The sequence below is a fragment of the Parasphingorhabdus marina DSM 22363 genome (genome assembly GCF_900128895.1).
Taxonomy (GTDB): domain Bacteria; phylum Pseudomonadota; class Alphaproteobacteria; order Sphingomonadales; family Sphingomonadaceae; genus Parasphingorhabdus; species Parasphingorhabdus marina.
The window spans coordinates 800,391-856,804 of the sequence record NZ_FSQW01000002.1 but is presented as its reverse complement, the minus strand read 5'-3'; the positions used below and the strand labels follow the sequence as shown (position 1 = coordinate 856,804).

The following is a 56,414-nucleotide window of genomic DNA, read 5'->3' as shown; positions in this document are numbered from 1 at the left end:
AGCTGATTATGCGTTTTTCCCCTGCTGTACTGGCCGTTTCCTTGGTTTTTGCGACCGTTTCGAGCGCGAGTTTCGGACAATCTGCGGATATCGAGATCAAACCCCGGTCCGTCGAGTTGTTGAAATTGGGTGAAAAGGCACAAAACAAAGGAAATTTGCAGCTCGCGACAGATCTTTATGAAACGTCACTGGCGGTTGATCCCAGAAATGGGTCTGCTTTTGTTGCGCTGGCCCAGATCGCACGGGCCCAGAAACTTCCTGGCAAAGCCATACGGCTCTATCGGGAAGCACTTATCCTTGATCCCAATAATCTCGACGCCCTTGCCGGGCAGGGGGAGGCTTTGGTGCAGCGTGGTGCAGTGGAAAAGGCGAAGCTGAACCTGTCTCGGCTCAAAACAGTCTGTCGTGGCCGCTGTGATCAGACAAGGCAGCTCTCTTCTGTCATTGTTGCTTCGGAGAAAAAACCGGTCATGTCGGCTCAGGCAGTCACACCCAAACCCAAAGTGGGTGAAGAAAAGCCGGTTTCGGAAACCCCCTGATCATCAAAAATCGTAAATCAAGGTGGCACGGCTTTGTGTGTCTGTCTTGACGCGTCCGTCAGGCGGATCAGTCTCATGCTCTATCGTATAGGCAAAACGCGCAGACAGCCTGCCGATCAGTTTGGCGTCAAGGGCTGTAGTTGCCGTAAATGTATTGCTGCCCGACGAGAAGATCGCATTCGCGGATGCGAAGCCGTCAGATTCAGCGAGTACAGTTGCTCCGCCATCCTGAGACAGTTTCAGGTTTTTGGAGATTTGCCAGTCGAAATCGATGCCGAGTAATCCGGCGAGACTGCTGTCCGAACCGCCATCCGTAAACTCGGTCAGCCGCCAGGCCGGCCCGGCCTTGAGGTTGAGTGTCACGTCCTCGTTGCGAATGACCGAATATCCCAGTCCCCCTGATAATGTATAACGGGCATCAAAACCCTGGAACTGGTCACGTTCGAACATGCCGAGACCATAGGCATAAAACCGGTCGTCAAACTTGTATTCCGGCTCGACGCTGGTCTTGAACTGTTCGCGCGTGGTGATACCGTTACTGCGCTGATAATCTGCGCGTGCGAGAAACTTCAGGCGCCATTTCTCGGCGTCCTTGTTAAGTTTCAATCCGCCGCTCAAGCCAGTATTGCTGCTGTTCCCCGTGGTACGAAAGGCACCGATCTCGGCTTCACCTGACCAGTTCTCAAAAAAGCCGGCTTCCAGTTTTTCCTGCCTGGCGGCTGCGGCCATCTGTTCACGCGCAACATTGTGCCGGGCGACCATGGCATCTATTTCCGCAGCATCTTCCGGGTTGGTTTTTTTTGCAATCTTCGCGACACTTTGGACATCTGCATCGATGCCGGACTCGATTGCTGCATCGAGCATTGCCTTGACCGGAGCCGGCAATTCGGCCTGAGCGGAAGTTGCTGAACTGCTCAGCAAAGCGAGAATGAACAATTTTTGGGGGTTCCGCATGCTGTGTTACTCCAGCCTTTCCTTCGCTGCTTTGCGCCTAGCCTCAGATCAGCTTTTCAAATTCGCTGATAATCGCGCGATACAGGTCCCGTTTGAAGGGTACAATCAGGTTCGGCAGCTGTTGTGGATGCATCCACTTCCAGGCCGAGAATTCGGGATGATCCGTAGCGATATTGACATCCGAATCCTCACCGGTAAATCGCATCAAAAACCAGGTCTGTCTCTGCCCGCGATATTTGCCCTTCCAAATCTTGCCCATAAGCTCGTCAGGCAAATCATAGAAATGCTCTTCGGCACATTGTGCAATTATCTGGATATGGTGCGGCGCGATTCCCGTTTCTTCTTCGAGCTCCCGAACAGCGGCCATTTCAGCGTCTTCGCCGGGATCTATCCCCCCTTGTGGCATCTGCCAGGCATCGGGAAAAGCGCTGTCTTTTGCATCGAGCCGTTGTCCTGCAAACACCTGGCCGCGCCGGTTGGCCAGCATGACGCCGGCGCATGGCCGATAGGGCAGTTCAGCAAAGGGGTCGCTGGATCTGGTCACAGGCTTGCCAATGTGTTTTTCAAGGCGTTGCAGATATTGTCGATATCTTTCTGGGCGGAGGGAATGCCCTTGCGCAGACAGATCAGTCCGTGAATATTGCCGATCGCCTCAAGATAGGTCACCGAAACGCCGGCTTCTACCAGTCTGGCTGCATAGGCCCGGCCCTGATCGCGCAGGGGATCGAGGCCAGCAGTTATCAGCACTGTGGGCGGACTGCTGGCCAGATCACCATGAATGGGATCACAACGCACATCTCCGGCTACTCCGGCATAGTGCCCGGAAAAATAATCCATACTGTCCCTGGTCAAAAGGAAACCTTCGGCAAATTCGTCAATTGATCCACCAGCGGCAGTGCTGTCGACTACCGGATAGATGGGTACCTGTGCGATGACCGGAACCACTGCAGGTTTTTTGTGCAGATCCTGTGCAACCACGATAGCCAGATTGCCGCCAGCACTGTCGCCACAGGTAATCAGCCCGTCTATCTCTATTCCCAATTCGGTGGCAGCATTGTCCACTATCCATCGGGTTGCGGCCTCGCAATCGTCGGGGGCGGCAGGAAAGGGGGCTTCCGGCGCAAGCCGATAGTCCACTGCGACAACAGGAAGATCCATCTGGGCGGCCATCTCGGTGCAGAAGGGGTGATGGCTTTCGAGATCGCCAATCACGAAGCCGCCGCCATGATAGAACATGATGACCGGACCCTTTTCGCGGCTTTCCCGGGAGTCATAGTAGCGCAGCTTGATTTCGCCGGCAGGTCCTGGACAGACCAGATCGCGCACGATTGCGAGCTTGGTCGGTTCAGCATCGACGAGAAAACGCATCGCAACATAGGCTTCGCGGGCGGCTGGAGGTTCCATTTCGTTCATCGGAACCTCTACCGCCGCTTCCAGCATGGTCAGCAATGCTTGTGTGTCTGGTCGTACAAATGCCGTGGTCATCCGGAATCTCCCTTTGTTTTGCAGTCGACTAGATCAGTCCGGCTTGCCCATGCAAGCGCTATTCTAAAGGAATTGCGCCAAACAAATGCTTTATCCCTAATAGTTTTTGTGGTTTGAAGCGGGGAGAGAAAATGCTCTACGGAGCATGTTCCAAAAAGTTGAATGTGGATTGGATTTATGGCGACAGCGCTGAAACAGGATGATCAAGGCGGTGGCCCCGCAGGCAATGCGGAAAATGTTGTTGTACGCTTCGCCGGAGACAGCGGCGACGGGATGCAGCTGACCGGTGGCCAATTCACGCTGTCGACCGCGCTTGCCGGCAATGACCTCGCAACATTTCCGGACTTTCCGGCAGAGATTCGCGCGCCGCAGGGAACGCTTTTCGGTGTTTCCGCATTTCAGATCAATTTCGGCAGCCGGGTGATCGAAACGGCCGGCGACCAGCCGGACGTGCTGATTGCGATGAATCCTGCTGCTCTGAAAACGAATGTCCAGGAAGTCCGTCCCGGTGGTCTGGTGATCGCCGATGAAGGAGAATTCGGTAAACGCAATCTCGACAAGGCGCATTATGACAGCAATCCGCTCGAAGACGGGTCTCTGGCAAAATGGAAACTGCTCAAACTGAATATTTCCCAGTTGACCCTGGATGCGGTGAAACCATTTGGTCTCGGCAACAAGGAAGCGCTGCGCTGCAAGAACATGTGGACGCTGGGGCTTGCCCTCTGGATGTTTGAGCGCGAGCGGGAGCCTGTCATCAAATGGCTGAAGGAAAAATTCGCCAAGCTTCCCGAAATCGCCAACGCCAATATTGCGGCGCTGAATGCCGGTCATGCTTATGGCGAAACAGCAGAAATTTCGGGCGACGGTCTCGGTGGAGGGCATTTGCCCACGCATCGGATCAAGGCGGCGCCCGCAACGCCCGGCGTGTATCGGACGGTCACTGGCGCTGAGGCGATTTCCCAGGGACTGGTCGCTGGTGCGCAGCTTGCGGGATTGCCGATGTTCTTCGGCGGCTACCCGATCACCCCGGCTTCGGCGATTCTGCATCACCTGTCCCGGCTGAAAGAATTCGGCGTGACCACTTTCCAGGCAGAAGATGAAATTGCGGCGATTACGGCGGCGATTGGCGCGAGCTACGCCGGCAGCCTCGGGATCACCTCTTCCTCCGGTCCCGGCATCGCGCTGAAAGGCGAGGCGATGGGCCTGGCGATCATGACCGAACTGCCGCTGGTGATCGTGAATTCGCAGCGTGGCGGACCTTCGACCGGATTGCCGACCAAGACCGAACAGTCTGATCTGTATCAGGCTGTCTTCGGTCGCAATGGCGATGCGCCAATGCCTGTGATCGCAGCCCGATCCCCGGGTGACGCCTTTGAATGTGCAATCGAGGCCGTGCGCATCGCGGTGCAATATATGACACCGGTCATGCTGTTGACCGATGGCTATATTGCCAATGCCGCCGAGCCGTGGAAAATACCTGACGTGAATACGCTCGAACCTTTCCCGGTCAGTTTTCAGGAAACCATGCCGGAAGGCGGGCTGATGCCTTATGGGCGGGATGAAAAACTGGCCCGGCCCTGGATCAAGCCGGGAACTCCGGAATTGATGCACAGGATTGGCGGTATCGAAAAAGGCTTGAACACAGGCCATATCGATTATGGACCAGCCAATCACCAGGCGATGACCGAAATCCGCCGGGACAAGGTGCTTGGCGTAGCGGACAGTATTGCTGATCAGGAACTGGCTTATGGCAAACCGGGAGCAAAACTGGCCGTGGTCGGCTGGGGCTCGACTTTCGGTCCGATCCATCAGGCGGTGCTCCGCGCCTCCGAAGCCGGCGCAGATGTTAGCCATGTCCATATCCGCAATATCTGGCCAATGCCGAAAAATCTCGGCGACCTGTTGAAGAGTTTTGACCGGATCATCGTTCCGGAAATGAACACCGGCCAGCTCAAGACGATTTTGCGTGATCAGTTCCTGGTCGATGCGAAGCCGGTGAACAAGGTGTCCGGCCAGCCGTTCACAATTGGCGAAGTCGAGGCGGCGATACAGGAGGCTCTGGCATGAGCGACCCATTTGATGACAAGCCGAAAAACGTATTGCCGCTGATTGCCGGACTGATTGTGGTCTGTGCAATTCTCTGGATGTTGCTGGGTTAACTGGAAAAGGTTGAAAACCGGATATGAATGAAATGACCAAAATCACGACGCTGAAGGATTGGGAAACCGATCAGGAAGTGCGCTGGTGCCCCGGTTGCGGTGACTATGCCATTCTGAAAGCCGTGCAGCGAACGATGCCGGACCTTGGTGTGCGCCCGGAAGACACGGTGTTTATCAGCGGCATCGGCTGCTCGTCCCGATTTCCCTATTATATGGAAACATATGGTTTTCACACGATCCACGGACGCGCGCCAGCTGTAGCCACCGGCACCAAGCTGGCCAATCCCGATCTCGATGTCTGGATCATCACCGGTGACGGTGATGCTCTGTCGATCGGCGGAAACCACACGATGCATCTGCTGCGCCGGAATCTGGATTGTCAGCTGATGCTGTTCAACAATGAAATTTATGGTCTGACCAAGGGACAGTACAGCCCGACCAGCCGGGAAGGGACGCACAGTCCGTCTACACCTTATGGTTCAGTCGACCGGCCGGCCTCGCCATGTGCCTTCGCACTGGGTGCTGGAGCCCGCTTTGTTGCCCGTGGCATTGACGTCCACAAGGGACTTCCCGATGTGCTGAAAGCGGCGCATGCGCACAAGGGGACTTCGTTCATCGAGATTTTCCAGAACTGCATTGTCTACAACAAGGATGTGTTCGAGGAATTTGCCGCCAAGAAAACCGCCGCAGACACACAGCTGCATCTGGTCGACGGCGAGCCGATGCTGTTCGCCAAGGGCGCAAAGGGCATCACGCTGAATCACAAGACGCTGCAGCTGGAAGTGGTCGATGTGGCGGACGGCGACTGGGAAGCCGCCGGAGTCATCGTGCATGACGTAACCAACCGCTCGGTTGCCCACATGCTGGTCGAAATGCAATTTGGCGAATTCCCGATGGCGCTGGGCGTGCTCTATGACGACCCACGACCGACTTTTGAAGCCGCCGTTGTTGCGCAGAATGAAGCCTCTTCGGTGGGCAAGACGCCCGATCTGCAGGCGCTGCTCAACAAGGGTCAGAAGTGGACGGTGGACGAAAAGGACGGCCCGGAACTCTGACCGCCCATGGATAACCTGACCCACAGCCTGGCTGGTGCCGTGCTCGGCCAGCTGGGCCTCAAGAAGAAAACCGGGCTGGGCATGGCGACACTGATCATTGCGGCCAATATTCCGGACATCGATGCCTTTGCTACTTTGCTCGGCGGCCAGCAGCATCTCGGAATCCGGCGCGGGATTACGCATGGTCCGATAGCGATGCTGGTGCTGCCGATCCTGCTCACCGGGATCATGATCGGGTTTGACCGATGGCAAACAGGACGCGGAAAACGGCCGGCAGACCGGTTGCCGGTTCATCGTGGCTGGTTACTAGGCCTGGCCTATATCGGGACGTTGAGCCATCCCGCGCTTGACTGGCTGAACAGCTACGGAATCCGGCTGCTCGAACCCTTTTCCAGCCAGTGGGATTATGGCGATACAATCTTCATCATCGACATCTGGATCTGGATGGCGCTGATCGCTGGTGTCTGGCTGTCCCTGCGTCGGGAGAAACAGGGAGGCAACTGGCAGCGACCGGCCTGGATCAGCTTCACGGTCATCTGTGCCTATATTGTTGCCAACGGTCTGATCACCGGCAAGGCGGAATCGGATGGTCACGAACTGGTGGAAAAGGCTTATGACATCAGCCCGGACAAGGTGGTCGCCAATCCTGTGCCGGTGAAATTCTGGGAACGCCAGATATTGTGGCGTGTCGAGGAGAAAGACAAGCTGCACGCATCCTTCGGCGATGGATATTTCTCGGTTCTCAGCGGTGCCAGATTGTATCAGAGATCCGGGTTTTCCGACACTTCACCCAGGATCCTGACTGCCGATGATCTGACCGCCGCTGACCAGAAATCCCTGCAAGTAAACTATCCGGATGTTATCGAGCCGGTCCTGAAAGCGGCGAAGGACAGCAAAGACCTGCAGGCGTTTCTCTTCTGGTCGCGGATGCCGGTCATTGCGAGGACCGGGGATCAAATCCGGGTTTCCGACCAGCGCTTTGATGATCCGCTTGTGGGCGACCGGTTCGCCATACGGATCCCGTACCCAAAGGACAGGTTGGAACCCGCGGGCGAATAGTTCATTAGACGATGATGGCTTCTCCCACGATTATCTGGTTCCGCCGGGATCTGCGTCTTTCCGATCAGGCGGCGGTTGCTGCCGCGGTGGCCAAAGGCCCGGTTATCCCGGTCTATATCCTCGATGACGAGACTCCCCGGCATCGCAAAATGGGTGCGGCTTCGCGATGGTGGCTGCACCATTCGCTGGAACAACTGGACGCGTGTTTGCGGATTCTGGGATCCCGGCTGATACTGGGCCAGGGCCGGGTTGAGCAGGTGCTGGCCGAAATTGTCAAATCGACGGGCGCGACAGAAATTCACGCCCTGCATCACCACGAACCCTGGTGGCGCAATGCGGAAAAAGCCCTACGCGACGCGGTCGAAGGCGAGGCTGAACTGATCCTGCATCACGGCAATTACCTGCTGCCACCGGGTACCTTGAAAACCGGATCCGGCGGAGAATATAAAATCTACACGCCGTTCTGGAAATCGCTGCGCGAACGGATGCCGCCGGAAGCGCCTTCTTTGGGCCCGTCGCAACTAGAGGCTCCTGCTGAATGGCCAGACACTGCCGATCTGGGCGACTGGAATCTGTTGCCGAAAAAGCCGGACTGGGCCGCCGGGCTCGTCAAGGCCTGGTCACCCGGAGAAGCCGGAGCACAGGCTGCGCTGGAAGAATTTGTCGACAAGGCGCCCGGATATGACAGCGGCCGAAACCTGCCGTCCGAAGAGCGGGTCTCCCGTCTCTCGCCGCATCTGCATTTCGGGGAGATCAGTCCGGCACGCATCTGGCATGCGGTCAGCGCCGAGGGCGAAAATGTCGAGACCTATTGCAAGGAACTGGTGTGGCGGGACTATGCGCAGAATGTCATCTGCCAGTTCCCGCAATATGGCGGTGAGAGCTATCGCGAGAAGATGCGCGCATTGCCATGGCGGGATATGTCGGACCTGCAGGTGCAAAATGATTTTGCGGCCTGGACAATGGGAAAGACCGGTTATCCGATTGTCGATGCGGGCATGCGCGAATTATGGGTGACCGGTTGGATGCACAACCGGGTGCGCATGATCGCTGCCAGTTTTCTTGTCAAACATCTCCTGATCGACTGGCGTGAAGGCGAGCAGTGGTTCTGGGACACGCTGGTCGACGCTGATTACGCCTCGAACAGTGTGAACTGGCAATGGGTGTCGGGCACCGGAGTGGATTCCAACATGTTTGTGCGGATCATGGCGCCGCTCAGCCAGTCGGAAAAATTCGATGCCGGCAATTACATCCGCAAATGGGTTCCGGAACTGGCGGACCTCGATGATCCCTATGTCCATGATCCGGAAGAACATGGTTGCAAACCGGCCAGCTATCCGTCCAAGATCATTGCGCACAAGGCCGGGCGCGAGCGGGCGCTGGCGGCGTATCAAAAGGTGAAATAATGGGCGACCGCCTCAGCGGAAAATTCTGTGTCATCACTGGTGCCGCGAGAGGCATTGGCAAGGCGATCGGAAAGGCTTTCACGGATGAGGGCGCAACGGTGCTGCTCACCGATATCGATCCCGAAGAATTGGCGAAGGCGGGTAGCGAACTGGGTTGCGAGACTTGGGAGCTGGACGTGCGCAGCGAAGCCGGCTGGGATGCGCTTCTGGAGCAATATCCGGCCGCTGATGTCGTGGTCAACAATGCCGGCGTGACCGGGTTTGAAAACAGCACTGCGCCGCAGGATCCGGAAAACGCATCGCTGGAAGACTGGCGCGAAGTGCACCGGGTGAATCTCGACGGTACATTTCTGGGCTGCCGCTATGCCATTCGTGCGATGAAGCAAAAGGGTGCCGGTTCGATCATCAATATCTCTTCGCGCTCCGGCATGGTCGGTATTCCCGGGGCAGCGGCCTATGCGTCATCCAAGGCCGCGATCCGCAATCACAGCAAGTCGGTGGCGCTTTACTGCGCACAGCAGGGATGGAACATTCGCTGCAATTCCATCCACCCGGCAGCGATCATGACGCCCATGTGGGAGCCGATGCTGGGTGAGGGGGAAGAGCGGGAGGCCGCGATCAAGGCGCTGGTCAGCGACACCCCGATGCAGCGGTTCGGCGAAGTCGGGGAAGTAGCGGCTATCGCGGTCCTCCTGGCGTCGGATGAAGCGGCTTATATTACGGGTGCCGAGATGACGATTGACGGCGGAATTCTGGCCGGATCGGCAGCCGCGCCGGGGTGATTTGATCGAATTGACCGTTTTCGCTAGGCTGGACGTGTCGTGATCGGGAGAAGTTTGATGCAAAGGAAAATGCTGGTTGGTTTTGGAGCCATGTTGTTTGCGACCGCAGCGCATGCAGGTATTCCAGTGACCAACGACGTCGAATGCCCGGTGGGTGGTGAAAATTTCCAGACAGTCGGAACCGCTTCCTGCAGCAATTTTGGTGGTTCCCAGGACTTTCTTCTCAAAGTTTCGACGAGCTGCGACTTTGTGACACGACTCCCTCAGTGTCCGGGCAACAGGCTGCCAATGTACAAGAAATTTTCAGACGATGAGATCAAACGGTTGGAATCCTATTTGCAAAGCAGAGAGTTTCAGTCGTTCAGTTCCAGGTCTCGCTACTTTATTGCAAAAAAAGTCGATGATTTTCTTGTCAGCGGGGGCAGCGAAAAGGTCGTGAGTATCTATTTTCTGCTTGGCGGTTTGCAACATGACCGGGGTAATACTCTGAGCGATCCGGAATATCTGGCGTTTCTCGACTCCTTTGATGCCGCTTCGCTCGCGGAAAGGTCGAAGGATGACCTTCCTTACATCCGGCTGGTGATTGCCTACACGCATTTTGTGCGAAAATCCTATGATGAAGCACAAAAGCTGCTGGATCTGGTCAAGTCCAGCGTTCCTGAACGTGAAAACAAGTTTTTGACTACTTATATAACCCGCCTGGAAAGTTGTATGGCTGAAACGGGAGAAACCAGCTGTAGATCGACCGAGCAAGTGATGCCCCGGAAAAAGACAGACTGAAAAAGGCGTCTTCGAATATAATTTTCGGTGAAAATCCGAACAAACATTCATGTTGTTGATCCACTGGAAAAGACTTGCTTGTGGATTGCCAAGGGCTTGGCACTGGTCCATATTCACGCTCATGAATGTGGAGGGACCCAAACGTGGCAAGCATCTGCTCGAGCCGCGCAAGCAATTTGCGGGCAATGCCGGTTTTCTGTCCCGCAAATTTGCACCTTTTTTTCATCGGGTTCTGGACCGGATTGATGCGGGAATGGACCATGGCGCTTTCGAGGGGCACCTTCCCGATGGCACAACCCGTATTGTAGGGGGGCGCGGTGAGGGGCCGATGGTGGAAATTACATTGCACCATTGGAGGTCCTTGCTGCGTCTGATGAATAGCGGTTCGGTTGGCTGGTATCAGGCATGGGAGAAGGGCGAATGGGAAAGCCCTGATCTGGTTGGAACATTCGATCTGTTCTCCCGAAACCGGGCGGGTCTGAAAAACCTTGGCAGGGCATCGGGCCTGTTCAACTGGATAGTCAAACGTCGCCACAAGGCCCGGCGCAATGACCGGAAACGCGCGCGGCAGAATATTCAGTTTCACTATGACCTGGGGAACGACTTCTACAGGCTTTGGCTAGATCCCAGTATGAGTTATTCGAGTGCGATCTTCGGAAACAAAGATCAATCGCTGGAGGATGCGCAGCGCAACAAAGTTCGTGCTATTGCCGAACGAACCGCTGCAAAACCCGGCGACAGTGTGCTGGAAATTGGGTGTGGCTGGGGCACTTTGTCCGGAATACTGGTTTGTGACTATGGACTGGAAGTCACGGGCATATCGTTGTCCGATGAACAAACCAAATGGGCGCGTGAGCATCATCCGGAAGCGCAGTTCCTGATCCAGGATTATCGTGATGTTGATGGCCAGTTTGACGCCATCGCCAGCGTGGAAATGGTCGAAGCGGTAGGTCGGGAATATTGGCCCGACTTCCTGGACTGTATCGCAAAAAACTTGAAGCCGGGCGGGCGGGCGGCCTTGCAATATATTGCGATTGCCGATGATATTTACGAGCAGTATGCAGCGAGTGCCGACTTTATCCAGACCTATGTTTTTCCAGGCGGCATGCTGCTTTCGGAAAGTCGGTTTCGAGCTTTGGCTGAAGAACGCGGGCTTGAATGGACGGATCAAACCAACTTCCCGCTGGATTATGCCAAGACACTGAAAATCTGGCGCGAGAATTTCGATGCTGTGGTGGAGGCAGGCAAACTTCCTGCCGGGTTTGACGAACATTTCGTGCGGCTCTGGCGCTATTATTTGACCTATTGCGAAGGCGGGTTTCGCGGCGGCGGCATAAACGTCGCGCAGGTCACCTTGATAAAATCATAACTGAAACAGAATCATGATTGGGAGAGTGAAGTGGGACTGACGAGAACGGTGACAGTGGCAATGGCGACAGCGGGACTGTGCCTGGCATTGCCGGGATGTGAAAAAGTCAAGGAAGTGGCGGCGGATGCGGCCGGCCTGCCGACCGACAAGAACATCCTGTTCTGGACCGATGAACAGCGCAAAAAGGCGTTCCGCATGATGGACACGCTGGTGCCATCCAACACGATTGCGGCGGGCGACAGTCCGGCCGCACTGGAGACGGGTGAGCCGCTCAGTGTGGAAATTGCCGATGGCGAGGGCAGCATGACTCTCGATCAGTATATGGAGCGCCAGCAGACCGCCGGGATCGTGGTGCTGCAGGATGGCAAGATCCGGATGGAGGAATATCGTCTGGACTTCGGCAAGGATGACCGCTGGACGTCCTTTTCCGTTGCCAAGTCGCTGGTATCGACCCTCGTTGGTGCAGCGGTGAAAGATGGGTACATCAAGTCCCTCGAAGATCCGTTGACGGACTATATCCCCGAATTGAAGGGCAGCGGATATGACGGGGTGACGGTCGAGCAGCTTTTGACCATGACCTCGGGCGTGAAGTGGAACGAGGATTACAGCGATCCCGAATCCGACGTGGCCCTGTTCAACAACACCAAACCGGAAGACGGTCTCGATCCGATTGTCGTCTACATGAAAACGCTCGAAAACGAGGCGGAGCCAGGCACGCGGTGGCAGTATAATACCGGAGAGACCAACCTGATCGGTGTGCTGGTGGCGAAGGCGACCGGCAAGACGATCTCGGACTATCTCTCGGAAAAGGTCTGGCAGCCCTTTGGCATGTCACAGGATGGCGAATGGCTGCTCAACGAGGGCGGCAAGGAAATCGGCGGCTGCTGCATTTCGGCGACGATCCGCGATTACGCACTGTTCGGCCAGTTCGCCATGGATGGCGGCAAAATCGGCGACACGGCAGTTGTGCCGGACGGCTGGTTTGCACAGGCTGGAACCAAACAGGCCGATATCGGCGTGCCGGGTCGTGGCTATGGCTATCAGTGGTGGACCTATGACGACGGCAGTTATGCCGGTCAGGGCATTTTCGGCCAGGGGATATTCATCGATCCTTCGCGCAATCTGGTCATTGCCAGCAACAGCAACTGGAACGGCGCGACACCGGATGAACGGAAGGTGGAACGCGATGCCTTTTACGAGGCGGTGCAGTCGGCCATTGATGCCGAAGGCGGAGCCTAGTTCAGATCGAAATATGCGCCCGTTTCGAAATCTTCGGTCAGGATGCCGGCAATCCGGTCGGCGACGACCGAAGGTTCCTTGACGGATGCGGGATCTTCACCGGGATAGGCGCGCGCGCGCATGTCCGTTCGGGTTCGGCCGGGATTGATGATCGCGGTCCGGAACCTGCCGATATTGCGCATCTCTTCGCCATAGCTCAGCACCAGCGTTTCCAGCGCGGCCTTGGACGCACCATAAGCGCCCCAGAAGGCGCGCGGTGACCGGCCGACGCTGCTGGTGACCGCGAGCAGCCTGGCGTCATCGCTTTTGCGCATCATCCCGTCAAAGGCGGCGATCAACGCCTGCTGCGCGATGAAGTTCAGCGTCATCAGCTGATTCAGTTCCTTGCCATCAATCGCCGGCACCGGTCCCAGCGAACCGAGCATGGCGGCATTGAGCACCATGATATCCAGCTTGTCCCAGCGGTCCGAAATCGCGGTGGCCAGTCGACCGATGCTGTCGCCATCGGTCAGGTCCAGCGGCGCGATTGTCGCACTGCCGCCGGCTGCGTGAATCTGTTCCTCGACTTCTTCCAGCGCCTTCGAATCCCTTGCGGTCAGGATGACATGGGCGCCTTCGCGGGCAAGAGCTATCGCCGTGGCCGCACCAATGCCTTTGCTGGCGCCGGTCACCAGCGCGAGTTGGTCTTTCAGGGACATGTCAGCCGACTTTTTCCGCGAGCGCCGGTTCATCCCGTGTCGGCGCGCTTTCGTTGAGCAAAGTCAGCTGGTCTGGCTGTTCCTTCTCGTCCTGATCAGTCAGCGGCGTGGGATAGGCACCAGTGAAACAGGCATCGCAATATTGCGGCTGGATATCCTGACGCGAGTCTTCTCCCACCGCGCGGTACAGGCCGTCAATCGAGATGAAGGCGAGACTGTCGGCCTGGATATAGTCACACATTTGCTGCACCGATTTCATCGCGGCCAGCAGCTTCTCGCGCCTGGGTGTGTTCACACCATAGAAACAGCTGTGCATGGTCGGTGGGCTGGCGATCCGCATATGCACTTCCGCCGCACCGGCTTCGCGCATCATCTGGACGATTTTCAGGCTCGTCGTGCCGCGTACGATACTGTCGTCGATCAGCACGATCTTCTTGCCGTTGACCAGCGGCCGGTTGGCATTGTGCTTCAGTTTCACACCGAGATGGCGAACGCCGTCACCGGGCTGGATGAATGTCCGGCCGACATAATGGGACCGGATAATGCCCAGTTCGAACGGGATGCCGGACTTCTCGGCATAGCCAATCGCGGCCGGGGTCCCGCTGTCGGGAACCGGGATGACATAGTCTGCATCGACCGGATTTTCGATCGCCAGTTGCGCGCCGATTTCCTTGCGGACGCTGTAGACCGAGGAGCCGTCGACAATGGAGTCTGGCCGCGAGAAATAAACATGTTCGAAAATGCACGGGCGCGCATGGGTGTCGCCAAATGGCCGGTGGGAACGCAGCTCGCCATCGGTGACGATGACCAGCTCTCCGGGGTCAACCGAGCGGATATATTCGGCGCCAACCAGGTCCAGTGCGACCGTTTCGGAGGCGAAAATATATGCATCTCCCACCTTGCCAATGACCAGCGGCCGGATCCCGAGCGGATCGCGGCAGGCAATCATCCCGTCCGGAGTCATGCAGATCAGCGAATAGGCCCCTTCGACCTTGCGCAGCGCATCGATGAACTTGTCGAGCAGAGTGCGGAACGGAGAGGTGGCCAGCAAATGGATGATGACCTCGGTGTCGCTGGTCGACTGGAAGATCGATCCGCTGCGAACCAGTTCGTCCCGCAATTTGAGGGCGTTGGAAATATTGCCGTTATGGGCGATGGCAAAACCGCCGGAGGCAAGATCTGCTTCCAGCGGCTGAATGTTTCTCAGCGTTCCGGCACCCGTGGTGGAATACCGGACATGACCGCAGGCGTAATCGCCTTTCAGCTTGTCCATGACCTCGGCGCTGTCGAAATTGCCGGCGACCGGACCGAGCGCCCGGTGGCTGTAGAATTCGCGGCCGTTGCGCGCGGTGATTCCCGCCGCCTCCTGTCCCCGGTGTTGCAGGGCATGAAGACCCAGCGCCACCATCGCTGCGGCATCTTCCGCGCCGGCGACGCCGAAAACTCCGCATTCTTCTCTCAGCTTGTCATCGTCAAACGGGTGGGTTGTAAGCATGTCTCACCTTGTTTGCTGCCCAATATTCTGACGCCGGTTGGACGCCCGGATGGGGGATGGCCCGGATATAGATTTGAATCCCGGCTTTGTCTTCCCCCTTTGGTCACAAAAAGATCATATTCATGCGGATTTCGTATCTGATGCGAATGAAAGGCCGGTTTTGCGTTGCACTGGGGTCACCGGGACCCTAATTCGGGCGGATGACAACAGAGAAAGACAAGGATCGGGAAAGCGGAACCCGCCTGGATCCCAAATTTGATTCGGCCGGATTGCTGTCTGCGGTGGTGACAGATGATTCGTCAGGCGATGTCCTCATGGTGGCGTTCATGAATGCAGAGGCGTTGCAGAAAACTCTCGACACCGGAATTGCCCATTTCTGGTCACGCAGCCGCCAGTCGCTGTGGAAAAAGGGTGAGACGTCCGGCCATGTGCAGGAAGTTGTCGAAATCCGGACCGACTGTGATCAGGATGCCATCTGGATCCGGGCGAAACCGGCGGGACCGGCCTGCCATACCGGCAGGACCAGTTGTTTTTATCGCAGGATCATCGACGGCAAGCTGGAACATGTCGCGTGAAGAAACCGGCGCTGATGCTGCTGGCGCTGTGCCTGACGGGCTGCGAGGAAAAGACGGATGTACCGGCGGCGGAAGTCGCCTCCGATGCGCCGCTGTCGTCCCTGGAACAGGCGGCGATCGATGCCGGCGTGATCCCGGATATCCGAAATGTCACGCTGTCCGGTGCATTTGAGCGCCAGAGCGAGCTGGGCATCGACCGCTTCTGCGCGGTCGGCAATGACGAGCGCGGTTATCAGGTCGGGATGCTTGCGGTCTTCGGACCGGAAAGCAAGTGCGAGGGGCTGGGGGAAGCGACCCGTGCCGGAGAGCAAGTGAATATCCGGCTCGACAGCAAGGAAGCGTGCAGTTTTGTAGCCAGTTTTGATGGTGTCGAGCTGCAGATTCCCGGAAGTCTGCCCGAGTCCTGCGCTTCCTATTGCACCCCGCGCGCGACGTTCAGCGGTGTCAGCTTCTATCTGGTCGGGGAGGGCGACGCGGTTGCCCGGTCGACCCGGGGGCGGGAAATCGACAGTCTGTGTCCTGGCTGATGTCTTGACGTTTACGTTAGCGTAAGATATAAATGGGGCATGTCAAAATCCTTGAATCATGCCGAAATCGATACGCCGGACGTTCGTAATCGGGAATCCTACACGATTTCAGATCTGTCCGAGGAATTTGGCGTCACCGCTCGCGCGCTGCGTTTCTACGAAGACGAAGGTCTCATCGCACCGCAACGCAAAGGCCTGGCCCGGATTTACGGAAAACGTGACCGCGCTCGACTCGCGTGGATCATGCGGGCCAAGAACGTCGGCTTCTCCTTGTCCGAAATTCGCGAAATGATCGACCTTTACGACATCGGCGACGGCCGCGCGACGCAGAAGCAGGTTACGCTGGAAAAATGTCAAGAGAAGGTCGACCTGCTCAAAAAGCAGCGCAAGGATCTCGACAGCGCGATCAAGGAGCTGACAGAATTTATAAAGATTGTGCAGGACACGGTCATCGAACCCAAAGCACAACAAAAATAGAGGATCACAAGATAAAAGCAGCGCCGGTATTCCCCGGCCGCTCACAGCAACAGAAAGTACCCCATCATGCCTAGTTATACCGCTCCCATCGGTGAAGTTCGGTTCATTTTCAACGAAGTGCTCAAGCTTGAGAAATATTCGAATATCTCGGGTTTTGAAAATGCCACGCCGGATATGATTGATGCCATTTTGACCGAGGCCGGCAAATTTTCCAGCGAAGTACTCCACCCTTTGAACCAAAGCGGAGATGAAGAAGGCTGCACGCGCCATGAAGACGCATCGGTCACGACGCCAAAAGGTTTCAAGGAAGCTTATGCGCAACTGATCGAATCTGGCTGGACCACTCTGTCCTCTCCCGAGGAAATGGGTGGTCAGGGCTTGCCACGGGTGGTCGGAAATGCGGTCATGGAATTCATGATATCCGCCAATCAGGCACTCGAAATGTACACTGGCCTGACCCAGGGCGCGATCGCATCGATCCTGGTCGAGGGCAGTGAAGAGCAGAAACAGAAATATGTGCCCAACATGGTCTCCGGCAAATGGACCGGGACAATGAACCTGACCGAGGCTCATTGTGGTACCGATCTCGGGCTCATCCGCACCAAGGCTGTTCCGCAACCCGGCGGGACCTATGCGATTACCGGCCAGAAGATTTTCATCTCCGCCGGCGAGCATGATCTGGCCGAGAATATCATTCATCTGGTTCTGGCGAAGACTCCCGATGCTCCGGACAGTTCGAAAGGCATTTCGCTGTTCATCGTGCCCAAATATCTGGTCAATGATGACGGAACACTGGGCGAGCGCAATGGCGTTACCTGTGGGTCGATCGAAGAGAAAATGGGCATTCACGGCAATGCCACCTGCGTCATGAATTATGACGGTGCGACCGGTTACATGGTAGGTGAAGAGAACAAGGGGCTCCGTGCGATGTTCATCATGATGAATGCCGCGCGTCTCGGTGTCGGACTGCAGGGTCTCGCCCAGGGTGAAATCGCTTACCAGAATGCGGTGACCTATGCTGGTGACCGTCGCCAGGGACGCGCGCTGACCGGTGCGCAGGATCCAGAGGAAAAGGCGGACACCCTGTTCGTCCATCCGGACGTGCGCCGGATGCTGATGGACGGCAAGGCTTTCACCGAATCCATGCGGGCTCTCGTTCTGTGGGGTGCTCTCCAGGTCGATCTGGCCGCAAAGGCAGAGACGGAAGAAGAGCGGCAGACGGCTGATGACCTGATCAGCCTGCTGACCCCGGTGATCAAGGGCTATGGCACAGCCAAGGGCTATGACATTTGCACCGAATCCCAGCAGGTTTATGGCGGTCATGGCTATATTACCGAATGGGGTATGGAACAGTTTGTTCGAGATGCCCGCATTGCGATGATTTATGAAGGCACCAACGGCATCCAGGCCATGGATCTTGTCGGGCGCAAACTCGGCCAGAATGGCGGTCGTGCGGTGCAAGCGCTGTTCAAGCTGATCACCGAAGAAGTGACGGAAGCCAAGGACAATGACCGGTTGAAAGGTTTCGCCGAGGCTCTGGAAAAGGCCAATGGCGAGCTGCAGAAAGCGACCATGTGGTTCATGCAAAATGCGATGACCAACCCCAATAATGCGGGTGCCGGGGCCTATCACTACATGCATATCATGGGGATCGTATCCCTGGGTCTGATGTGGCTGAGAATGGCAAAGGCGGCGACGGAAGCGTTGGACAGCGGTACCGATAATGCCAAATATTACGAAGCCAAGCTGGTGACGGCACAATATTTTGCGGAGCGGTTCCTGCCGGATACCGGCAGCTTGCGGCGCAAGATCGAAGGTGGCAGCGACGCCATCATGGCGCTGGAACCGGAAATGTTCGCCGTTGCATGACCTGGTGTTCAGGCGGCGCGATTATCTTCCGCCAGCCTGAACGCTTCTTCCCACTTGTCGAGATTCTGCCGGGCATCCTGTACAAAGGGTGACCGGCGGATTCCCCAAAGGGCCAGATCAAGGGTGACCTTGCCAAGCAGCCGCATCGGTCTTTTGACCTGAATCAGCAGGATCACCCGGGTCTGTCCGGTTTCGTTCTTCACTTCGTGGCTGTAACTGTCGTCAAAGACGAGCCACTCTCCGTTCTTCCAGTGGACCCGCTGATCGTCGACCTGCATCCAGCAATTTTCCTTGGGCACCGGAATATCGAGACCGAGATGACAGGTCACCAGACCTCGGGTGACGCCGCGATGTTTCGGGATCACCGCCCCGGGTTCGAGGATGGAGAAAAACGCGGAATTCAGATCCGGTATTTGATCGATCAAAGCCGCGGTTTTCGGTGCGCGCGCGCAATTTTCCTCCACGCGATAGCCATATCCGACGAGAAAAAACGACTTCCAGTTCCCGTCACCAGCGATTCGCGCATGATCGGGGGAGATATCTTTCAGCGGAGGCACGGCGCTGCGATTTTGCAGTATTCCGGCCGCTTCTGCGGCGATACCCTGCCACTGTTCTCCGAGCTGGCTTGTCCACGGAAAAATGTCACTTTGATGCAGAGGTGTTGTGGGAATCAGCGACTGCGAGCTGGCCAACAGATTGGCCTTTTTGCGCAGTTTCTTGCCAATTCTCAGTATCAGCGGGCGGGAATTTTGATTGTGCCCGGTGTCGGATTTACTGGTTGCTGTGTCCTTCTTCATCATCGAAAGTCCCGAAAAATATCATGACCCCGACCCTGATTTGTGAAGTTGCCCGTCAATTGTGACAAAAGTTCGACAAATCTGCGCCGATTATCGATCAACTCGCGCCATCCGTCGTTCCTGTCGCCCGAATCACCCGTAACATCGACATTCACTGGCATGTCGAAGGCGGTTGTGGGAAAAAGACAGTGACAGGGGAATGAACTGCATAAGGAGTATATGCAATGCATTCCAAGAACAGCGCGAAGCCCCGGATCCGCATGACGCCCTACCTGATCACGGTCGGCGCGGGCTTGTCACTGGCAACCAGCGCAATTGCGTCCCCCGATATGGAAAAAGCTGCGCAGCAGGAACCGGAGGAATCCGAAATTCCGGCGCCCACCATTGATACTGACGGTGATGGCACAGCAGATGCGTGGGACCGCAGCGGTGACGGCAAGCCCGATGCCTGGGACACGGACGGAGACGGTGAGCCCGATCTTCTTGACGATGACGGCGACGGCAAGCCCGACTAGGCCTGCGTTTCGCAGACAAGACGAGACAACCCGACAGGGTCGCAAGGGGTTCGGGCCGGGTTGAACAAAGGTCCGGACCCCATTCGGGTGATCTAGAAGAGCTCGTCAAACATGCTCAGCATGGCCGCCTTGCTCTGGCGGTCGGCTGACTCGTTATATTTCACCACGTCAACCGGACTGGTGTCGCTGGCCGGATCAGTGAACCCGTGGACCACGCCGGAATAGATATGCATGTGGCAATCGGCGCCGGCGATATCCATTTCTTCCAGAAAGGCTCTGACCTGTTTGGGAGATACCAGTGGATCTGCACGGCCGTGACAGACCAGGATCCGCGATTTGATCGTTCCACGCTTGGCCGGGAGCGGGGTTGCGAGCAGACCGTGAAAGCTCACCACCAGAGCGAGCTCTTCGCCGCTGCGTGCCATTTCGAGGACAATTTCTCCGCCCATGCAATAACCGATCGCTGCAATCCGGTCATTGGCCAGTTTTGATCTTTTGCGCAATTCATCCAGAGCACAGCGGAAACGCGCCCGATAGTTTTCGGCGTCGGAACGCAAGGCGCTGGCAAGAAGCCGGGCCTTTTGCATGTCCTCGATATGGCCTTGCCCATAGATATCGCAGACCATCGCGGCATAGCCCAGCGATGCCAGCCATCTCGCCCTGTCATGCATGATCTTTGTCGGTCCCGAAATGGTCGGGACGATCAGAATCGCCGCCCGGGGATACCGGCTCGGTTGTGCCAGATACCCCTGCAATTCCAGATCATCGTGATGATAGGTGAACGTATTGACTTCGATGGAGCTCATTCTTCGGGCAGAAACTCCGGTACGGACAGATAGCGTTCACCGGTATCATAGTTGAAGCCCAGAACTTTCGCTTTGTCGCCCAGATCGGGAAGCTTCTGTGCAATGGCTGCCAGCGTCGCCCCGGAGCTGATGCCGACCAGCATGCCTTCTTCCTTCGCGGCCCGCAGCGCCATCGCCTTGGCATCGGCCGGATCGACCTGAATCGCGCCGTCAATGCTCTGGGTGTGCAGATTGCCCGGAATGAAGCCGGCACCGATACCCTGGATCGGGTGCGGACCGGGCTGGCCGCCGCTGATCACGGGGGACATGGTGGGTTCAACTGCAAAGACCTGCAGGTTGCCCCATTCCTTTTTCAAAACCTCGGCGACACCGGTAATATGACCGCCGGTCCCGACGCCCGTGATAATGGCATCCAGCGGATCATCCTTGAAGTCCGCGAGGATTTCCTGGGCCGTCGTGCGCACATGCACATCAACATTGGCCGGGTTGTCAAACTGTTGCGGCATCCAGGCGCCCGCGTTTTCGCTGACCAGTTCCGTTGCGCGTTCGATGGCGCCTTTCATGCCCTTCTCCTTGGGCGTGAGGTCAAAGCTGGCACCATAGGCGAGCATTAGCCGGCGGCGTTCCAGCGACATCGATTCGGGCATTACAAGGATCAGCTTGTAGCCCTTGACGGCGGCCACCATCGCGAGGCCGACGCCGGTATTGCCGGAAGTCGGTTCAATGATCGTGCCACCGGGTTGCAGGGCGCCGGATTTTTCCGCGTCTTCGATCATCGCCAGCGCAATCCGGTCCTTGATCGACCCGCCCGGATTGGAGCGCTCGGACTTGACCCAGACACTGGCATCGCCAAACAGACGCTGCATCTTGATATGCGGGGTGTTTCCTATTGTTTCGAGAATTGAGCTGGCGATCATCTTTTCGTTCTCCTGTCTGTCTTTATGTCGCGTTCGACGATTGTTTTCGGTCCGGCAGGGGGTCCGGATCGAGATCGTCGGGCGGATCAAATGTTTTTGCGGCACCCAGCTGAGGAAACAGCCGGGACCAGATTCCGGTCACCACTATAGCACCTGCACCGCCCGCGACAATGGCCGCGATGGGACCGAATAATACGGCCAGTCCGCCGGACAGTGCGTCGCCCAGTTCGTTGGACGCGCTGATCGTCATTTGACTGACCGCATTCACCCGCCCACGTTTGTCATCGGGGGTGTGGAGCTGGATCAGCGAGCTGCGGACATAGACGCCGAACATGTCAGCGGCCCCGCACAGGGCCAGGAATGCCATGGAGAGCGGCAATGAGGTGCTGAGACCAAAACCGATTGTGCCGATCCCGAATACCGCCATGGCGATCAACATCATGTTGCCGACATTGCGGGACAGCGGTGCGAAGGAAAAGATGCTGGCGACAATCACCGCACCGATCGCGGGAGATGCAGCGAGCAGCGACAAGCCGATTTCGCCGGCACCCAGTATATCCTTCGCAAATACCGGGATCATCGCTGTCGCGCCGGCGAGAAACATGACCAGCAGATCGAGCGTTATGGCGCCCAGCACCAGCTTGTTCGACCAGACATAGCCCATGCCGTCCATCACCTGGCGGAACGGGCCGCGGCTTCGGTCGATCGCACTGCGGGCCACGGGACCGATCAGGAATATGGCCAGTGTCGCCAGTCCATAAAGAAGCGCGCAGACAAGATAGGGCAGGGCGGGGTCAATCTTGTAGAGAGGGCCGGCCATGCCGGGTCCGGCAATGACGCCCACCTGCCAGGCGATGGTCGAGAGGGCAATGGCGCGGGGCAGCGAGCCCTTGGGCACCAGGTTGGGAGCCAGCGCGGTTATCGCCGGTCCCAGAAAGGCCCGGCACACACCGAGCAGTACCGCTATGACATAGATCGCATGGAGGCTGATTTCGCCGCTCATGGTGAGCAGCGCCAGTGTCAGGGCGATGGCGGCCTGACTGCCGAGAACGATCCGGGCGATCCAGCGCCGGTCCATATGATCCGCGACCCAGCCGACCAGCGGCGTCAGGATGAACAGGGGCACGAACTGCAAAAGGCCGAGCAGGCCGAGGATCCCCGCGGAGGCTGCGACGCCCATGTCCTCGCGCGCCAGATTATAGGCCTGCCAACCCAGGATCAGCATCATCGCATAGAGTGCGAACATCGATGTCAGGCGCGAAAACCACAGATAGCGGAAATTCGCGATGGCAAAGGGATGGGGCGCAGGACTGCTCACGGACTGTTTGCTAGCGACTGGAGCGGGTTGCTGCAATCTCTACGTGCACCATGACGGTGATTTACCGGAAGTCCGCAGGGATTTTGGCCAGAACCGCACCAATTCAGCCTGTTAACGGTCATTTTTAACATCCGCGGAGGGATCGTATCGCAACGGGACGCTGCCGAAAAAGCGCTGGTTTTCGGGGATCAGCTGGTAAATATTCCGTTAACGCGAAAGGAGAAAGTGATGGTTCAGAAAATTGCCCTGCGTGCCAGTGTGGCTATTTTGGCCCTCGCCGGCCTTGCCCTGCTGGCTTTGCTCGTTCTGGGTCTGACCCGGGCGATCACCTCGTCTGCATCCGCCGCTTCGGCCGAAAGCGGAACCGAAGCCGCGGCGACCATTGCTACCAAAAATCCTGTCGCTCCGGTTCCTGAAACCGCAAGCGCGGACTTGCCGCAGGCGGTCGAATCACCGAAGTCCAGCCCATTGCCGCTGGCCGGCAGCTCGCCCTTCACCGTCAAGCGCGTGTTGCAGATCGACGAGCCTTTTGTGCACGGATTCTACAAATGGGATGATGAAGGCGTGCCGGACGGTCCGATCATCATCACCGTCGACCTGAAGGCCGAATCCATCTCAGTCTTCCGCGGCGGATATGAAATTGGTGCTGCAGCGATCCTGTACGGTGCCGATGAGAAGCCCACACCCACCGGCGTGTTTCCGATCACCCAGAAGAGCAAGGATCATGTGTCCAACCTCTACCATACACCCATGCCCTACATGCTGCGCATGACCAATGACGGCATTTCCATTCATGGCAGTGATGTCGAATATGGCTATGCCACGCATGGCTGCATCGGCGTTCCGACCCCCTTTGCCGAGCTCCTGTTCCAGCAGGTCAAGCTTGGCGACCGGGTCATTGTGACCGACGGCAAAATGCTGAATGTCGGACAGACAATTGTCGCGGGCTAGCCGATAGCGATTTCAAACCGGGCCATTTTGCCCATTTTCCCTCAATAGCCGTCTCCCGCTTTCGTGACCTGCGCGGTTTTCGCCAAGCCATCGGAAGTGCCCGTGCGGATCAGGTTCCGCGCTTCGGCAATGGCAGCGCTTTCCGACATCTCGCCCTTGGCAATCCGGGTTCCCATTTCGAGCAACCGGCCGCTGATCACGGTGCCGGTTTCGGCTTCTTCCTCGATGCTGATGCCACCAGTCCGGGCCAGAGCCGCATCCCATTCATCCCGAACCGCCTTCCAGTAGCCCTGTGTCTGTTCCCAGTAACGGTCAGCGGCAGCGACCGGGTAGCCATCGAATTTCCTGTAGGTATTCAGCACCGACTCCTGCACGATGGGAACAAGCTTGCCTTCGACAAGCCCCATTTTCGTATTGTCCTGCCAGTGGATCCAGCCGCCGGGCATCGGCTGGTGACGGTTGATGGCACTGTAGCGGTCATAAACAGGATTGCGTGTCGCATCACGGCGAGCGAGGGGGCGTTGCGTCCAGTTGGAGCGCCACCGCCGCACACCATTGGTCGTCGTCCACTGACCCCAACCGGCATAGCGCGGACTGTCATCCACCTGATACACGGTCTGCGACCAGCGGCCTTTGCGCAGGCGTTCCGGGACGTCCTTGAGCACCCAAGTGTTTGGCCCGGCATAGGCCAGTATCTGCTCCGGTTCATATTCCCAGTCTTGCCGCCAGTGCTTGACGATAAACGGATCCTCATCGGATCCGACCACGAGCAGATGCTGGAGGACAATCTTGCGTCCCGTATCCTCGATGACGTGAACGCTCTCATGGCCGCCGGATATCTTTGCCTTGATCGGCTCATAATCCGCATGCCAGGCCGTCGTCTCCTGCATGTCGAACGTAACCTTGTAGTTACCGGCCATGGCCAAGATATCGGCACGGTCGGCGGCAAAACTGGCCTGCTCCTGCTGCGCCGTGCGACCCTCAATCGGATCATCTGCCAAAGCGGGTGATGTTGCCAGGGTCATCGCAAAAAGGGCGGTGCCGATTATCTGGTGGAATGTGGTCATGGATATTCTCCCGTTAAAGTGATTCAAAAGCTCGCACTCAGCGAAACGCTGAAATTGCGTCCCGGCTGGGTGAAGGCTTCGGTGATGGTGGATGTATCGGACAGTCCGCGGACGTCGTTCCAGTAGGCATAGGTTTCGTTGGTGATGTTGAAAAGACCGGCCCGGATGGAAAAATTGTCGTTGATCCGGTAAAAAGCTGTCGCGTCGAGGATCAAAAACTCGTCAGGCCTGAAACAGGCTGTTGGAATCCCTCGGTTGGTGCATGTTCCGGCTTCGTTTGCTTCCTTCCTGGCGTTGTAAGTGGCAATCAACTCGCCGCCGAAGCGATTACCCGGATCGCGATATCCAACACCCAGAACCGCGTTGAGTGGATCGATGCTTTGCAACGGGATGGTCTCGCCGCCAAGTGTCTGTTCCTCTCCATCGGCGTAGGCCAATGCAAATCGAGCTCGGAAGCCGCTTTCTGCTTCATAGGTGGCCTTCACTTCAAAGCCATGCACCTTGGCGCTGGACAGATTGACAAACTGAAACACCGTGGGGTCGACAGCTGTCCCGGATCCGCTGACATCCTCTTGGCTGATGAAATCATCATAGTCCGCGTAAAAACCGGTCAGGGACAGGAAGATTTCATCAGTGGCATAGCGGATCCCGCCTTCCACGCTTTCGCTGCTCTCTGGCCGCAGGTCAGGGTTGGGGGCCGAAGTGTAGCCAAAGGCCAGGTTCTCGAAGAAATTATTGACCTGGCTTGGCGTCGGTGCGCGAAACCCGTGGGCATAATTGCCGAACAACCGCACTTCCTCGGTCAGTTTGGCCACTATACCCAGTTTCGGCGACAGCTCCGATCCATCCTGCCCGGCGGCGGTAAAGGTGGGGAGTAAGGGATCATCCGTGGGATCAAGGTCATAGAAATCGAACCGCAGGGCCGGGAAAATTGTTACGGCGCCATCACCAAAACTGATTTCGTCTCCGAGGAACACTCCGCCCAGCGTGAAGTCCGTAACCGGGAAGGCGCGGCTCGGGAAGACCTCTCCAAAGGGCGGCACGACGCCGTCGCGGAGGCCTTCTTGCCGGGTCCAGCTGATATCACCGCCAAAGGCGATGCGGTGGCTGATCGAGCCGGTCTCAAAGCCGGACCGGAGTTCGGCATTGGCGCCGTATACCTCATTGTCGAACGTGTTCAGCCGTTCGCGGTCAGGGCGGGGAGTCGCACCAGCCGGAGAACGGTCCTCATCGGCAAACTGCCGGTCCTTGCCGTTCTGCCAGTAAGCCGCCAGATGGGCGTAGTTAATGAAACCGGCGCTGTCTGAACCTGCATCATATGTCCAGTCCAGAGAGACCCGCGTACGTTCCGTGGTGTCGAGCGCCGTAAGGCTGTCCACATTCCAGCTGGGGTCAGGACCGAAAAGGAAAACCGGCCCCCGTCCGGAAAGAATGTCGGAAAAGACTTCCCGTTCCAGATATTCCCCCGTCAGCCGAAGCTTGTGACTGCCGCTTTCCCATACCAGTTTGCCGAGAAATGCATTGGATTCGCCATCCTGGGGATTGGGCGTGGTGCGGGTCGCGTCTTCGGTATCAATTGTGCCCTGATTGTCGAGCTCCTGAAAATCGCGCCGGGAATAGGCCAGCATGGCGGAAATATTGCCCAGCCGTCCGGCAACAGCGAGGGTCTCCGAAAATTCTTCATCAGCGGAACTGTACTGGGCTCTGCCAAATCCGCCGAAGTCGGACCCTTCCAGCAGGTCTGAGGGATCCGAAGTGGTGAAGCTGACCGCGCCTGACAAACCGTCACTGCCATAGAGCGCCGAAGCCGGGCCACGGAGAATTTCGATCGATTTGACCAGTCCGACATCGGTGGAACCGCCGCGTCCGACCTCCTGAGCGCCAAAGGAAAATCCCTGCGGTGTCCGGATTCCGTCAACCTGGATGAGCACGCGGTTACCGCCGATGCCCCGGATATTGAAATCCTCGTTGCCGGCCCGACCTGTGGTTCCGAGAGCGGCACCAAAGCGGGCAGGGGCTCTGCGCACGGTCACGCCTGGTTCGAACCGGACAATATCCCGGACATCTGTGGCCAGCTCATCGGCAATCTGTTCGCTGTCAATGACGGTGACCGTAGCCGGCGCGTCTTTCAATTCGATCGGAGACCGGGTGGCGGTGACGATGATGACATTGGAGTCCTCGACGACCGCCTCATCTGCTGCGGCCAGCGCAGCTTCAGAATGCAAGAGTGCCACAAGGCTGGACGCACAAACCCCTGCGCAGAAGCGCATGTTTTTCTTCATATTGAATTTCCCTCTGAGTCTTATTGATAATGCAAATGACTCGCAAAAGCAAATAGGTCAATGAAGCAAAGACTGTCAATCGGTTTGTTGAAACCGACGACGCACATTGGGGAAAGACACTGATTAAAAAGGGAAAGCTTGTTGGGCATCGGCCTCAAAAATGGCCGGGCCCCAAATGATCAAGTTTTTGGTCGGCCCTGATCAAAATGCTCGAGCGCGGTTTCAATCGTGACCCATTCGTGCATGGACTCTTCCCATACAGATCGCACCGGCGGTGGGAAATCGGGGTCCGCAATTGCGCCCACGGGAATGCCGGTAAGACCCGGATTCTTGTCGCCGCTCATCAAGACGGTTGATCCGCATTGGGGGCAGAAATCTGTTCTGAATTCGCCACCAGATGCTGTCTCGCGGACATATTGCTTTGATTGACCGGTGATTTGGAGGTTTTCGGTGGGATGATAGACAGCGACGCCGAAAGGAGATCCCGAACGACGTTGGCAATCGATACAATGGCACGCAACGATAGCGGGGCTCGGTCCTGGCAACCGGACCGTCAATTGCCCGCATTGGCATTGTGCTTGCATTGCAACCCTCCTTCAACTTTCGTCCGATTTTTTCTCGCCGGTGATACTGGAAAATTCGGTGGAAATGGCCATTGCTGCCCATACAGCCAGGGTTGGCAATAACTTCGGTGGGAGTTCCATCACGCGATCATCGCCGTTATTCATGGACCACATGGCAAAAAGGACAAGGCCAACCAGCAATATGCTCCAATATTGACGTTCGGAGTAGGTGACGAACAAGATCGAGGTTACCGCGGTCGCCGTGACAACCAGAAGCAGAACATAGTCGAGAGTCGGGATATCACCGATTCCGCCCAGACTGATACCAATCACGGCGCCGAAAAAAATGTTGAGCGCGTTGATGGACGCCTCATATTCCTTGCGCGTATATTTGAAATAATTGTTCAAACTGGTCAGCAGCTTCTTCATCTGATCGTGCCTCCATGGTGACCGACGGAATTTCGCACCAGCAACTTTATGCCCGGAATTCGGGTCGAGGGAAAGACGTTTCAATTCAACAGTATGCTGGGCTGCCACCGATATTCCCAATTGTAATTGGCAGACCCGTGACGTGCGTTCATCGACGCGGATTGGAATAGGTTTCATCGGTGTGTTACCAGGATAACTCAACCCGAATGCGGAGGGAGAAACACATGATTTCGGTAATAATGGCAGGATTGCTGGCGGGAACCAGCGTGAACGCAGCCCAGTCCGGCGACGGCATGGATTGCAAAATGATACCGCAGGCGGACGGATCCGGATCCACGGAGTTATGCGCCAATGCCGCACAATGGGAATCCATTCGGGCCCAGGCGGGTGGTGACATCGCAAATCTGCGCTGTCTGTTCGTCAACAAAAAGGGATCCAGTGAACCGGTGCGGATTTGCGGGACCCAGGAAAAACTGCAGAAACAGATGGGGATGGACAGCGCGAAGGATCTTTCCAACATAAGCTGTCGCAACGTCAAGGAAGTCGGATCCCGTATCCCCCAGCGGGTCTGTCGGACCGAAAAACAGTGGCAGGAGATCAGCCGCGAAAACGAACGCGAAGTGGCGAATGATCTGCGCAACAGGACGGGCAACTAAGCCCGGTTCGCGCAACTGCATGCTGGTGATCGTCGAGCGGTCGGCGTTGGGCGGATAGCGATCAGACGATCTCGACAAAGGAGTCGAGCACCCGCTTGCTGCCCGCTTTTTCAAAGGCGATTTCCAGTTTGTTGCCTTCCTTGTCCATGACTTCGCCATAGCCGAATTTGGTGTGGAAGATCCGCTGGCCGATGGCGATGTCGTCACGTCCCTTGTTGCCCATTGATACTGCGCTGCGCCGGGCTTCCCTGATATTTTGCGGTTTGGTTGAAAAACTGCCGCTGGAACTGGCGCGTTTCCAGCCCGGTCCACGCTGTCCGGCGCGCGTGGCGTTAGCTGCGGCGAGATGGGCAAACGGATCGCTATTCTCGCTCCAGTTCGCCCGCCAAAGGCTTTCCCCGCCGCTCATGCTGCTTTCCTGCTCGATATGGTCTTCCGGCAATTCTCCGATGAAGCGGGAGGGAATGCTGCTGGTCCACTGGCCGTAGATGCGCCGGTTGGCGGCGTGGAAGATGGTACATTTTTTCTTTGCCCGCGTAATCGCGACATAGGCCAGCCGGCGTTCTTCCTCGAGACTGGCAATTCCGCCTTCGTCCAGGCTGCGCTGGGAGGGAAACACGCCTTCTTCCCAGCCGGCACAAAAAACATGATCATATTCCAGACCCTTGGCGCCATGCATGGTCATGATGGTGACCTTCTCGTCATCATCCGCCGCATCATTGTCCATCACCAGCGAAACATGCTCGAGAAAATCTCCCAGCGTTTCATATTCTTCCATCGCGCGGGTAAGCTCGGTGAGGTTTTCCAGCCGTCCGGCCGCTTCGGTCGTCCGGTCCGCCTGGAGCATGCCGGTATAGCCGCATTCGTCGAGTACGATCCGCGCCAGTTCGGCATGCGGCAGTTCGTCGGCACTGGCCCGCCAGCGTCCAAAACTCTTCATCAGCTCCAGCAATGTGGATCGCGCCCGTGCACCCAGTTCGTCAGTATCGCAGATATTCAATGCTGCCGCAGCCAGTGGAATGCCTTGGGCGCGGGCGAGGCGGTGAATTTTTTCCAAAGTTTTATCCCCAAGACCGCGCTTGGGCGTGTTGACGATCCGCTCAAAGGCGAGATCATCCGCCGGCTGCGCAATCACGCGCAAATAGGCAAGGGCATCGCGGATTTCTGCACGTTCGTAGAAGCGAAATCCGCCGATAATCTTGTATGGCATGCCGATCGCGATGAACCGGTCTTCAAACTCGCGGGTCTGGAACTGGGCGCGAACGAGTATTGCAACATCGTTCAGCGATACCTGTTTCAGCTGCTGCAGCGCTTCAATTTCATCGCCGGTGCGCCGCGCTTCTTCGGGCCCGTCCCAGACCCCGACAATCTGGACTTTCTCGCCGTCTTCTTCTTCGGTCCACAGCGTCTTTCCCAGGCGGCCGCTATTGTGGTTGATCAAACCCGATGCGGCGGCCAGAATATGTGGCGTGGACCGGTAATTCTGCTCCAATTTCACGACCTTGGCTTCGGGAAAATCCTTCTCGAACCGCAGGATATTGGCGACTTCCGCCCCGCGCCAGGAATAGATGGACTGGTCATCATCGCCAACGCAGCAGATATTCTTGCGTTCCTGGGCGAGTAGCCGCAGCCAGAGATACTGACTGGAATTGGTATCCTGATACTCGTCGACCAATATATATTTGAACCGCTCCTGATATTGTCGAAGAATGTCCCGATCGGTCTTCAGCAAATTCAGGATATGCAGCAGCAAATCCCCGAAGTCGCAGGCATTGAGGGCCTTCAATCGATCCTGATATTGAGCGTAAAATTCCTGACCACGACCATTGGCGTAGCGCTCATTCTCGTTCGCATCGAGATCCTGCGGATTGAGTCCGCGATTTTTCCACTGGTCAATCAGCCCGGCGAGCATCCTTGGCGGCCAGCGCTTCTCGTCCAGCTCTGCGGCCTGGATCAGCTGTTTCAGCAGGCGCAGCTGATCATCGGTGTCGAGAATCGTAAAATTGCTCTGCAGCCCGACCAGTTCGGCATGCCTCCGCAACATCTTGGCGCCGATGCTGTGAAATGTGCCGAGCCAGGGCATGCCTTCAAACGCTTCGCCGACGATCGCGGCGATGCGTTCCTTCATTTCGCGCGCCGCCTTGTTGGTAAAAGTCACCGCGAGAATTTCGCTGGGCCAGGCCTTTCGCGAATAGACGATATGCGCCAGCCGACGGGTGAGGGCGGCGGTTTTTCCGGTCCCGGCACCCGCCAGAACCAGCACCGGACCTTCGGTGGTCAGCACGGCATCCCGCTGCGGCGCGTTCAGGCCCTGAACATAGGGCGGATCGGCTTCCGGCGGTGTGTTGACAGGTTCGGTCATGGGTGAACGATTAGGGAACAAATAAGCGTGCGACAAGGGAAAGAATATGGCATGATTGCCTTATCGCAAATCTCGGCGCCGTTGTTCTGCAATAGCACGACGCCAATCAAGCAGGGGGCTGTACGGAGATGAAACATGTTTCGAAGCGACCTGACCAGTTTTTTTGCTGTTTGCCTTGTATTGGCAGCTGTCCCCATTCTCGCCAGTGACACTTTGGCAGCCGATGCGGAGTCGGTGCCCGTGGAACTGACCAGCTATGCATTTACGCCGGAACTCGTCGAATTTGAAAGTGGCAAGGACTATGTCCTGGAATTGAAGAATTCTGCATCCGGTGGTCACAATTTCAGCGCGCGAGACTTTTTTGATGCCGCGAGCATCCATCCGGAGGACAGTGGCCTGATCAGGAAAGGTCGCGTCGAACTGTCCGGTGGCGAAACCGTCAAGATTCGGCTAAAAACCGGCGCAGCGGCGACCTACAAGCTGAATTGCTCACGTTTTCTGCACAGCGGATTTGGCATGAAGGGGCAAATTGTCGTGCGGTGACAGACTGGCAAAATGGACATGACCCAAAGGGCAGGTTGTAATCTTTGTTGCGATGCACCATTTATCAGGCAAGGAAGAAATTTGAATTGTTGAGGTTCCCCCATGAGCAAACGACTGACAACAAGTGCGATTATCGCGACGCTGATGATGGCGTCTACGGCCGCGTTCAGCGCGATGCAGAATAATCACGTCGAAACGGCATCGCTTATGACGATGATGGGCGGCTAATTCGATCGCCTAGCTTTTCTGTCGACTTTCCGGGCGGACAAGCGTGAGCCGCGCTTTTCCGCTGTCACGCACCACATCCGTTAAAAATCCCTTGACCGCAACATCCTCGCGCCGCGACGTTTCGATCGCGATCCATGCTGATGGTGCGAACCAGCCGAGCCGACCCAGCTTGTCGAGTGCGACCGAGGCTGCACCCGTCTGATAGGGCGGGTCCATCAGGACGAGGTCATAGGCCTGACGGGCCGGTCCGAGCGCCAGCACCGATCCGATCCGGACGTCCGACCTGGTCGCGGCATCAAGTGTTGTGATGTTCTTTTCCAAAGCGGCTAGCGCTTCCCGGTCCTGTTCGACAAATGTGCAATGCGCCGCGCCGCGTGACAGGGCCTCCAGCCCCAGCGCACCCGAACCTGAAAACAGATCCAGCACCTGCAGATCTGCAAAGTCGCCCAGACGACTGGTCAGCATTGAAAATAGCCGCTCGCGCGTGCGGTCCGCGGTGGGCCGTGTGGTGTCACCCTTTGGGGCCACGATGTTCCGTCCGCGCCAGTCTCCCGCAATGATCCGCATTATTTCAGCGTCTTGCGAAATTTGACCAGGTCGTGCCGACGGACCGGCTCGATCGCACCCTTTTCCAGATCTCCGAGCAGGAACGGACCATAGCTGGTCCGGATCAGGCGCGAGACCTTGAGTCCAAGATGCTCCAGTACCCGGCGGACTTCACGGTTCTTGCCTTCGGTCAGAGTCATCTCAATCCACTGGTTACGCCCCGTTCTCCGCTCCAGATTGGCAGTGATCGGACCATAATGCATGCCCTCAACTGTGATGCCCTTGTACAGCTCTTCCAGCTGATTCTGCGTGACATCCCCGAAGGTACGGGCGCGATAGGTCCGTTCGATGCCGTTTTTCGGCAATTCCATTTCCCGCTTGAACCCGCCATCGGTGGTCATCAGCAGGAGGCCTTCGGTGTTCATGTCGAGCCGGCCGATTGGCATGATCCGTTCCATGTCCTTTGGCAGGACGTCGTAAATGGTGCGCTTGCCGGATGCATCGCGCTCGGCGGTGATCACGCCATTGGGCTTGTGGAACCGGAACAGCTTGGCAGGCGAGGGTTCCGCCACCGGTTGCCCATCTACTGTGATCCCCGTAAGATTTTTGAGCAGCAAGGAAGGATGCTCGACCAGGTCGCCATTGAGAGCGATGCGTCCCGCTTCAATCATCCGCTCAATTTCACGCCGTGACGCCACGCCGGCGCGGGCCAGCAATTTGGCAATCCGCTGCCCCTCGCGGACATTCGGATCCGGCGCGGGGGACGGTTTCGCCGGTGCCTTCGCGCGCCGGGTCGGTTTGGCGCGGTAGATTTTTTTGGGTGGGCGGTCATTCATACCGCCCGCATGGCCGAAATTTATTTGCGCTGCAATCGTAACCTTTGTGGCAGACAGCGCGAATGACCGGGCAGTACCCCGTTGGAGAAAGAAACATGCGTGAACTTATATTGCCTTCGCTGATTGCAGGTGCTGCAGTTGCGGGCTTTTTCGGATTTCAGGCAGGCCAGACTTCCGCGCAAGTGGAAACGGCGGCTTTCTCCCAGGGTGCGACACCCGCGAATTCGAATGGCGACGTCTCCCAATCCTCCAATCCTGTCGTCATCGAACTTTTCACCAGCCAGGGATGCTCGTCCTGTCCCCCCGCAGATATGCTGGCTTCCCGACTGGCAAAAGACAGCTCCCTGCTGGTGATTTCGCGGCCCGTAACCTATTGGGACCGCCTCGGCTGGAAAGATACGCTGGCCCGGGAAGACAATACCCGGTTGCAGCGGAGCTATGCCGCCAAGGGGCAGGCTGGATCGGGTGTCTATACGCCGCAAATGGTCATAAACGGCGGCGGCGGTGCCGTGGGATCACGCGAGAGCAATGTGCGGTCGCTGGTCCGACTGGCCAAGCGCATTCCCGGTCCGGAAATCCGCACCGAGCGCAACAAGGCCGGAGAATGGACCATCACCGTTAACGGTCAGTCGGAATATATGGCTCGTGTTTCGCTGCTCGCTCTCAGTTCCTCCGAAACCGTGCAGGTCGGCCGTGGAGAAAATGGCGGGCGCAAGCTGCACTATACGAATGTCGTCAAGGACGAACGGACGCTGGGAAGCTGGACCGGCAAATCCGTGAGCTTCACGATACCGCCAGAAAATCTCAATATCTTCGGTGCGGACAAATATGCCGTAATCGTCCAGCGCCCGAATGCGGGAGCAATCGTTGGCGCCCAGCTCCTCGATATCTGAGGGCAGGCGGCAAGTTCCCGCTGGCAATCGGCATTTTAGCCGCTAATGTTTCTCCCGGTAGTTCGGGAGGGTTATTGTGTGAGTGAAGTGGCAGAAAATGCAGGAAAGCCTGGCTGGCGCAAGGTGATTGCTGCCCTTGGGCACCGGAAAACTTTCTACATGACGATTTTCGGTTTTGCTGCAGGTTTGCCCTATGCGCTGTTGCTCGGCACGTTGTACGCATGGTTATCTGATGCAGAGGTTGATCTTGAGACCATGGGCGTTTTCTCGCTCATCGGATTGGCTTACGCGTTTAAGTTTCTTTGGTCTCCCGCACTGGATCGCCTAGACGTTCCCGTCTTGCGAAAACTGGGCAAGCGAAAGCAGTGGATTGTCACTGCCCAACTAATGCTGGGTGCAATACTTGTCGTACTGTCAATGCTGGATCCGGTCAGCTCATTGGGCTGGTTTTCTCTGCTTGCGGGCATCGGAGCTTTTGCATCGGCAACACAAGACGTCGTCATTGATGCATGGCGTGTTGATGTCGCCGATGAAGTCGCGACGATTGATATGCTCTCAACAGTTTACCAAATGGGATACAGGATTGCAGCTTTGGTAGGCGGTGCACTGGCCCTTTTTCTGGCGGAGCGAACCGATTGGCCAACCGTCTATCTCACAATGGGCGGTATCATGCTTTTCGTCGGTTTCTGCGGACTTTGGGCACCTGATGCGGAAGTCTCGGATGTCACAGAAGCCGAGGCCGCAGATGAACATGGCCTCCGAAAAGCGGGGCAGATTCATCCCCGAATTCGAGGTTGGGCCCTGGGAGTCGTTGGAGTTCTTTGGGGCTGGGCTCTTATTACTGTGGGCGTGTTCATGGTGCGCTCGCTGGGTAGTGACCCGGAAACGCGACCAGACTCCGTGGAGTTCATTTCCACCACCGGTCCGCTGGTTGTGATCGCCACAGTTGTAATTCCATCGCTTATCGCTGCCTGGTTGGTTCGGCAGGAGCGATCCGGAAAACATCTGCTAGAACAAGATCTACCGGCAGAGACATCGGCTGGACGAATTTTGGATCATGGGTACCGTGCCTTGGTTTTGCCGCTTACGGATTTTGTTGGTCGCCTCGGTTGGGCGTTAGTCATCATATTGGGTTTGGTACTGACCTATCGAATTACCGACTCAATCTGGGGCAGTTTTGCCTACCCATTCTATCTGGGAGAGCTTGAATATACCAAAGATGAAGTGGCTGTCGCTTCGAAGTTTTTCGGTGTAGGCGCACTCATGCTTGGTTTGGCTGTCGGCGGTTACATGCTGACCACCTTGGGACGTATGTTGACGCTGACACTTGGAGCTGTTCTCGCAGCCGCTACCAATTTACTCTATGCGGATTTGGCCCGAGGCGGTCAAATCGTTCAGGTCGTGAGCGACAATAGCGGGTTTTCATGGTTAGTTGCCAATCTGGGCGGAGATGAACGTTTGGCAAAACTTATGATGGCAATTGCTGGAGAAAATATCGCAGTTGGTATCGCGGGGGCTGCTTTTGTGGCCTATCTCTCATCGATTGTTGCAAAGGGATATAGCGCTGTCCAATATGCGTTGCTGTCTTCTCTAACATTGCTCGTCGGAACCTTGGGGCGCGGCGCTCTGGGTCAGATGATAGAGGAACAGGGATATTTTACCGTTTTCTTGCTGACCACCGCAATGGGCGGCGTCGCGGTTATTTTGTGTATGATAGAGTGGATTCGCATTTCGCGCCAAGGGCGCAAATCAGGAGTAGAGCAAACAGCTTTGGAGGGCGTTTAAACAAGCATTTCTTCAGTCAGTTGGGAGATGCTACCCCAGATAATGTAACGTGCAGGCGGCGTAACTGGAACCGTTCAAAAATGGACTACAGAATGCGGCTTGGGTAATGGTGAATAGCGTTTTATGCCCTATTTCATTTTAACAATATTGGTCCAGATTTTATGTGTTGTGCATCTGATGAAATCCGGGCGCAACAAGCTCTGGCTCACGGCGATCATCTTTCTGCCGATTGCCGGCAGCGCGGCTTATTTTCTGCTCGAGATTCTGCCGGATCTGACCGGCAACCGGCACATGCGCTATGCCAAGAAGAAAGCGGTCCAAAAGGTCGATCCTGACCGCGAGATCCGGCAGGCCCGCGAACGGCTGGCGCTGACCGATAGCCTGACCAATCATGTGCAGCTGGCCGATGCGTTGGCCGACAGCGGGCGCTTTGAGGAAGCGGCAGACTGCTACGCGGAGATCATCGCCAAGCCACATGGCAATGACGACCGGACGCTGGTCAAATATGCGCGAGCGCTGTTCGAGTCGGGCGAAGCGGCCAAAGCTCTCGATATCATCAAACCGATTGCGCCTGTCGCGGTGGCCACGGAAAATGGTCAGCGAGAAATTCTGAAAGCGCGCATTCATGCCGAACTGGGACAGCTGGACGAAGCGGACAAGATCTTCGGTGCGGTGATCGAGAAAGTTTCCGGCATCGAGGCACGCGGCCATTATGCCGCGCTGCTGCTGCAAATGGGCGAAAATGATCGTGCGAAGGAGCAGCTCACGGAATTGTGCACGCTGGCGAAGCGCATGTCCCATGCCCAGCTGGATGATGACCGGGCGATTGTCACCTGGGCGCACAAGGAACTGGATCAGCTACAGGACGTCTAGTCGGGCACCTGATGATTGGCCTTGAGCACATCGCCTGCGAGATAGAGCGAGCCTGAAATCAGGACAGTCGCACTGGCTTCCACATGCAGACCTTTCAGCGCCTCTGCCGCATCACTCGCTTCGCGCAGCTGACCCCGAAATTCGCTGAAGGCACTTGCCGGATGTGCATCATGACCGGCAACGGGAATGACCGTCACACTGGCCAGCTTGTCCTTCAGCGGCGACAGGATGGCCGAAGGGTTCTTGTTTGCCAGCATTCCGATAACCAGATGGATCGATCCTGCCTCGTGATCGGCAAAATGCTTGGCGAGCGCGAGGCCAGCACTGACATTGTGCCCGCCATCGACCCAGATTTCTGCATCTCCTGGAAGCAGGCCGGTCAGCGGGCCGGACATCAGCAGATGCATGCGGCCGGGCCATTGCGCCCAGCCCATGCCGGCCTTGAGGGCGCTTTCGGAGACCTGGACGGCATCCTGATGACGCAGCATGGCGACCGCGAGCGCGGCATTGTCCGCCTGATGCGAACCCACCAGGTCGGGGAGGGGAAGGTTCACCCGGCCATGGGCGTCGCGATAATGCAGCTGCGCTTCGTATATTGCCGCATGCCATTCCTCGCCGCGCGGCAGATAAAGGGCGCCAACAGAGTCGCAATGAGCTGCGATGACATCGTCCATTTTCTCCGGATAATGCTGGGTCAGGAGCGGCACGCCGGGTTTGGCGATGCCGGCCTTTTCCCAGGCGATCCGCACCATGGGTTCAGACGGCGTGCCTTCCTCTGGCGCGAGCAGGAAGCTTTCATGATCGATGCCCAGCGCCGCGATGCCGGTTGCGACCGGGTTTTCGACAACATTGGTCGCATCCAGCCGCCCGCCCAAACCGACCTCCAGGATACAGGCATCCGCTGGCGTATCGGCAAAGGCGAGCAGCGCGGCGGCGGTTGTCGTTTCAAAGAAACTCGGCGCGATATCGCTGCTTGAATCCAGAACATGCTCCAGCAATTCGGCGAGATAATCGTCTGCGATCAAATGTCCCGCCAGCCGGATCCGTTCATTGAACCGGACCAGATGCGGGCTGGTATAGACATGACATTTCAGTCCCTCCGCCTCGATGGCGGCGCGCAGGAATGCGCAGGTTGAACCCTTGCCATTGGTACCGGCAACATGGAAAACCGGTGGTAGCCGGTTCTGTGGATTGCCCAGCTTCTCCATGACTGCCGATATGCGTTCAAGGCCAAGGATATCCCGTCCGGGAGACAGCAGCGAAAGCCGATCGAGCTGTTTCTGTACCGCCGGATGATCCGAGCTTGCGCCGTCGGGCATCTACTCCCCTCCCGCTTGCGGGAGGGGTTGGGGGAGGGCGTGAAGTGCCAAAGGCGAGGCGACAGTCATTAGAGATTCTCCCTCCCCTAGCCCCTCCCGCAAGCGGGAGGGGGACTTACGCCGCGCTTTTCCAGGCCATCAGATAGTCCATCGTCCGCGCGAGCTCGTGGCGCATCTCCTTGCGGTGGACAACCCGGTCGATCATCCCGTGCTCGAGCAGATATTCTGCCGTCTGGAAATTGTCCGGCAGCTTTTCGCGGATCGTGTTCTCGATGACCCGTTGCCCGGCGAAACCGATCAGGGCGCTAGGTTCGGAAATCTGGATATCACCCAGCATCGCATAGCTGGCCGTAACCCCGCCGGTGGTCGGATCAGTCAGCACCACAATGAAGGGCAGACCGGCCTCGCGCAGCATCGAAATCGCGACCGTTGTCTTGGGCATCTGCATCAGGGACAGGATGCCCTCCTGCATCCGGGCGCCGCCGGCAGCGGTGAAAATGATGTAGGGGCATTGCTCTTCCAGCGCCCGGTTGGCGCCATCGACAAAGGCCTGACCCACGGCGAGGCCCATCGAACCGCCCATGAAGGCAAAATCCTGCACCCCGACCACGCAGGGCTGTTCCTCGATCGTGCCGAACACCGTGATCAGGGCATCCTGCTCCTCGGTTTTCTGGCGCGCGGCCTTCAGCCGGTCGGTATATTTCTTCTGATCCTTGAACTTGAGCGGATCTTCCTTGACCGCAGTGAACGGGATGATCTTCCAGCTATTCTCGTCCATGATCTGTTCAAAGCGCAGCATCGGCCCGATCCGGCCATGATGATCGCATCTCGGGCAGATATGGAGGTTTTCCTCATATTCCTTGAGGAACACCATCGCTTCGCATTTCTTGCACTTGTGCCAGAGATTGTCCGGGGTCTCCTTCTTCGTCATCGAAGCGATCTTGTTGCGGACGTTGCTCAGCCAGGACATGGTTCAGTTCCCCAAAATTTCAGCGTGCGCTTCTGATAGCATCGGAAAGCGATTTGACATAGTCCCGAACATGCGGTCCGGCCGCTTTGCCATGCTCCCCGACAATCTCGACAATGGCCGATCCAACAACCACACCATCGGCGACACGGGCGATATCGGCGGCCTGTTCGGGCGTCCGCACGCCAAAGCCAACCGCGACGGGCAGATCGGTCTGGGCCTTCAACTTGGCGACGGCGGCCGCAATGCTGTCCTGCGCGGCCTGCTGCTGGCCGGTAATTCCCGCGACCGAGACATAATAGAGAAACCCGGTGGCGTTATCGAGCACGGCGGGCAGGCGGGCGTCATCCGTGGTGGGTGTGGCGAGACGGATGGTCGCAATATCCTGCGCGCGCAGGGCAGGGCCGAGACTGTCATCTTCCTCCGTCGGAATATCGACACAGATCACACCATCCACACCGGCGGCCTTGCACTGTTCGGCAAACCAGTCCGCCCCGCGGATCGTCATCGGATTGGCATAGCCCATCAGCACCAGCGGTGTGTCGGGATGCCGCTCCCGGAACGCTTGGGCGATGGCGAAAATATCTGCTGTTTTCGTGCCTGCACCCAGACTGCGAATATTCGCTTCCTGAATGGATGGGCCATCCGCCATCGGATCGGTGAAAGGCATGCCGAGTTCTATGATATCCGCGCCGCCTTCGACGAGAGCGTCGAGGATGGTGGCTGTGTCAGCTGGCGAGGGATCGCCACCGGTGACAAAAGCGACGAGCGCAGCACGGTCTGAGGGAAAAGCAGAGGAGAGGCGGGTCATAGAGCCCTCTCCCCTTCAGGGGAGAGGGTTGGGAGAGGGGGATTCATGTCGCAAACTATTTCCCCCAGTCTCTGCAAAACACCATCCAAATTCGTCATAACTTCCTCATTTGTAAAACGAACAACCCGATATCCCTGACCTTCCAGATATCGCGTTCGCCGCTCTTCATATTCCCGCTGCACGCCATGACTGTCTCCGTCAATTTCAATTACCAGCATGGGATCCCGGGCTGAAAAATCAGCGATATACTTTCCGATCACCTTTTGCTTGCGAAACTTAATGCCGTGAAAGCGTTTGGCACGCAGTTCCAGCCACATGCGTGTTTCCGGTTCGGTCATTTCGCGTCGAGACCGCCGCGCAAATTCCAGCAAACGGGAATCACGCATGGGTGTTCCCCTCTCCCAACCCTCTCCCCTGAAGGGGAGAGGGCTTTTGGCAGAAACATGTTATCGAAGAGTCATTTGTCATCCCTTGGGGCCGTGAATAAACGTTCGAATTGTCCCGACCGCGAAGAATATGGCAAACCACACAGCATCGAAAGACTGCACGATCTCTTGTCCCATCGTGGCTCTGACCAAATAAATTATTGCCAGCACAAGCAAGGTAAACACAACACCGTTCCGAAAAGCACGAAGAGTTAGTCTGAAATTCACATCTCCGTCCCCAGCGCTTCCGCAACGGTGAAAATATCCTTGTCTCCCCGCCCGCAGAGGTTGGCGAGGATGATCTGGTCACGCTCCATCTTCATCGCTTCTCGCGTCACGGCGGCGATGGCATGGCTGGGTTCGAGCGCCGGGATGATCCCTTCGGTGCGGCAGAGCAGCTGGAAGGCGTCCAGTGCTTCCCGGTCGGTTGCGCTGTCATAATCGACCCGGCCGCTTTCTTTCAGCCAGCTATGCTCCGGCCCAATGCCGGGATAGTCGAGCCCGGCGCTGATCGAGTGGGCTTCGTCAATCTGGCCGTCTTCATCCTGCAAAAGATAGGTCTTGTTGCCGTGGAGGATGCCGGGTCCGCCGCCGGCCAGACTGGCCGCATGTTCCTTGTCGAGCCCGCGTCCGGCGGCTTCCACGCCGAGCATTTTGACGTCGCGGTCATCAAGGAACGGGTGGAACAGGCCGATCGCGTTGGAGCCGCCGCCGATCGCCGCGACCAGCAGGTCGGGCAGTTTGCCGGTCCGGTCCAGCATCTGGGCGCGCGCTTCCTTGCCGATCACCGATTGGAAATCGCGGACGAGTTCCGGGTAGGGATGGGGGCCGGCGGCGGTGCCAATAATGTAAAACGTGTCATGGACATGCGCGACCCAGTGGCGCAACGCCTCGTTCATCGCGTCTTTCAGCGTCGCAGAGCCGCTGGTCACTGGCACCACTTCTGCGCCGAGCAATTTCATCCGGAAGATATTCGGTTTCTGCCGTTCGATATCGGTGGCACCCATGAAGATTGTGCAGGGAAAGCCAAAACGCGCGCAGACGGTGGCGGTGGCGACACCATGCTGGCCGGCGCCGGTTTCGGCGATGATCCGGGTCTTGCCCATGCGCTTGGCGAGCAGGATCTGGCCGATGCAATTGTTGATTTTGTGCGCGCCGGTATGGTTGAGCTCGTCGCGTTTGAACCAGATCTGTGCGCCTTTGCCGTCCGGCGCATCCTTGCGGACGTCCTCGGTCAGTCTTTCGGCATAGTAGAGCGGCGACGGCCGGCCGACATAATGTTCGAGCAGATCGTCAAATTCCTCGGCAAAAGCCGGGTCCTGCTGGGCCGCACGATAGTGGGTTTCCAGGTCCAGGATCAGCGGCATCAGCGTCTCGGCGACATAACGCCCGCCAAATTCGCCAAAATGGCCGCGATCGTCGGGCTGATTGCGGAAACTGTTGGGAGAGGTTTCGTTCATGGTTTCAGATCATATCCGCTCATGCCGAGCTTGTCGAAGCATGTTGGTGGTTCTCATCCTTTGCCGGGCTCAGGATGAGCGAGTTTGGGGATCAAATTCCCGCACCGCTTGGCAAAAGGCAGCGATTCTGTCCACATCTTTGACACCCGGCGCGGATTCCACGCCCGAAGACACATCGACCAGTTTCGCTCCGGTATCCGTTAGAGCCTGAGTCACATTGTCCGGATCGAGACCACCCGCCAGCCCCCAGGGCAGCTGATGTTCATGCTCTGCGAGCAGCGACCAGTCAAAGCTGGTGCCTGTGCCTCCAGGCAGTGCCTTGGCGGGGGCGTCAAACAGCAACATGGCCGCGGCACCGGCATAGCGCGCAGATCTGGCCAGCGTCGGCTTGTCCCGTACGCCCAGCGCCTTCCAGATTTCCAGCCCGCTATTGTCGCCGACCAGCTTCAGCCAATCGGGCGTCTCGCTGCCGTGAAACTGGATGATATCCGGTCGTACATCACCAATCGCCTTGCCGGTGAGCCTGGGATCGGCATTGACGAGCAGCAACGCCACCTTGACCCGGGTTCCCGCATGTTTGCGCAGCTCCGCCGCCCGCTCGAGTGATACATGGCGCGGGCTTTTTTCGAAATGGACCAGACCGACATGCGTGGCGCCCGCATCAATGGCGGCATCAATCGCCGCTTCGGTGGACAGGCCGCAAATTTTGATTTGAGTGGTCATAAAAATTTTCCGGTTCCATTATGCTTGATACCAATTATGTGAATAGTGGCGAAATACATCAAACGTCAAAAGGGGATGACGATGTTCCGAATTTTTCTCGTCATGTTGCTGGCGGTGAGCCTGTCTGGCTGTTCCGCCTTAAGCGAAGGGACCGAGAAGGCCGAGCAGGAAGTCGATCACATTCACAAGCTGTTCAATGATCAGGAATTTGATCGTATCTTCACACGAGCTGGCCAGCAATATCGGGACAATACCGACAAGAAAATCCATGATGGGCTATTCAAGACAGTTCACAGGAAACTCGGTCAGGTTACCAACAAAACCCTGTCCGGATGGCGTGTAAATGCGACAACAAGTGGAACATTTGCCGTTCTGACTTATGAAACCGAGTTTGCAAAAGGCGAGGGATTGGAAACGTTTACGATAAACCTTGTTGGTGAGAAAGCGAAAATGGTCGGATATAACATAAACTCGCCAGCGTTGATTATCGACTTGGAGGAATGACCTAAAGAGTCCCTTCTATCGCCCGCGCGGCTTCTCCGGGATTGTCTGCGCCCGTTATCGGGCGCCCGATCACCAGGACGCTGGCGCCATTGTCGCGAGCTTGCCGGGGCGTGACGGCGCGTTTCTGGTCGCCCATGGCAGTCCCGGCGGGGCGCAGGCCGGGCACGACGAAAAAGCCTTTTTTCCAGGCCTTGTGCGCGGCAGCGACTTCGTTTCCTGAACAGACGATCCCGTCCAGTCCGGCTTCCTGCGCCAGCTCGGCCAGTCGTTCAACCTGGTCATGGGGTGTGCCGGTATAGCCGACACTTTCCATGTCGCGCTGGTCCAGTGAGGTCAGCAGGGTGACACCGACGACCCTGGTATGCTCGTTGGCCGCGGCCTTGGCATCTTCCATCATCGCCCGGCTGCCCGAGGCGTGGATGGTGACAATGGCGGGTTCCAGCACATTGATCGCCTGCATCGCCTTGGCCACGGTATTGGGAATGTCATGCAACTTGAGATCGAGGAAGATCGGTAGCCCGACCTTCTGGATTTCGTGAACGCCATGATGGCCGCTCGCACAGAAAAATTCGAGACCCAGTTTCAGGCCGCCGACATGCCCCTTGACCGATTTGGCAATGGCGATCGCGCGGTCGAGATCTGGTGTGTCCAGGGCGACGTAGATCGGGTTGCTCATGGCTATCCGGCTTTCGGTTTTTCGGTCGGTGTCTTGTCTGCCGGTGGTTTCTCCACCGGAGAAACGGCCGGTTCGGCTTTCGCGATCTGATCCTTCTGGAGATCCAGCGGTTTCGCTACGGGAGCTTTGGGTGCAGGCGTGCCATCTGGCGTCTGCGTCGCAACCGGCGCAGGCGAGGGAGCCGGTCGTGCCGCAGCTTCTAGCGTCTTGATCCGGCGGGACATTCGCCATTTCATGGTCCGGTGCAGAATCCACATCGGCAGGAAGCCCAGCAAAAAGGCACCGATCACCAGAACCGGCAATTTGGTGTCTACCCGGATATCCTGCCAGACCAGAACCGAAGTCGGAGACCAGTTATTGGCCGCAAACACGACCAGAATGACGGCGAGAATGACCCAGAAGAGCGTCTTTATGAATTGCATCGGTGCTCCGTTACGTTTTCGTGCAGCCAGTCTAGGCGGAAAAACCGCTGCTGGCAAAGCCCTAGTTCTGCCGGGCTAATTTCCGAACACGCGCGTGAAAATCGTGTCGACATGCTTGAAATGATAGTCGAGATTAAACCGCTCCTCGAGCTCTGCCTCACTCAGTTTCGCGGTCACATCCGGATCGGCCTTGAGCAGGTCGAGCAGCGCGATCTCGCCGTCGGATTCCCAGACTTTCATGGCATTGCGCTGAACGATACGATAGCTGTCCTCGCGGCTGATACCGGCCTGGGTCAGCGCCAGCAGGACGCGTTGCGAGTGGACAAGACCGCCCATCCGGTCGAGATTTTTCATCATCCTTTCGGGATAGACGAGCAGCTTCTCGACGACTCCGGTGAGCCGGGCGAGGGCGAAATCGAGCGTGATGGTGGCGTCCGGGCCGATCATCCGCTCGACCGAGCTGTGCGAGATATCCCGCTCGTGCCAGAGCGCGACATTTTCCATCGCGGGCAGGGCGAAGCTGCGCACCATCCGGGCGAGGCCGGTCAGGTTTTCGGTCAGGATCGGGTTGCGCTTGTGCGGCATCGCACTGGAGCCTTTCTGGCCGGGCGAGAAATATTCCTCTGCCTCGAGCACTTCGGTCCGCTGCAGATGTCGGATTTCGACAGCCAGCCTTTCAACCGATGACGCAATCACCGCGAGCGTGGCAAAATATTGTGCGTGGCGGTCGCGCGGAATGACCTGGGTCGAAACCGGCTCGACTTCCAGCCCCATTTTTTCGGCCACATGGGCTTCGACCTTGGGGTCAATATTGGCGAATGTACCCACGGCTCCGGAAATGGCGCATGTCGCGATTTCCTTGCGTGCGGCGACAAGACGTTCGCGATTGCGTTCAAATTCGGCATAGGCCTGCGCCAGCTTCAGGCCAAATGTCACGGGTTCACCGTGGATGCCGTGGCTTCGGCCAATGGTCGGGGTCAGCTTGTGCTCAAAGGCCCGGGTCTTGAGCGCGGCGAGCAGCTTGTCCATGTCTGCGAGCAAAATGTCGGTTGCCCGGGTCAGCTGAACCGCGAGGCAGGTATCGAGAACATCGCTGGAAGTCATGCCCTGATGCATGAAACGGGCTTCTTCTCCGACATTTTCGGCAACGTTGGTCAAAAAAGCGATCACATCATGTTTCACTTCGCGTTCGATCTCGTCGATCCGCTCGACATCGAACTTGCCTTTCGCCCAGATGGCTTTGGCGGCTTCTTTTGGCACAACGCCCAGTTCGGCCAGCGCGTCCGTGGCATGGGCTTCAATTTCGAACCAGATCTGGAATTTCGATTCAGGTTCCCAGATGGCAACCATGTCGGGGCGAGAGTAGCGCGGAATCATTTTTTCTTTCCTTGAAATTCAAAAACCGGTTTAACCGGAAGGGCCTGCGGATCGGATTTGCGGCTCCGCTAGCAGCAACATGTCGAGTCGGCAATCCGTGCCGTGACCGGCAGTGACGGAAATGACAGGGAGAATGACATGCGTCTGGCAGTATTAACCGGCGGCGGCGACGTACCGGGACTCAATCCCTGCATCCGGTCGATCACCATGTCCGCCTGGCAGCGGGGCTGGGATGTGATCGGTTTGCGCCGCGGCTGGGAAGGTGTGCTGGAAGTCGATATCAATGATCCCTGGTCGCTCGAAAATTCCGCGATGGTGCTCGACCGGGACCGGGTTCGCGGGATTGACCGGCAAGGCGGCACGATCTTGCACAGCTCGCGCTGTGACCCGCGCAATACGCCGGAAGGCGACCAGACCGAAAAGGTGCTGGACATTCTGGACGCGCTGAAGGTCGATGCGCTGATCACCATGGGTGGCGACGGAACGCTCAGATTTTCGGCCCATCTGGCCAGTCTCGGACGCAACGTGATTTCCATTCCCAAGACGATGGACAATGATGTCTACGGCACGGATTACTGCATTGGCTTTTCCACCGCGGTGACCCGATCGGTCGAGGCCATCAATGCGCTGCGCACGACCATGGCCAGCCACGAACGTATCGGCGTCATCGAATTGTTTGGCCGGCGATCGGGCGAAACGGCCTTGCTGTCCGGCTTCCTGTCGCAGGCCGACCGTACCGTAATCGCCGAGGTACCGGCAGATATAGACGAACTGCTGCCGTTGCTGCTCAAGGACAAGGAGAGCAATCCGGAATCCTATGCGATCTGCATCATATCAGAAGGCGCCAAGCTGGCGGGCAGTGCAGATTTCGCGGACGAGATCAACAAATCCGCTACCAATCGTGACGGTCTCAATATCGGGACGCAGCTGGCGCGCGAGATCGAGGCGCGTTCGGATGAGCGCACCATTGTCCAGGAGCTTGCCTATCTGATGCGCGCCGGGGAGCCGGATGCGATGGATCGCATGGTCGGTTTCGCCTTCGGGGCGCTGGCGGTTCAGCTGATCGAGGAAAAGCGCACGTCCAATATGGTCTGCCTGACCGATGGCAATTACGGGGCGGTTCCGATCGGCACACTTCTGGAAGATACCAAGGGTGTCAATGTGTCCGGTCTGTATGACGCAAGCCAGTATCGGGCAAGCCTGGTGCAGGTCGAAAACATGCCGATGTTCCTGTACTAGACGCTGGTTCCGTGTAACCTTGCGGCACAATCGGCGAACCAGTCGGTGAAGGAAGGGCACCATATGACAACCGGTACGACGAATCTGCAGGAAGAACGGCTATCACCTTTTGTTCGGGTGACCCTCAGGATCTGGGTCAAGACCTGGCGATCGATTATCGGGCTGGTCCGTCCGTTTTTTGATCTTCTGGTACGCTTGCTGGTGGCCCAGGCCATTTTCCGCTCCGGTATCGTGAAGCTTTCCGACTGGGACACCGCGTTGAATCTGGCCCGGTTCGAATATCCAGTATCCTGGATGGCGCCGGAGACAGCAGCTGTAATCGGCGCGTTGATAGAAGTCCTTGCCCCGATTCTGTTGCTTTTCGGGCTGTTCACCCGGGCAGCGGCCTTGTCGATCGCCCTGCTGCTGCTGATCAGCCAGATTGTCTATATCCCGGTGGACCTGAATCTCTGGCTCATCGCTATTCTGGGCTGGTACGTCTGGCACGGCGCAGGAGGGTTTTCTTTTGACCGGGCATTGGCGGGCGGCTTGGGTCAGAGTGCCTTGCCGCTGGCCCGGCCGGTCATGCAGTTTTGCGAGTTTTTGACAACGAGCATCGCGCCCCTTTGGTTGCTGCTGATCCGGCTGTGGCTGGCGGCCGCGGTTTTGGCTGGCGGCGGATTGCTCGATCTTTCCGCTTTTTCCGGCTGGCTACCTCTTTCGGGTTTTGCCGGGATCCACCCGGTTCTGGCGATCGGTCTGGCGATCCTGTTGATCGCCGGCTTTCTCATCCCGCTCACCGCAGTCCTGCTGACTCTGGTAATCAGCACGCTGGCCGTGATGGGCCTCCATCCGGATCTGTCATTATACCCGATGCTGCTGTTCGGCCTCATGTTCCTGTTCGGGAGCGGTTTCCTGGCCGTGGACCGGCTGATCCAGGCGTGGCTCGAATCCAACATCCTCTTCGACCGCAAATATGAGGACGTACCTGCGCACTGGCCGCATATCGTGGTTGTTGGCGCCGGCTTTGGCGGGCTTGCCTGCGTGAACAGACTGAAGAACCTGCCGGTGCGGATCACGCTGGTTGACCGGCACAATTATCATCTGTTTCAGCCGCTGCTCTATCAAATAGCGACGGCGGCACTTTCTCCGGCGGATGTCGCCACTCCGATCCGCGGCATGTTCCGCAATGACGGCAATGTCCGGGTCATACTGGGTGAAGTCAACGCTGTGGATAGTGAAGCGCAGACTTTGACCTATGGTCAAAACAGCCTCGATTATGACTATCTGGTTCTGGCGACCGGGGCCTCGCACAGCTATTTTGGCAAGGACGAATGGGCGCCTTATGCACCGGGTCTGAAAACCATCGAGGATGGGGTCTCGGTCCGGGCCCATGTGTTGCGGGCATTCGAACGCGCCGAGTCCTCCAGTGATCCCGAGCGGATCCAGCGATTGATGACCTTCGTCATTGTCGGAGCCGGGCCCACCGGCGTTGAACTCGCCGGCGCGATTGCCGAACTTGCGCATCAGGGACTGAAAGACGAATATCGCCGGATCGACCCGGCGAGTGCCCGGATCATCCTGGTCCAATCGGGCGAACGTATCCTTCCGGCCTTTCCCGAAGACCTGTCCGCACACGCTGCGCAGTCTCTCGAAAATCTCGGTGTCGAGATCCGCCTCAAATCGCGTGTCACCAATATCACCGCTGACCATGTCGAGATCGGCGAGGATGTCGAGATTGCCACCGAAACCGTGCTCTGGGCAGCGGGCGTGATTGCGTCTCCTGCCGGACAGTGGCTGGGTGCGGAAACAGATCGGGCAGGGCGGGTTGCCGTGGATGAACATTTGCGGGTTTCGGGGCATGACAATGTGTTTGCCATTGGTGATACGGCTGGCAGCAGCGCATGGGACGGCAATCCGGTTCCGGGTCTCGCGCCTGCAGCAAAACAGGCTGGCGCCCATGTTGCCAGCTATATCGAGAACAAACTGCTCAGTGATCGTGAAATGGCACCCTTTGCCTACAAGCACCAGGGCAGCCTTGCGACGATTGGCCGCAAAAGCGCCGTTGCGGATTTCGGATTCATGAAGCTGCACGGCGCCCCGGCCTGGTGGCTATGGGGGGCTGTCCATGTCGGCTTCCTGTCGGGCATGCGGAACCGGATTTCGGTGCTGGTGAACTGGATATGGTCCTATTTCACCTTGCAGCTTGGCATACGGCTGATCACCGGGAAGGACAGCGGAGGATAGATTCTGCAATCTGGGTCAGATCAGGCCTTTGCTCCGCAACGAAACATGACCTGCCCGGCCAATGATGATATGGTCATGGACCGTGATGCCCAGTTTTTCACCCGCCAGCGCAATGTCTCGGGTAAGGGCGATGTCCTGCTGGCTGGGTGTCGGATCGCCACTCGGATGATTGTGCACGAGAATGATCGCGGCCGAACCCAGCTCCAGCGCCCGCCGGAGGACCTCGCGTGGAAAAATCACAGCTTCGTCGACGGACCCTTCACTGACAAGTTCATCCCGGAGCAAACGGTTTTTCGTATCGAGATGCAGAATCCGGACCCGCTCCGTCGTCAGAAGCGCCATATCGGCCCGCAGATAATCGAGAAGCGCGGTCCAGCTCGCCAGCAGGGGTTGCCGACGGACTGGCTCTGACAACATGCGAATGGCGCCGGTCCGGACAATTTTGAGCGCGGACAGCTGATTGTCGGTCAGACCGGGCACCTGATCGAGAAGCGCGGTGCTGGCAGTGATGAGGGTCGCGAAACTCTCAAATTCGGACAGGAGACTCCGGGCGATTGTATCCGCATCACTTCGGGGTGAGGCGACATGGAGTAAACAGCACAACAGCTCGTGATCCGTGAGGCTTTCCCCGAGATCATCGCGCAGTTTCTGGCGAGATGCGCGGTAAGTCGAAGCATCGGAACCACCGCGTTTGCCCTGGTTGTTATTGTGAGAGAACATATAGCGAACATACAGACGCCGGGTCGGCAGGGCAGCACAAATTTCCCGTTTGGCCGAATATGACCGATTCTGTTCATCCGGAATTATTCCGGGCAAATCCCTATTGTACATTGCAACTTAAGGAAGACTTCTGCATTTCTGCGGTCATGGAGGAGACGCCGGAACCTGAAACGGGACAGCCAAGGTCGCGATTGACCATCGTGCTGGCCGCGCTTGGCGTGCTGTTGCTTTTCGGCTTCGCGATATTGTGGTTCAACCGGGTGGATCTTGCCGACGACTATGCGCGGCAGGAACTCGAGCGGCTGGATGTCGAGGCGGCGTTCGAGATTGATGATATCGGCTTTGACAAACAGATTATCCGCAACCTCGTCCTCGGTGATCCGGAGAATCCCGACCTCACGGCGGAGCTGGTCGAGATCGGGAATTCCGTGTCCACGGATGGTGCCGGCGTCAACTGGGTGAGGGCGAGCGGGGTGAAGCTGTTCGCCAGATATGTGAATGGCAAACTGTCGCTGGGCGAGCTCGAAAAATTCATGGATCCCGACGATGACAGTCCACTGGCTCTGCCGGACATCTGGCTGGGGCTGGACAAGGCGCAAATGCGGATCGAGAGTGATTATGGCGTAGTCGGCCTGTCGCTCAACGGCGAAGGCAATCTGAAGGACGGGTTCAAGGGCAAGCTGGCCGCGATCTCCCGGGAAATTGATCTGGGGTCCTGCCTGATTTCCGAACCGACATTGTTTGCAGATATCTCGATCAGCATCGGGCAGCCCCGAATGCGTGGCCCTTTGCGTTTGCCGGACGTGAAATGTGACGAGGCCGGATTTGCAGCTGAGAACATGGCGAGCCGCCTCAACCTTCGTCTGGGCAAGGATCTGGCGAGCTGGGAAGGGAGCCTGGGGACAATTGGCGGACCGCTGCGCCAGGCGGGAAATTCCGCACAGGAAATCCGCTCATCGCTCGATTTTTCGGGAGATATGGAACAGAGCAAAGGGGTCATCAAACTGACCGCGAGCGGGGTCGCGATGCCCCTTGGCGGTGCCGAGACTGCGGAGCTGGATGGGTTGTTTACCGCGGAATATGGCGGCGATGAAATCACGACAAGTTTCCGGGGAGATCCAGTGATCCGCAAGGCCCGGTTGTCTGCCGACATGCTGCGCAGCATCAACAATGGCGCGGGTTCGCTGGATGGAACGCCCGTTGGTCCGGTGGCCGGATCGATTGCGGATGCGATCCGTCAGGCGGGCGGGGCGATGGATATCGCCGGCACTGTCCGCTTTTCCTCAGGCAATCGGGGCGTGCGTCTGACGCTCAACAGTCTGGATGTGCAATCCCGGTCCGGCGCCGAGCTGACGCTGGATGATCCATTGCTCCTCGACTTCACACCAGACGGGCTGGCGATTTTGGCAGACGGCACCGTCAGCCTGAAGGGCGGCGGCCTGCCAAATTCCCGGCTGACCCTGTTTGACGGCAGCGTTTCGGACGGCTTTGCCGGGCAATTGCAAATGGCGTCCTATACCGCCGAGGATGCCAGGCTTACCGTGCCCGAAATGCGATTTTTCCCAACCGGCAATGGCGGGACGGCGATAGATGGCCGGATATTGCTGTCCGGGCCGCTGGCAGATGGCCGGTTGACCGGTTTGCAAGTGCCGATCAATGCCCGGATTGATCGCAACGGGAACTACGCGCTGTTCCGGAAATGCGTCGATGTTCGCTTCGCCAGCCTGAAACTGTCAACTCTGGAAGCCGGTCCAACCAGGGCGACGCTTTGCCCGGATGCCAGCACGGCTATTGTTCGCAGCGGGCGCTCAGGTCCGGAAGTGGCTGCGCGCACGACCGGGCTGGATCTGACGGCCCGTGTCGGCGACAGCCCGCTCAATCTGAGTGGCGGCCGGTTCGGCTATACAACCCGAAATGGCCTGATGGCACAGGATGTTGCGATCCGGTTCGGGGTACCGGGCAATGTCTCGAAAATGGAGATTGGCGAGTTCACCATGACGCTGGGAGAGTCGCTGACAGGTCGCATTTCCGGGGCAAGCGGTCAGGTCGCCAATGTGCCGCTCTTGCTGGAAAACATCGATGGCGAATGGTCCTATGAGGGCGGTGCATTTAAAGCCGATACCGGCCTCCGGGTGCGGGACGAGGAACAGGTCGAACGGTTCCGGCCGCTGATCAGCAATGATGCCAAAATCATCTTTGCGAACGGCATGATCACGGCGACGGGCATATTGCGCGAGCCGGAAACACAGCGTGAAATCACCACGGTGGATATGCGGCACTCGCTGGATAACAGCACGGGCGCGGCGCTGCTGGATGTCGGCTGGCTGACCTTCGATGACGAGCTGCAGCCGGAAATGCTGACCCCGCTGACACTCGGCATTGTGGCCAATGTCCAGGGCACCATTACCGGCAGCGGACGGATCAACTGGGACCAGTCGGGCGACGGCGTGCGCAGTATCGGCGAGTTTGCAACCCGCGGACTCGATCTGGCCGCGGCATTCGGACCGGTGACGGGGCTCAAGGGCAATATCCGTTTCTCTGATCTGCTCGGGCTCGAGACCGAGCCGGGCCAGACAGTGCGGATGGCCGAAGTCAATCCGGGGGTACCGGCGTTTAACGGGGTGCTCAGCTATCGGTTGCTGCCGGATCGCAAGATGGAGGTCGAGGGCGGGCAATGGCCCTTTGCCGGCGGCATGCTTTATCTGGAGCCGACGGTTTTCGATCTGGGTGAGGAAGCCGAACGGCGACTGGAGTTTACTGTAGTTGGCGTGGATGCGGCCCAGTTTCTGACCAAGTTTGAGTTTGAAAATCTCAGCGCCACCGGCATATTTGATGGTCAGCTGCCGATGGTCTTCGACCAGGATGGGGGCCGGATTGTTGGCGGATATCTCGAAGCCCGCCGGGGAGGTGGCACGCTGGCCTATATCGGCGAGCTGACCTACGAAGATATGGGCACGATGGCCAATTACGCCTTCAACGCGCTGAAATCGATCAAGTATCGCAATCTCACCATCGGGATGGAAGGCGCGATTGACGGCGAGATCATTACCGAAGTGAAATTTGCCGGCCTTCAGCAGGGGGATGATGCCAGCCGCAATTTCATCACCAAGCAGCTCGCCCAGATCCCGATTGAGTTCAATGTCCGGATTCAGGCGCCTTTTATGCAGCTGATGAGCAGCGCCAAGGCATTCTACGAACCGGAAATCCTCGTTGGACAGAATTTGCCGGCACTGCTTCGGGCGCAGGAAGCACGGGCCAGAGCTGCCGCCAAACAGCTGGAAGATAATGATGAATAGCCCATTCAGCGACGGGAAAGCGACAATGTTTTACAAGACAAGCCGATTGACGGATCGTGCGTATAATGCGATTCGCCGGAATATGAGGAGTTTAACCACCGGTTTGATCCTGAGCGGGGCAATGGGCCTGACGGCCTGCGTGCAGGTTTCTGCACCTGACAAGCCAATTGTCATCAACCTCAACATCAATATCAAACAGGAAGTGGTGTATCGCCTGGATGGCGATGCAAAAGATTTGATCAACGAGGAAGCGGATATTTTCTAATGTATGAGTTTATGAAGAAAAACAAAGCTTTGGCCGCTCTGGGTGGCCTGTCTCTGGTCGCTGTAGTGGCAGCGCCGGTCATGGCGCAACGTGATCCTGCCTATCAGGCGGCGCGGGCATCCGGGAAAATTGGCGAGAAACCGGATGGTTATCTCGGTTATGTGACGGCCCCTTCACCGGCGATCAAGGCGCTGGTTGAGGACCTCAACATCAAGCGCAAGGCCGCATACACACGCAAGGCTCAGGAAACCAATTCGACCGTCGAGCAATTTGCGTTCACGTCAGGCTGTAACCTGATCATGCGGACCGTGCCCGGCGAGAAATACCAGACTCCGACCGGAACCTGGAACACACGCGATGCCGGTAATCCAGTGCGCGACTCTCGCTGTCCCTGATCGGATCCGCTAGCGCAGATCAAACTCTACATGGAGTTCGGGCAGGTTTCTTAAAATGAAGCTCATTTCCGCCTGGGGTTCCGGTTTGCCGGGCGCCAGGCGGAAATTCTTGCCGTGACGCAACAGCGCGGTCCAGCCCAGCTGCAGCTCCTGCCGCGACAGCGGCGCGCCGATACAGGCGTGAACGCCGGCCCCGAACGCAAAATGCGCACCGGCCTTTTTGCGCTGCAGATCACACTGGTCGGCATCTTCAAACTTGCGGTCATCCCGATTGGCCGAGCCATAGCGCAGAAACACGATATCTCCGGCTTTCAGCTTATAGTCCTCCACCGCCGTGTCCCTGGTGACCAGCCGTGGCAGCCCTTGCACGGGTGCCTCCAGACGCAGTGATTCTTCAATGAATGTGGCCAGCATCTTCGGATCGGACGCGATATTCTTCTCGATCTCCGGATTCCGGCATAACAGCAACATCGCCCAGCCAAATGCGCTGGTGGTGGTCTCATGTCCGGCCACGAGAAACTGACCGAGGATGCTCAGGATTTCGCCATGATTGAGCAGGCGATTCTCGTCTTCCAGCCGGGAATTGGCGAGTATCGAAATCATGTCTTCTGTCGGATGGCTGCGCCGTTCCTCGATCAGACGGACCAGCAAATTCTGCAAATCGACGGCGGTTTGCGCGCGTTCGATCATTTGGTCGCCGGTCAGGGGAGTCAGGCGGAGGCCGCTCGCCGCAGCTGTCGCACCGCGGTTGAACATCGCGACATCTTCCTCCGGAATACCCAGTCGCTGACCGATGACCCGGAGCGGGATAGGGGCGGCATAAGCTTCCATGAATTCGATCGCGCCGGCATCACCCAGGGATGCGATGGTTTCCTCGACAACCTGATTGACTGCGGCCTCGGACTTGCGCGTTTCTTTCACAGTGAACAGCGCGCTGACCAGCGAACGGTACCGGGTGTGGCCGGGTTCATCCAGCGTCAGCATGGTTGGCACTGGTGGTATGATCTGTTGCTCGAGTCGCTCCAGTTCTGCCCGGACTTCGGGTGTGGCGGAAGCGATGCCCACCGCGCGCAACTGCTCGAAAAAGACAGTATATTCGCTGGAAAACACTTCCGTATCCCGGATGATCTCCCGCACGATATCATAGCGCGTGGCGACATGAACATTCATCTCCGGCACATGGTGCAGGGCGGGCCCATCGCGCAATTGCCGGTAGGCTTCGTAGGGGTTGACCAGAACATCCGGGTCAAAAATGTTGATGGGAGCTGTCGTTGCCACGATGACCTTTCCTTTCGCACAGTCTCTGCTGTTTGTCTGGTTTGTCTCAATCATATTTGCCGGAGATTGACCACTAGCATATCAATGCAAAAGGCATTTCTTCGTTGTGCGCCCCGGGAAAAAGTCCAACCCGAAATCCCGAACGGGGCGCATGATGACATTCCGCCGAACGGCCCGGAAACTGCTGCAGAAAACATGTCTTTTTTCGCAATGCAGCATGGCTGTTGACTTGGCGCGCGGGCTTTCCTAAACGGGCCGCGCCTTGGCGGGTCGGCCTGCTGTTGTTTATGGCACTTTTTCGTGACTTTCGGGGCATTGAAAGGGCAAAAATGGCGGCAAGCGAATCTGATCAGGATCCACTCGAAGAAGATGTGCGGGTTTCGGCGCTCGAAGAGCGATTGAAACGGGCACAGGACAAAGAGAGGGTCAGGCAGGGGCACCGGAACCGCGGACCTGATGAAAATCAGCGTCTCGGAGCCCGGGTGCTGAGCTATCTGGTCGGAGGCGTGGCTGCCGGTTTTCTTCTCGGGTGGGCTTTTGACACCTGGCTGGGAACAACGCCATTATTTCTGTTGCTGTTCTTTTTCCTCGGAACGGGAGTGGCATTCAGGAAGATTTATGTAATTTCCACGCAGTCCGCGCGCGATGCAAAGGCTGACGTACCGAAAGATGATCAGGGGTAAATCCGTGGCTGAAGAAGGCAAAATTGATCCAATGCACCAGTTTGAGGTGCAGCCGATTATTGAAGGGTTGGGTTTCAACCTGTTCGGACAGGAAATCAATTTCACCAACAGCGCCTTGTGGATGTTTGTGGTTCTGATCACCATTTATCTGTTCATGCGCGGCGGCATGAAGCGGGAACTGGTTCCCGGCCGCTGGCAGCTGATGGTTGAAGGCGTGATCGGCTTTGTCGACAATATCATCGACACCAGCATCGGTCCCAACGGCAAGAAATACACGCCCTGGGTATTCACCCTGTTCATGTTCATCCTGTTCGCCAACTGGTGGGGCATGATGCCCGTTGGAATCGCGGGTATTCACCCGTTCACTGTTACCAGCCAATTCACCGTGACCGGCCTGCTGGCCGCGATCAGCTTTTCCATCGTGCTGATTGTCGGCTTCTGGAAGCATGGCTTCAAGTTTTTCAGCCTCTTTATCCCGCATGGTACGCCACTGCCGATGATCCCGCTAATCTTCATGGTCGAGCTGCTGTCATTCATGGTGCGTCCGTTTAGCCTCGCACTGCGTTTGTTCGTTGCGATGATCGCGGGCCATATTCTGGTCAAGGTGTTCGCCAATTTCGTTATCCAGTCAATTGATGCGGGTGGTGCCAGCCTGCTGGTTGCCGGGCTCAGCATTGTGTTCATTGCGTTCGTGAGTGCGCTCGAATTGCTGGTTTGTGCCATTCAGGCCTATGTTTTTGCTCTTCTTACGTCGCTCTACATAAACGACGCGGAAAACCTTCACTAAGTCACT

Annotated in this window: 56 protein-coding genes; 29 read left to right on the top strand and 27 right to left on the bottom strand. The window is 57.4% G+C overall.

What is annotated here, in order from left to right:
- Positions 1–8 precede the first annotated feature (8 nt).
- Entirely contained in the window at positions 9–539 is a 531-nt protein-coding gene (locus BUQ90_RS13775) for a tetratricopeptide repeat protein (RefSeq protein ID WP_074205727.1), read from the top strand.
- 3 nt (positions 540–542) lie between these two features.
- On the opposite strand, the gene BUQ90_RS13770 is transcribed toward BUQ90_RS13775, so the two are convergent.
- The 3 genes from BUQ90_RS13770 to BUQ90_RS13760 are packed head-to-tail and all read right to left on the bottom strand — an operon-like array spanning position 543 to position 2,978.
- Entirely contained in the window at positions 543–1,493 is a 951-nt protein-coding gene (locus tag BUQ90_RS13770; protein ID WP_074205726.1) for a DUF481 domain-containing protein, read from the bottom strand.
- A gap of 43 nt (positions 1,494–1,536) precedes the next feature.
- Positions 1,537–2,037: an RNA pyrophosphohydrolase gene (locus BUQ90_RS13765; RefSeq protein WP_275425817.1), complete on the bottom strand. Its 501-nt coding sequence runs from the start codon at positions 2,035–2,037 to the stop codon at positions 1,537–1,539.
- Entirely contained in the window at positions 2,034–2,978 is a 945-nt protein-coding gene (locus tag BUQ90_RS13760) for an alpha/beta hydrolase (RefSeq protein WP_074205725.1), read from the bottom strand. The genes BUQ90_RS13765 and BUQ90_RS13760 overlap by 4 nt, the downstream gene beginning before the upstream one ends.
- Positions 2,979–3,155: 177 nt before the next feature.
- Between BUQ90_RS13760 and BUQ90_RS13755 the strand changes: the two genes are divergently transcribed.
- The 8 genes from BUQ90_RS13755 to BUQ90_RS13720 all read left to right on the top strand — a co-directional run bounded on the left by BUQ90_RS13755 (position 3,156) and on the right by BUQ90_RS13720 (position 12,827).
- Entirely contained in the window at positions 3,156–5,045 is a 1,890-nt protein-coding gene (locus BUQ90_RS13755) for a 2-oxoacid:acceptor oxidoreductase subunit alpha (RefSeq protein WP_074206435.1), read from the top strand.
- A gap of 115 nt (positions 5,046–5,160) precedes the next feature.
- A complete protein-coding gene (locus tag BUQ90_RS13750; protein WP_074205724.1) occupies positions 5,161–6,192 on the top strand; it encodes a 2-oxoacid:ferredoxin oxidoreductase subunit beta in 1,032 nt (343 codons plus the stop codon).
- A 6-nt stretch (positions 6,193–6,198) separates the two neighbouring features.
- On the top strand, positions 6,199–7,251 hold the full coding sequence (locus BUQ90_RS13745) for a metal-dependent hydrolase (RefSeq protein ID WP_074205723.1): 1,053 nt from the start codon (positions 6,199–6,201) through the stop codon (positions 7,249–7,251).
- Between the two features lie 14 nt (positions 7,252–7,265).
- Entirely contained in the window at positions 7,266–8,657 is a 1,392-nt protein-coding gene (locus BUQ90_RS13740; protein ID WP_074206434.1) for a cryptochrome/photolyase family protein, read from the top strand.
- Positions 8,657–9,439: an SDR family oxidoreductase gene (locus tag BUQ90_RS13735; RefSeq protein WP_074205722.1), complete on the top strand. Its 783-nt coding sequence runs from the start codon at positions 8,657–8,659 to the stop codon at positions 9,437–9,439. Before BUQ90_RS13740 ends, BUQ90_RS13735 begins: the two co-directional genes overlap by 1 nt.
- A gap of 57 nt (positions 9,440–9,496) precedes the next feature.
- On the top strand, positions 9,497–10,219 hold the full coding sequence (locus BUQ90_RS13730) for a hypothetical protein (protein WP_143182870.1): 723 nt from the start codon (positions 9,497–9,499) through the stop codon (positions 10,217–10,219).
- Between the two features lie 121 nt (positions 10,220–10,340).
- Positions 10,341–11,588 (top strand): SAM-dependent methyltransferase, encoded by a 1,248-nt coding sequence (locus BUQ90_RS13725; protein WP_074205720.1) that lies wholly within the window; start codon positions 10,341–10,343, stop codon positions 11,586–11,588.
- Positions 11,589–11,618: 30 nt separating this feature from the next.
- Positions 11,619–12,827: a serine hydrolase domain-containing protein gene (locus BUQ90_RS13720; protein WP_239447439.1), complete on the top strand. Its 1,209-nt coding sequence runs from the start codon at positions 11,619–11,621 to the stop codon at positions 12,825–12,827.
- On the opposite strand, the gene BUQ90_RS13715 is transcribed toward BUQ90_RS13720, so the two are convergent.
- Both BUQ90_RS13715 and purF read right to left on the bottom strand, forming a co-directional pair.
- A complete protein-coding gene (locus BUQ90_RS13715) occupies positions 12,824–13,525 on the bottom strand; it encodes an SDR family NAD(P)-dependent oxidoreductase (RefSeq protein WP_074205718.1) in 702 nt (233 codons plus the stop codon). The genes BUQ90_RS13720 and BUQ90_RS13715 overlap by 4 nt on opposite strands.
- Before the next feature lies 1 nt (position 13,526).
- Complete coding sequence (purF, locus tag BUQ90_RS13710; RefSeq protein WP_074205717.1) at positions 13,527–15,020, bottom strand: amidophosphoribosyltransferase; 1,494 nt, start codon at positions 15,018–15,020, stop codon at positions 13,527–13,529.
- Positions 15,021–15,220: 200 nt separating this feature from the next.
- On the opposite strand from purF, the gene hisI reads away from it, so the two are divergent.
- The 4 genes from hisI to BUQ90_RS13690 all read left to right on the top strand — a co-directional run bounded on the left by hisI (position 15,221) and on the right by BUQ90_RS13690 (position 18,468).
- Positions 15,221–15,595, top strand: a complete 375-nt coding sequence (gene hisI, locus BUQ90_RS13705; RefSeq protein WP_074205716.1) for a phosphoribosyl-AMP cyclohydrolase — start codon at positions 15,221–15,223, stop codon at positions 15,593–15,595.
- On the top strand, positions 15,592–16,122 hold the full coding sequence (locus tag BUQ90_RS13700; RefSeq protein WP_074205715.1) for a hypothetical protein: 531 nt from the start codon (positions 15,592–15,594) through the stop codon (positions 16,120–16,122). The genes hisI and BUQ90_RS13700 overlap by 4 nt, the downstream gene beginning before the upstream one ends.
- A 39-nt stretch (positions 16,123–16,161) precedes the next feature.
- Positions 16,162–16,599 carry a MerR family transcriptional regulator gene (locus BUQ90_RS13695; protein ID WP_074205714.1) on the top strand — a complete coding sequence of 146 codons (438 nt, stop codon included), beginning with the start codon at positions 16,162–16,164 and terminating at the stop codon, positions 16,597–16,599.
- Between the two features lie 66 nt (positions 16,600–16,665).
- Positions 16,666–18,468 (top strand): acyl-CoA dehydrogenase C-terminal domain-containing protein, encoded by a 1,803-nt coding sequence (locus BUQ90_RS13690; RefSeq protein ID WP_074205713.1) that lies wholly within the window; start codon positions 16,666–16,668, stop codon positions 18,466–18,468.
- A gap of 8 nt (positions 18,469–18,476) precedes the next feature.
- On the opposite strand, the gene BUQ90_RS13685 is transcribed toward BUQ90_RS13690, so the two are convergent.
- Complete coding sequence (locus tag BUQ90_RS13685) at positions 18,477–19,268, bottom strand: aspartyl/asparaginyl beta-hydroxylase domain-containing protein (protein ID WP_239447438.1); 792 nt, start codon at positions 19,266–19,268, stop codon at positions 18,477–18,479.
- Positions 19,269–19,489: 221 nt separating this feature from the next.
- Between BUQ90_RS13685 and BUQ90_RS13680 the strand changes: the two genes are divergently transcribed.
- Positions 19,490–19,780 (top strand): hypothetical protein, encoded by a 291-nt coding sequence (locus BUQ90_RS13680; RefSeq protein ID WP_074205712.1) that lies wholly within the window; start codon positions 19,490–19,492, stop codon positions 19,778–19,780.
- Positions 19,781–19,872: 92 nt separating this feature from the next.
- Here the strand turns inward: BUQ90_RS13680 and BUQ90_RS13675 are convergent, their stop codons facing one another.
- Genes BUQ90_RS13675 through BUQ90_RS13665 form a run of 3 tightly spaced genes read right to left on the bottom strand, consistent with a single transcriptional unit; the run spans position 19,873 to position 22,821 of the window.
- A complete protein-coding gene (locus BUQ90_RS13675) occupies positions 19,873–20,586 on the bottom strand; it encodes a dienelactone hydrolase family protein (protein WP_074205711.1) in 714 nt (237 codons plus the stop codon).
- On the bottom strand, positions 20,583–21,503 hold the full coding sequence (gene cysK, locus BUQ90_RS13670) for a cysteine synthase A (RefSeq protein ID WP_074205710.1): 921 nt from the start codon (positions 21,501–21,503) through the stop codon (positions 20,583–20,585). The genes BUQ90_RS13675 and cysK overlap by 4 nt, the downstream gene beginning before the upstream one ends.
- Positions 21,504–21,525: 22 nt before the next feature.
- Entirely contained in the window at positions 21,526–22,821 is a 1,296-nt protein-coding gene (locus tag BUQ90_RS13665; RefSeq protein ID WP_074205709.1) for an MFS transporter, read from the bottom strand.
- Between the two features lie 228 nt (positions 22,822–23,049).
- Between BUQ90_RS13665 and BUQ90_RS13660 the strand changes: the two genes are divergently transcribed.
- Complete coding sequence (locus tag BUQ90_RS13660) at positions 23,050–23,772, top strand: L,D-transpeptidase family protein (protein ID WP_074205708.1); 723 nt, start codon at positions 23,050–23,052, stop codon at positions 23,770–23,772.
- Between the two features lie 41 nt (positions 23,773–23,813).
- Here the strand turns inward: BUQ90_RS13660 and BUQ90_RS13655 are convergent, their stop codons facing one another.
- From BUQ90_RS13655 to BUQ90_RS13640, 4 genes are all read right to left on the bottom strand, one after another.
- Positions 23,814–24,839 (bottom strand): DUF6607 family protein, encoded by a 1,026-nt coding sequence (locus BUQ90_RS13655; protein ID WP_074205707.1) that lies wholly within the window; start codon positions 24,837–24,839, stop codon positions 23,814–23,816.
- Positions 24,840–24,862: 23 nt separating this feature from the next.
- Positions 24,863–27,121 carry a TonB-dependent hemoglobin/transferrin/lactoferrin family receptor gene (locus tag BUQ90_RS13650; protein ID WP_074205706.1) on the bottom strand — a complete coding sequence of 753 codons (2,259 nt, stop codon included), beginning with the start codon at positions 27,119–27,121 and terminating at the stop codon, positions 24,863–24,865.
- 179 nt (positions 27,122–27,300) lie between these two features.
- Positions 27,301–27,705, bottom strand: a complete 405-nt coding sequence (locus BUQ90_RS13645; protein WP_074205705.1) for a GFA family protein — start codon at positions 27,703–27,705, stop codon at positions 27,301–27,303.
- Between the two features lie 12 nt (positions 27,706–27,717).
- Positions 27,718–28,113, bottom strand: a complete 396-nt coding sequence (locus BUQ90_RS13640; RefSeq protein ID WP_074205704.1) for a hypothetical protein — start codon at positions 28,111–28,113, stop codon at positions 27,718–27,720.
- Positions 28,114–28,337: 224 nt separating this feature from the next.
- Between BUQ90_RS13640 and BUQ90_RS13635 the strand changes: the two genes are divergently transcribed.
- Positions 28,338–28,769 carry a hypothetical protein gene (locus BUQ90_RS13635; protein ID WP_074205703.1) on the top strand — a complete coding sequence of 144 codons (432 nt, stop codon included), beginning with the start codon at positions 28,338–28,340 and terminating at the stop codon, positions 28,767–28,769.
- Positions 28,770–28,830: 61 nt separating this feature from the next.
- Here the strand turns inward: BUQ90_RS13635 and BUQ90_RS13630 are convergent, their stop codons facing one another.
- Positions 28,831–31,131 (bottom strand): ATP-dependent helicase, encoded by a 2,301-nt coding sequence (locus tag BUQ90_RS13630; RefSeq protein WP_074205702.1) that lies wholly within the window; start codon positions 31,129–31,131, stop codon positions 28,831–28,833.
- 135 nt (positions 31,132–31,266) lie between these two features.
- Here BUQ90_RS13630 and BUQ90_RS13625 point away from each other — a divergent pair, with 135 nt between their 5' ends.
- On the top strand, positions 31,267–31,674 hold the full coding sequence (locus BUQ90_RS13625; RefSeq protein ID WP_074205701.1) for a cupredoxin domain-containing protein: 408 nt from the start codon (positions 31,267–31,269) through the stop codon (positions 31,672–31,674).
- Between the two features lie 102 nt (positions 31,675–31,776).
- Entirely contained in the window at positions 31,777–31,902 is a 126-nt protein-coding gene (locus tag BUQ90_RS17930; RefSeq protein WP_275425816.1) for a hypothetical protein, read from the top strand.
- Positions 31,903–31,911: 9 nt separating this feature from the next.
- On the opposite strand, the gene rsmD is transcribed toward BUQ90_RS17930, so the two are convergent.
- Entirely contained in the window at positions 31,912–32,469 is a 558-nt protein-coding gene (gene rsmD, locus BUQ90_RS13620; protein ID WP_074205700.1) for a 16S rRNA (guanine(966)-N(2))-methyltransferase RsmD, read from the bottom strand.
- Positions 32,469–33,284, bottom strand: a complete 816-nt coding sequence (locus BUQ90_RS13615) for a pseudouridine synthase (protein ID WP_084192708.1) — start codon at positions 33,282–33,284, stop codon at positions 32,469–32,471. Before BUQ90_RS13615 ends, rsmD begins: the two co-directional genes overlap by 1 nt.
- A gap of 95 nt (positions 33,285–33,379) precedes the next feature.
- On the opposite strand from BUQ90_RS13615, the gene BUQ90_RS13610 reads away from it, so the two are divergent.
- From BUQ90_RS13610 to BUQ90_RS13600, 3 genes are all read left to right on the top strand, one after another.
- Positions 33,380–34,177 carry a DUF1223 domain-containing protein gene (locus BUQ90_RS13610; RefSeq protein ID WP_074205699.1) on the top strand — a complete coding sequence of 266 codons (798 nt, stop codon included), beginning with the start codon at positions 33,380–33,382 and terminating at the stop codon, positions 34,175–34,177.
- Positions 34,178–34,255: 78 nt separating this feature from the next.
- Positions 34,256–35,962, top strand: a complete 1,707-nt coding sequence (locus tag BUQ90_RS13605) for an AmpG family muropeptide MFS transporter (protein ID WP_420812020.1) — start codon at positions 34,256–34,258, stop codon at positions 35,960–35,962.
- A gap of 177 nt (positions 35,963–36,139) precedes the next feature.
- Entirely contained in the window at positions 36,140–36,835 is a 696-nt protein-coding gene (locus tag BUQ90_RS13600; protein WP_159437115.1) for a hypothetical protein, read from the top strand.
- Here the strand turns inward: BUQ90_RS13600 and BUQ90_RS13595 are convergent.
- The 6 genes from BUQ90_RS13595 to BUQ90_RS13570 form a co-directional block, all read right to left on the bottom strand.
- The gene (locus BUQ90_RS13595; RefSeq protein ID WP_074205696.1) at positions 36,832–38,154 is read right to left on the bottom strand and encodes a bifunctional folylpolyglutamate synthase/dihydrofolate synthase; all 1,323 of its coding nucleotides are present in this window, start codon (positions 38,152–38,154) and stop codon (positions 36,832–36,834) included. The genes BUQ90_RS13600 and BUQ90_RS13595 overlap by 4 nt on opposite strands.
- Positions 38,155–38,269: 115 nt before the next feature.
- Positions 38,270–39,124, bottom strand: a complete 855-nt coding sequence (gene accD / locus BUQ90_RS13590; RefSeq protein WP_074205695.1) for an acetyl-CoA carboxylase, carboxyltransferase subunit beta — start codon at positions 39,122–39,124, stop codon at positions 38,270–38,272.
- 19 nt (positions 39,125–39,143) lie between these two features.
- On the bottom strand, positions 39,144–39,932 hold the full coding sequence (trpA, locus tag BUQ90_RS13585; RefSeq protein WP_074205694.1) for a tryptophan synthase subunit alpha: 789 nt from the start codon (positions 39,930–39,932) through the stop codon (positions 39,144–39,146).
- Positions 39,929–40,249: an endonuclease domain-containing protein gene (locus BUQ90_RS13580; RefSeq protein ID WP_239447437.1), complete on the bottom strand. Its 321-nt coding sequence runs from the start codon at positions 40,247–40,249 to the stop codon at positions 39,929–39,931. The genes trpA and BUQ90_RS13580 overlap by 4 nt, the downstream gene beginning before the upstream one ends.
- A 332-nt stretch (positions 40,250–40,581) precedes the next feature.
- Positions 40,582–41,817, bottom strand: a complete 1,236-nt coding sequence (gene trpB / locus BUQ90_RS13575) for a tryptophan synthase subunit beta (RefSeq protein WP_074205692.1) — start codon at positions 41,815–41,817, stop codon at positions 40,582–40,584.
- Positions 41,818–41,886: 69 nt separating this feature from the next.
- Positions 41,887–42,540 carry a phosphoribosylanthranilate isomerase gene (locus BUQ90_RS13570; protein WP_074205691.1) on the bottom strand — a complete coding sequence of 218 codons (654 nt, stop codon included), beginning with the start codon at positions 42,538–42,540 and terminating at the stop codon, positions 41,887–41,889.
- A gap of 81 nt (positions 42,541–42,621) precedes the next feature.
- Here BUQ90_RS13570 and BUQ90_RS13565 point away from each other — a divergent pair, with 81 nt between their 5' ends.
- A complete protein-coding gene (locus BUQ90_RS13565) occupies positions 42,622–43,044 on the top strand; it encodes a DUF4019 domain-containing protein (RefSeq protein ID WP_159437114.1) in 423 nt (140 codons plus the stop codon).
- A gap of 1 nt (position 43,045) precedes the next feature.
- On the opposite strand, the gene pyrF is transcribed toward BUQ90_RS13565, so the two are convergent.
- From pyrF to purB, 3 genes are all read right to left on the bottom strand, one after another.
- Positions 43,046–43,720, bottom strand: coding sequence for an orotidine-5'-phosphate decarboxylase (pyrF, locus tag BUQ90_RS13560; RefSeq protein ID WP_074205689.1), 675 nt, complete (start codon positions 43,718–43,720; stop codon positions 43,046–43,048).
- A gap of 2 nt (positions 43,721–43,722) precedes the next feature.
- Positions 43,723–44,142: a LapA family protein gene (locus tag BUQ90_RS13555; protein WP_074205688.1), complete on the bottom strand. Its 420-nt coding sequence runs from the start codon at positions 44,140–44,142 to the stop codon at positions 43,723–43,725.
- Positions 44,143–44,217: 75 nt separating this feature from the next.
- Positions 44,218–45,519, bottom strand: a complete 1,302-nt coding sequence (purB, locus tag BUQ90_RS13550) for an adenylosuccinate lyase (RefSeq protein ID WP_074205687.1) — start codon at positions 45,517–45,519, stop codon at positions 44,218–44,220.
- Positions 45,520–45,657: 138 nt separating this feature from the next.
- On the opposite strand from purB, the gene BUQ90_RS13545 reads away from it, so the two are divergent.
- Positions 45,658–46,758, top strand: coding sequence for a 6-phosphofructokinase (locus BUQ90_RS13545; RefSeq protein ID WP_074205686.1), 1,101 nt, complete (start codon positions 45,658–45,660; stop codon positions 46,756–46,758).
- A gap of 63 nt (positions 46,759–46,821) precedes the next feature.
- Entirely contained in the window at positions 46,822–48,984 is a 2,163-nt protein-coding gene (locus BUQ90_RS13540; RefSeq protein ID WP_074205685.1) for an FAD-dependent oxidoreductase, read from the top strand.
- Positions 48,985–48,999: 15 nt separating this feature from the next.
- On the opposite strand, the gene radC is transcribed toward BUQ90_RS13540, so the two are convergent.
- Positions 49,000–49,704, bottom strand: a complete 705-nt coding sequence (radC, locus tag BUQ90_RS13535) for a RadC family protein (protein WP_074206432.1) — start codon at positions 49,702–49,704, stop codon at positions 49,000–49,002.
- A 200-nt stretch (positions 49,705–49,904) separates the two neighbouring features.
- Here radC and BUQ90_RS13530 point away from each other — a divergent pair, with 200 nt between their 5' ends.
- The 3 genes from BUQ90_RS13530 to BUQ90_RS13520 are packed head-to-tail and all read left to right on the top strand — an operon-like array spanning position 49,905 to position 53,660.
- Entirely contained in the window at positions 49,905–53,000 is a 3,096-nt protein-coding gene (locus BUQ90_RS13530) for an intermembrane phospholipid transport YdbH family protein (protein ID WP_239447470.1), read from the top strand.
- A gap of 25 nt (positions 53,001–53,025) precedes the next feature.
- Complete coding sequence (locus BUQ90_RS13525) at positions 53,026–53,265, top strand: YnbE family lipoprotein (RefSeq protein ID WP_239447436.1); 240 nt, start codon at positions 53,026–53,028, stop codon at positions 53,263–53,265.
- Positions 53,266–53,276: 11 nt separating this feature from the next.
- Complete coding sequence (locus BUQ90_RS13520) at positions 53,277–53,660, top strand: YdbL family probable chaperone protein (protein ID WP_074206430.1); 384 nt, start codon at positions 53,277–53,279, stop codon at positions 53,658–53,660.
- A gap of 9 nt (positions 53,661–53,669) precedes the next feature.
- Here BUQ90_RS13520 and BUQ90_RS13515 read toward each other — a convergent pair whose 3' ends face one another.
- Positions 53,670–54,938: a cytochrome P450 gene (locus tag BUQ90_RS13515; RefSeq protein WP_159437112.1), complete on the bottom strand. Its 1,269-nt coding sequence runs from the start codon at positions 54,936–54,938 to the stop codon at positions 53,670–53,672.
- Positions 54,939–55,267: 329 nt separating this feature from the next.
- On the opposite strand from BUQ90_RS13515, the gene BUQ90_RS13510 reads away from it, so the two are divergent.
- Together BUQ90_RS13510 and BUQ90_RS13505 are read left to right on the top strand one after the other, a co-directional pair.
- On the top strand, positions 55,268–55,621 hold the full coding sequence (locus BUQ90_RS13510) for an AtpZ/AtpI family protein (protein ID WP_074205682.1): 354 nt from the start codon (positions 55,268–55,270) through the stop codon (positions 55,619–55,621).
- Positions 55,622–55,652: 31 nt separating this feature from the next.
- Complete coding sequence (locus BUQ90_RS13505; RefSeq protein ID WP_239447469.1) at positions 55,653–56,408, top strand: F0F1 ATP synthase subunit A; 756 nt, start codon at positions 55,653–55,655, stop codon at positions 56,406–56,408.
- The last annotated feature ends 6 nt before the right edge of the window (positions 56,409–56,414 follow it).

Bases quoted from the DNA above. Each gene is read 5' to 3' on its own strand.
- hisI (WP_074205716.1), top strand. From the start codon at position 15,221: ATGACAACAGAGAAAGACAAGGATCGGGAAAGCGGAACCCGCCTGGAT.
- BUQ90_RS13760 (WP_074205725.1), bottom strand. From the start codon at position 2,978: ATGACCACGGCATTTGTACGACCAGACACACAAGCATTGCTGACCATG.
- BUQ90_RS13505 (WP_239447469.1), top strand. From the start codon at position 55,653: ATGCACCAGTTTGAGGTGCAGCCGATTATTGAAGGGTTGGGTTTCAAC.
- BUQ90_RS13570 (WP_074205691.1), bottom strand. From the start codon at position 42,540: ATGACCACTCAAATCAAAATTTGCGGCCTGTCCACCGAAGCGGCGATT.
- BUQ90_RS13690 (WP_074205713.1), top strand. From the start codon at position 16,666: ATGCCTAGTTATACCGCTCCCATCGGTGAAGTTCGGTTCATTTTCAAC.
- BUQ90_RS13650 (WP_074205706.1), bottom strand. From the start codon at position 27,121: ATGAAGAAAAACATGCGCTTCTGCGCAGGGGTTTGTGCGTCCAGCCTT.
- BUQ90_RS13640 (WP_074205704.1), bottom strand. From the start codon at position 28,113: ATGAAGAAGCTGCTGACCAGTTTGAACAATTATTTCAAATATACGCGC.
- BUQ90_RS13555 (WP_074205688.1), bottom strand. From the start codon at position 44,142: ATGCAATTCATAAAGACGCTCTTCTGGGTCATTCTCGCCGTCATTCTG.
- BUQ90_RS13540 (WP_074205685.1), top strand. From the start codon at position 46,822: ATGACAACCGGTACGACGAATCTGCAGGAAGAACGGCTATCACCTTTT.
- BUQ90_RS13565 (WP_159437114.1), top strand. From the start codon at position 42,622: ATGTTCCGAATTTTTCTCGTCATGTTGCTGGCGGTGAGCCTGTCTGGC.
- BUQ90_RS13525 (WP_239447436.1), top strand. From the start codon at position 53,026: ATGTTTTACAAGACAAGCCGATTGACGGATCGTGCGTATAATGCGATT.
- BUQ90_RS13600 (WP_159437115.1), top strand. From the start codon at position 36,140: ATGAAATCCGGGCGCAACAAGCTCTGGCTCACGGCGATCATCTTTCTG.
- BUQ90_RS13745 (WP_074205723.1), top strand. From the start codon at position 6,199: ATGGATAACCTGACCCACAGCCTGGCTGGTGCCGTGCTCGGCCAGCTG.
- BUQ90_RS13725 (WP_074205720.1), top strand. From the start codon at position 10,341: ATGAATGTGGAGGGACCCAAACGTGGCAAGCATCTGCTCGAGCCGCGC.
- BUQ90_RS13610 (WP_074205699.1), top strand. From the start codon at position 33,380: ATGCGTGAACTTATATTGCCTTCGCTGATTGCAGGTGCTGCAGTTGCG.
- BUQ90_RS13680 (WP_074205712.1), top strand. From the start codon at position 19,490: ATGCATTCCAAGAACAGCGCGAAGCCCCGGATCCGCATGACGCCCTAC.
- BUQ90_RS13770 (WP_074205726.1), bottom strand. From the start codon at position 1,493: ATGCGGAACCCCCAAAAATTGTTCATTCTCGCTTTGCTGAGCAGTTCA.
- BUQ90_RS13595 (WP_074205696.1), bottom strand. From the start codon at position 38,154: ATGCCCGACGGCGCAAGCTCGGATCATCCGGCGGTACAGAAACAGCTC.
- rsmD (WP_074205700.1), bottom strand. From the start codon at position 32,469: ATGCGGATCATTGCGGGAGACTGGCGCGGACGGAACATCGTGGCCCCA.
- BUQ90_RS13750 (WP_074205724.1), top strand. From the start codon at position 5,161: ATGAATGAAATGACCAAAATCACGACGCTGAAGGATTGGGAAACCGAT.
- BUQ90_RS13660 (WP_074205708.1), top strand. From the start codon at position 23,050: ATGGTTCAGAAAATTGCCCTGCGTGCCAGTGTGGCTATTTTGGCCCTC.
- BUQ90_RS13510 (WP_074205682.1), top strand. From the start codon at position 55,268: ATGGCGGCAAGCGAATCTGATCAGGATCCACTCGAAGAAGATGTGCGG.
- BUQ90_RS13625 (WP_074205701.1), top strand. From the start codon at position 31,267: ATGTTTCGAAGCGACCTGACCAGTTTTTTTGCTGTTTGCCTTGTATTG.
- BUQ90_RS13685 (WP_239447438.1), bottom strand. From the start codon at position 19,268: ATGATGAAGAAGGACACAGCAACCAGTAAATCCGACACCGGGCACAAT.
- BUQ90_RS13580 (WP_239447437.1), bottom strand. From the start codon at position 40,249: ATGTGGCTGGAACTGCGTGCCAAACGCTTTCACGGCATTAAGTTTCGC.
- BUQ90_RS13715 (WP_074205718.1), bottom strand. From the start codon at position 13,525: ATGTCCCTGAAAGACCAACTCGCGCTGGTGACCGGCGCCAGCAAAGGC.
- pyrF (WP_074205689.1), bottom strand. From the start codon at position 43,720: ATGAGCAACCCGATCTACGTCGCCCTGGACACACCAGATCTCGACCGC.
- radC (WP_074206432.1), bottom strand. From the start codon at position 49,704: ATGTTCTCTCACAATAACAACCAGGGCAAACGCGGTGGTTCCGATGCT.
- BUQ90_RS13545 (WP_074205686.1), top strand. From the start codon at position 45,658: ATGCGTCTGGCAGTATTAACCGGCGGCGGCGACGTACCGGGACTCAAT.
- purF (WP_074205717.1), bottom strand. From the start codon at position 15,020: ATGCTTACAACCCACCCGTTTGACGATGACAAGCTGAGAGAAGAATGC.
- BUQ90_RS13645 (WP_074205705.1), bottom strand. From the start codon at position 27,705: ATGCAAGCACAATGCCAATGCGGGCAATTGACGGTCCGGTTGCCAGGA.
- BUQ90_RS13730 (WP_143182870.1), top strand. From the start codon at position 9,497: ATGCAAAGGAAAATGCTGGTTGGTTTTGGAGCCATGTTGTTTGCGACC.
- cysK (WP_074205710.1), bottom strand. From the start codon at position 21,503: ATGATCGCCAGCTCAATTCTCGAAACAATAGGAAACACCCCGCATATC.
- accD (WP_074205695.1), bottom strand. From the start codon at position 39,124: ATGTCCTGGCTGAGCAACGTCCGCAACAAGATCGCTTCGATGACGAAG.
- BUQ90_RS17930 (WP_275425816.1), top strand. From the start codon at position 31,777: ATGAGCAAACGACTGACAACAAGTGCGATTATCGCGACGCTGATGATG.
- BUQ90_RS13740 (WP_074206434.1), top strand. From the start codon at position 7,266: ATGGCTTCTCCCACGATTATCTGGTTCCGCCGGGATCTGCGTCTTTCC.
- BUQ90_RS13675 (WP_074205711.1), bottom strand. From the start codon at position 20,586: ATGAGCTCCATCGAAGTCAATACGTTCACCTATCATCACGATGATCTG.
- purB (WP_074205687.1), bottom strand. From the start codon at position 45,519: ATGATTCCGCGCTACTCTCGCCCCGACATGGTTGCCATCTGGGAACCT.
- BUQ90_RS13755 (WP_074206435.1), top strand. From the start codon at position 3,156: ATGGCGACAGCGCTGAAACAGGATGATCAAGGCGGTGGCCCCGCAGGC.
- trpB (WP_074205692.1), bottom strand. From the start codon at position 41,817: ATGAACGAAACCTCTCCCAACAGTTTCCGCAATCAGCCCGACGATCGC.
- BUQ90_RS13615 (WP_084192708.1), bottom strand. From the start codon at position 33,284: ATGAATGACCGCCCACCCAAAAAAATCTACCGCGCCAAACCGACCCGG.
- BUQ90_RS13775 (WP_074205727.1), top strand. From the start codon at position 9: ATGCGTTTTTCCCCTGCTGTACTGGCCGTTTCCTTGGTTTTTGCGACC.
- BUQ90_RS13520 (WP_074206430.1), top strand. From the start codon at position 53,277: ATGAAGAAAAACAAAGCTTTGGCCGCTCTGGGTGGCCTGTCTCTGGTC.
- BUQ90_RS13630 (WP_074205702.1), bottom strand. From the start codon at position 31,131: ATGACCGAACCTGTCAACACACCGCCGGAAGCCGATCCGCCCTATGTT.
- trpA (WP_074205694.1), bottom strand. From the start codon at position 39,932: ATGACCCGCCTCTCCTCTGCTTTTCCCTCAGACCGTGCTGCGCTCGTC.
- BUQ90_RS13655 (WP_074205707.1), bottom strand. From the start codon at position 24,839: ATGACCACATTCCACCAGATAATCGGCACCGCCCTTTTTGCGATGACC.
- BUQ90_RS13635 (WP_074205703.1), top strand. From the start codon at position 28,338: ATGATTTCGGTAATAATGGCAGGATTGCTGGCGGGAACCAGCGTGAAC.
- BUQ90_RS13735 (WP_074205722.1), top strand. From the start codon at position 8,657: ATGGGCGACCGCCTCAGCGGAAAATTCTGTGTCATCACTGGTGCCGCG.
- BUQ90_RS13695 (WP_074205714.1), top strand. From the start codon at position 16,162: ATGTCAAAATCCTTGAATCATGCCGAAATCGATACGCCGGACGTTCGT.